This is a genomic window from Arthrobacter sp. 754, from assembly GCF_040548695.1.
Classification (GTDB): domain Bacteria; phylum Actinomycetota; class Actinomycetes; order Actinomycetales; family Micrococcaceae; genus Arthrobacter.
In genome coordinates, this window is the sequence record NZ_JBEPSC010000009.1 from 1 (window position 1) to 56881 (window position 56881).

Sequence of the window (56881 nt, forward strand, 5' to 3'; positions counted from 1 at the left end):
TCAACAAACTTGGCACACTATTGAGTTCTCAAACAACAGACACACCCGTCACCACCACAACACTTCTCAGCCGTGGATCGCTCCGGAGCAACTTTTCAAACTTACCCGAATCCCCGCCCCGATGCAAATCCATCTTCCAGGACCAACACCAGCAGAAACCCGACCCCCACACCACATCCAGGCGCTCAAAAGAACTACCAGAATCTGGTCTTGAATTAGGGGATTTGGCCGCCCGCGGTAACCAGCTCTTCACTGTTCCCCTCGCGGCGACTTAGAAAACAATACACCCACCCAACCCCCACCGCAAATCCCCCCACACAACGAGCCGAAACCCCGCCGTTCCGGGCCCAGAGGCGGCATTGGCTCCCAAAACCAGGCGCCGCCGTCGTACGCGGCTTCTGTGTGCTGCAGCACAACCATGCAGCAGGCTCCCGCCCGGCGGGACGGCGGCGCCTAAACAGACCGCAACGCTTAAAAGCAGAAGGGCCGGCAACCAAACGGTTGCCGGCCCTTCTCAAGCAGCTGGAATCAGCGGTGCTGGATTACCAGGAAGACTTGGTGATGCCCGGAAGCTCACCACGGTGAGCCATGTCGCGGAAGCGAACACGGGAGATACCGAACTTCTGGAAAGTACCGCGGGGACGGCCGTCGATGATGTCGCGGTTACGCAGACGGACGGGCGACGCGTTGCGGGGCAGCTTCTGCAGGCCGAGGCGTGCGGCTTCGCGTGCCTCATCGGTGGACGCAGGGTCAACCAGAGCCTTCTTCAGTTCGAGGCGCTTTGCAGCATAACGCTCAACGATGACTTTACGCTGTTCGTTCTTGGCGATCATTGACTTCTTAGCCATGTGCTTAGCGCTCCTCTCGGAATTCGACGTGCTTACGGATGCGGGGGTCGTACTTCTTCAGAACCATGCGGTCCGGGTCGTTACGACGGTTCTTGCGCGTCACGTAGGTGTAACCCGTGCCCGCGGTCGACTTGAGCTTGATGATCGGACGTACGTCCTTGTCCTTAGCCATTAGAGCTTCACTCCTCGTGCCAGGATGGCGGCTACGACTACGTCGATGCCACGCACGTCGATGGTCTTGATGCCACGGGCAGAAACCTGCAGCGTGACGTTACGGCGCAGGGACGGAACCCAGTAGCGCTTCTTCTGGATGTTCGGATCGAACCGACGCTTGTTGCGTCGGTGCGAGTGCGAAATGCTGTGCCCAAAGCCCGGCTCGGCTCCGGTCACTTGGCAGTGTGCTGCCATGACTTCTCCTCAAGAATTGAATGTAATGATCCGCATATCTGCTGCAGGATCATGCGTCTAGGTGCGACCCAAAGTGATCAGGGTGAACGGTTAGTCACGCAACTTGAGCCCCTAACTACCGGCTACCCTGGAGAAATTACCGGGCCACCGGAGCAATTGCGCACGCTCCGCGCACTTAGCGCTTACCAAGTCTACGAGTTGAGGCAATTAAAGACCAATCCGCCTCGGCGGGGTGTATAAGGTCCATGCATCGGCGGCAGTACTCCGGGCGGCCACATCGCCGCTGCACTCATAGCTGAGCGGCCGGTATTTTCACAGCTGAATGATAGCTTCGGGGTTCATGTTTGAAGCATGACAACACAGCTCCGGCCAGCCACTCCGGCCCAAGACCGCTCCGGCCACCGGAGCCCCCGTCCAGTAAAGGGCCGCGCTTCCGGCTCCGGAATGTTCCACCGGCAGCACGGCCGCCGGCTGCTCCGCAAGGATGCCCTGACCGTCACCGCCTGGGGCTCCGTCGCCGCAGCGGTGGCTTTGTGGCTGGCCGACGGCGGCGCAACAGTAGTCAATTCGGTCGCCTCCGCATTTACCGCGCTGGGCATCGTGGCGGGACTGGCAGGCATGGACCTGGTTCTGCTGATGCTGCTCCTGGCGGCCCGGATCCCGGTGATTGACCGCACGATCGGACATGACCGCGCGCTGGAATTCCACCGCAAGCTTGGTAAGCCGTCCCTGTACCTCCTGCTGGGCCACGGACTCCTGATAGCCATCGGCTACGGGATGGCGGAGGGGCTCGACCCCATCAGCGAATCGGTTGCCCTGTGGGTACTGGTACCCGATATGTGGCTGGCCTTCGTGTCCATGGCCCTGTTTATCGCCGTGGTGGTCACTTCGCTGGTGGCCGTGCGGCGCCGATTTCCCTATGAGTTTTGGTACGCCGTGCACCTGCTGACTTATGCCGCCGTCGGCACCTCCCTCCCCCATCAGTTCAGCGTGGGCGGGCTTTTCGCGGAGGGGACCTGGCAGCGCTGGTACTGGCTGGCCATCTGTGTGGCCACGGGCGCGGCCCTGCTGTACTTCCGGGTGCTGCAGCCGATCTTTGCCACGTCCCGGCATCAGCTCACAGTCAGCCGGGTGGCCAGCGTCGCCCCGGGCGTGGTGAACATCGAAATGACGGGGTACCAGCTGGACAGGCTCGCCGGACATGGCGGACGGTTCTTCATCTGGCGCTTCCTCGCCCCGGGCCTGTGGTGGCATCCGCACCCCTTCAGCCTGTCGGCAGAGCCCCTGGCTCCTGGCCCAGGGGGCGAGTCAAAGCTGCGCATTACCGTCCGGAACCTGGGCCGCGGTTCAGCCCAGCTCATGAGGCTCCGGCCCGGGACCAGGGTTGCCGTGGAAGGCCCGTACGGAATGTTCGGTACGGCCGCGCGCACCCGGGACAAAGTGGTGATGATCGGAGCCGGAATCGGCATCACTCCCCTGCGCGCCCTGCTGGAAAGCACCCCGTTCGCCCCCGGGGACGCCACAGTCCTGCTGCGGGGCCACAGCGAAGAAGAGCTCTACCTGGGATCCGAAATCCTGGAACTATGCGAGGACCGGGGTGCGCGGCTGTTCCATCTGACAGGTCCGCGGGTGCGGTGGGACGCCAACAGCTGGTTGCCCGAAGAAGCTGTCCGCGCCGGCTACAACCTCGCCTCGTACGTACCCGATATTGCAGATTCGGACGTTTACATCTGCGGCCCGGCAGCCTGGGCCCGCAACGTCATCTCCGCTGCCCACGCTGCCGGCGTCGGGGCGGACCAGATCCATCACGAAAGGTTTGACTGGTGAAAGCACGGGGAGCAGTATCAGCAGCGCTGGCCTCGGCCGGCATCCTCCTGGCGGGCTGGCAGGCCGGTGCACAGGTAGCGGAAATCCGCAGCTCCGTCGTGCCGGCGGCCACCGGAACCGGCACTGACGGGACCGGCTCGTCCGGGTCCACGGGGTCGTCAGGCGCGTCAGGCGCGTCCGGTTCGTCACGCGCGTCTGGCGCGTCCGGCTCGTCAGGCACATCCGGTTCGGCAGCCTCGGGTTCCGCCGGAGCGGCGGCGGCTGCCGCGGCCACGTACGACGGCGCCGTGGTAGCGACCCGGTTTGGCTCGGTACAGGTGCAGATCACCGTCAAGGCGGGAGCCATCACCGACGTCACGGCCCTCCAGCTCACCGACGACGACCGAAAATCCATCCAGATCAGCAACCGGGCCGCACCTTTGCTGCGGAGCGAGGTACTTGCGGCCCAGTCGGCCAAGGTGAAGAGCATCAGCGGCGCCACCGTGACAAGCAACGCCTATCTCACGTCCCTCCAGGCAGCCATCGATGCCGCAAACCTCTGAGCGCCACCGCGGCCTGGCTCCGCCGCCTGTCCTGAAAGCCAGGACATTCCAGAGCATGGGCACAGTCATGAGCCTGACCATGCCGGTACCGGCGGACCCACACACTGCCGGGGCAGGCAACGCGGGTCCGGAAGGAAACACACCCGACGGCGAATTGGCAGCGGCTGCCGCCGTCGTCGAACGCGTGTTCCGTGAACTGGAGCGGACGTTCAGCCTGTACCGGGCGGATTCCGAGGCGAGCAGGCTTGCGCGCGGCGAGCTCTCGCTCCGGACTGCGTCGCCTGCAATGCGCGTGGTTTATAAGGAGGCGATGCAGTGGCGGTTGAGCACCCAGGGCGCATTCACAGCGGAGAGGCCCGACGGCGTGCTGGACCTTTCCGGACTCGTCAAGGCATGTGCGATCCGTGAGTCGGGGACCTCGCTGCTGGCGCTTGGCCGTCCCGACTGGTGCCTGAACGCCGGCGGGGACATCCTGGTCTGCGGTTCGCCGGGGCCCGGGAGTGATAACCCGTGGGAGGTCGGCATCGTGGATCCCCTGGACCGCGGGGCGTTGCTGGCTGGGTATCCGCTGGGCCACGGACGCCGGCACGCTGCCTTGGCGACGTCGGGTTCGGCCGAGCGGGGTGACCACATCTGGGGGCGTCCTGCGGACCGGTCCGCGTTTGTCCAGGTGTCCGTTGCCGCTGCGGACATCACGACGGCGGATGTCCTGGCCACGGCGATCGTTGCCGGTGGCGAGCCGATGCTGGACCGGGCCACCGAGGGCTGGGATGTTGCCGTCCTGGCGGTCCGCGCCAACGGGGAACTGCTCGCGACGCCGGGCTTCCGCCGCGGGCCGTCCAATAGGTGAAACTCCGCTATAGGTGCGTGAGCTGCGGGTACTTGGGGGTCAGGCCGTCGCCGGAGGACCTGCCGGTAACCCGGCGGACCACCCACGGCCCGGCGAATTCGCGGACCCAGCGGGCGTTGGCGCGGAGGGCGTCGGCCCGGCTGAGTTCCGGGACCGGGGTCATGGGCGGTACCTCGATGGAGTGCTCGTGCTGCAGCACCGTCAGGACGCGTTTGGCCATGTTTGCGTGCCCGGCGGCGGACATATGCATCCGGTCCTGGGCCCACATGCCCCAGTCGTAGTACTCGTTGAAGCGCCAGTAGTCCACCAGCAGCGCCCCGTGGTCGCCGGCAATGCCGCGGACCAGTTCGTTATAGATGGCGGTGCGGCCGCGCATGGTGCTGAAGACCTTGGAGCCGCGGGCGTCGAATCCCGTGAACACCACCACGGTGGCACCGGTGGCAGCCAGCTTGCTGATGCCGGCGTCGTACTCGGTAAGCAAATCATCGATGTCGATCCTGGGCCGCAGGATGTCATTGGCGCCTGCGTAGATGCTCACCAGGGTGGGGTTAAGTTCGACGGCGGCATCCACCTGCTCTGCCATGATCTGGCGGAGCTTCCTGCCGCGGATGGCGAGGTTGGCGTAACCGAAGCCGGGATCAGCAGCACCCAGCTGCTCGGCGACACGGTCAGCCCAGCCGCGGACACCGTTGGGACGGGTCGCATCATCGTCGCCGACTCCTTCCGTGAAGGAGTCACCGAGGGCTACATACCGGGCCGAAAAATCCATAGCGCCAGTGTGTCATCTGTTGCTGCGAGCAACCAAGAATCAGCTTTCGCGGAGGATCCAATGGTCATCGTCGAGGCGGGCAACAATTTTTTCCCCGATGCGGGCCAAGTCGTTGACGTCGCGGTCCGTCAAGGCGTCCAGGAACTTGTTGCGGACGGCTTCCACGTGACCCGGCGCCAGCGCCACCAAAGTGGCCATCCCGTCGTCGGACAGGTGAGCGGTGGTGACGCGCGCATCGCCGGGGTGCGGGCGCCGCTCCAGCCATCCGCGCTTCTCCAGCTTGGACACCACGTGCGAGAGCCTGGACAGCGAGGAACTGGTGCGGGCGGCCAGTTCGCTCATCGGCAGAAAGCGGCCCTCCGCCTCGGACAGCATCGCCATGACGTTGTAGTCGAACAGCGACACTTTCCCAGCCGTGTGCAACTGGTTGTCCAGCGCGGCGGGAAGCATGGTGTTGATGCTCAGCATGGCCAGCCAAGCACGGCGTTCATCGGCGTTGAGCCAGCGCGGTTCGGTCATGCGTACATTCTATGCTTGACGGTTCAAGTTGCACGTCGGCGCCCCGGTAGCATGGCCCTATGTACGTTGTGTCGCTGACTTACAAGGTGCCCGAAGACATCGTGGAGTTCCACCTCGCCGCCCATGTTGAATGGTTGAAAAATGCCTTTGACGACGGCGTTTTTGTTGCCGCCGGGCGCAAGGTCCCACGCACCGGCGGGCTGCTGCTGTCCAGGGCCGACCGGCCGACCCTCGAAGGCAGCATTGCCAAGGACCCTTTTTACGTCAACGGCGTGGCTGATTTTGAAATCATGGAATTCGCGGCCAACAGGGTCGCCCCGGGCTTCGAGAACCTGCTTGATACCTAGGACTTACCGGCCTTGGCCCTGTTTTTTTCCGCCAACTTCTTGAGCCCGCCTTTACGCGGCACCTTGACCGGCTCCGGCCAGCGCGGTGTGAGGGTGTCGCCGAGCGTGATGCCCCTGATTTTGCGGCCGAAAAGGGGCAGCACCCACTCCCTCACCCAGCGCCGCTGACGTTGCTCCCACTCCCTCAGGCTGAGCCTTTCGGGCGGATCCCACTCCATGGGACGGATCTTGTGCGGCACCCCGAGCTGGTCCAGGACCTGCCCGGCGAGGTATTTGTGGCCGGCCTTTGACATGTGCAGCCGGTCCGAGTCCCACATCCGCCGGTCATGGAAGGCGTCCAGGGACCAATAGTCAACCAGGACGGCGCCGTACTTGGCCGCGATTGCCCGCACACGCTGGTTGTAGAGCGTGTTCCGCTTCTTCAGGAGCTCCAGTACCGCAGACACCTTGACGTCGAACCCGGTGAAGAGGACCACAGTGGCCCCGCTCCCGGCAAGCCGCGCCACGACGTTTTCGTACTCGTCCATCAAGGACGCCATGTCGGTGCCGATGTCCAGGATGTCGTTGCCGCCCGCGTACAGCGTAATCAGCGTCGGATCCATGGCGAGCGCAGGCTCCAACTGATCGCTGACGACATGCCGCAGACGCTTGCTCCGAATGGCCAGGTTGGCATACTCCCACCCGGGGTCGGCCTTGGCGAGCTTCTCCGCCACCCGGTCTGCCCAACCCCGCACCCCGTTGGGCAACCGCTCGTCCCGGTCCCCCACGCCCTCGGTAAAGGAGTCCCCCAGGGCAACGAACACACGCCGCCCACTCGAAGGAAGCAAAGAATCAGCACACACCCCAACACCGTACCCACCCAAGGAAACACGAGGGTTAACAACCAGCGACAGGTGGCGCCTGAGCGTTTGGAAAAGACCCACGGGAACTGCAAGAGCGTTTGGAAAAAGGCGACAGGAAGTGCCAGAGCGTTGGGATGCGACCCGTGGAGGCGAGATGAGGCACCGTCGGCGGCGTTTCTTTGCAGGGAGCGCATCGCCGACCAAAGCGGAGTAAGGCCGCCAGCGGCCGAATGAAGCGAAGGAAGGTGTCTAAGCGACGGCAAAGGAGCGCCGACGACGCACCCCAGCCAGCAACCGCTGGCTTGTGGCCAAACCAGCTAAAGGCTTAGAGCTCGGCCTTGCCGCGGCGCCAGTAGCCCATGAACGCAACCTGCTTCCGGTCGATCCCCACGTCCCGCACCAAGTAGCGCCGCATGTCCTTGATCACGGCTGCTTCACCGGCGATCCAGGCGTAGAACGGCATGCCGCCCGCCGGAACGCCGGGGTTCTTGCTGGCCTCGATCTCGGCGGTTTCCATCCGTGCCGGGGTCTCCCAGAGGATGTCCACGTCCACGTTGACGTCCTCCGGCTCGGGGCCTGCGCCGGCGTCGGACGCTTTGATCCCCACCCAGCCCGGAACGGGGACGGCCTTGCGTACCGCTTCCTGCAGCAGCTCGCCGTGCGGGCGGGACCGCCCGATGGCCGCGCCGCGGGCAAGCCAGGTGATCTGGACGTCGGCCGGTGACGTGAGGTCCAGGAAGTCGCCGGCCTCCGGGACCTCCAGGAAGGCGTGGCCGGACATGTAGGGCGGAAGGCTTTCGAGGATGGCGGCAATGGCGGGAACGGCGGTTTCGTCGCCGGCGAGGAGGACACGCTGGGCCATTCCTGGCCGCCACTCGATGCCGCCGTAGATCTCGGCGGTGTAGCACTGGGCGGCGCGGTTGTTGGGGCCGATGATGGTGATGGAATCGCCCGGCTTGGCGTTGAGGGCCCAGTTGGCGGCCGGACCGCCGTTGCCCTCCGCGTCAAAGTGCACGACGAAATCAACGTCGAGCTCCGGATAGACCGAGTCCAGCCGCGATCCGCGGACCGTGTAGGTGCGCATGGAGCCCCGGACGGCAGGGTCCATGGCCAGCCATTCCTGGTACCAGCCGGACTGCGCCATCTCGAAGGGCGGCAGGGGGATCTCCTTGCCTTCCTCCGCCAGGGAGGGGATCATCAGCTTGATCCGCAGGTCCAGGGTGTCGCCGTTCACGCCGAAGTCGCGCAGGCAGTACCCGCCAAAAGTTATTCTGCGGAAGTTGGGGCTCAGCTCCTGCACGGAGGAAACGGTGACCTCGAAGGCCAGGGTCATGGGCTCGGTGGCGGCTATTTCGCGGGTCTTCATGAAACGAGCTCCAATTCAGTGGCGGTGATGTGGTGGCGTCCGATGGGAATGATCAGTGGCGTGCCTGAGACCGGATCAGGGATCACCCGGGATTCGAGGCCGAAGACGCTGCGGACCAGCTCTTCGGTAACAACTGCAGAGGGATCGCCCAAGGCAACGACTTCGCCGTTCTTCATGGCGATGACATGGTCCGCGTAGCGTGCCGCGAGGTTCAGGTCGTGCAGGACGATGGCCACGGTGGTGCCGCGTTTGCGGTTCAGGTCCGTGACGAGGTCCAGGACTTCCACCTGGTGGGCCAGGTCCAGGTAGGTGGTGGGCTCGTCCAGCAGCAGGACCTCCGTTTCCTGGGCCAGTGCCATGGCAATCCAGACGCGCTGGCGCTGTCCGCCGGAAAGTTCATCGACGTTCCTCCCGGCGAGGTCCAGCGTTTCAGTCGCCTCGAGCGCGCGCTGCACGGCGAGATCATGGTGTGACGAGTCACCCGGGCTCCAGCTCCGGAAGAAGCCCTGGTGCGGGTACCGCCCACGCCCCACAAGGTCGCGGACGGCGATGCCGTCCGGCGCGGTGGGATGCTGCGGAAGGAGTCCCAGGGTGCGGGCCAGTTCGCGGGCTGGACGGGAATGGATATCCTTCCCGTCCAGCGTGACCGCCCCGCCCGCGGGTTTGAGCAGGCGGGACAGGCCGCGCAGGAGGGTGGACTTGCCGCAGGCATTTGCGCCCACGATCATGGTCACCTTGCCTTCGGGGATATCGGCCGTGAGGCCGTCCACCACGCAGCGCTGATCGTATTTCAGCGTAAGGTCCTTGGCGCTGAGAACAGCCATGTCAGGCATCCTTCCGGTTGGCCGTGACCAAAAGCCACAGCAGGAACGGGGCACCGAGCGCGCCGGTGATCACGCCGACGGGCAGCACGGTGCCGTCCAGCAGCAGGGGGGCAATGTTGGCGGCGAAGTAATCGGCCGCCAGGACAATGAGTGCGCCAACAAAGGCCGACGCCGGCAGGCTGGCTATGTTCGTGACGCGCCGGGCGATGGGACCGGAGAGGAAGGCGACGAATGCCACCGGGCCTGCTGCCGCCGTCGCCACCGCCGCCAGCGCGACTGCGGTGACCACCACGGCGAGTCGGGTGAACCCGACGCGGATGCCCAGCCCGGCCGCGGCGTCGTCGCCGAGTTCCAGGATGCGGAGCGGGCCGGCGAGGGCCATGACGGCCGGGACCAGGACCAGGAGTGCCAGGGACAGCATCGCGGCGCGGTCCCAGTTGGCGGAGTTAAGGGAGCCGTTGAGCCACACCAGCACGTCCGCGGCAGTGCGGATGTCGGCTCGGGTCATCAGGAAGTTGACCACTGCGTGCAGGGCGGCGGCGATGCCCACACCGGCCAGGATCAGCCGGTTTCCGGCAGCGTTTCCGCGGTTGCCGCCGCCGGAGCCGAGTGATCCGCCGCGGGAGATGGCGTAGATAACCGCTGCCACTCCCAGCGCTCCGGCCAGGGCAGCTCCGGAGACTGCCGCGCCGGATGCACCGAAGACCACGATGGCGGTGACTGCTGCCGCGCTGGCGCCGTAGCTGATGCCGATCACATCGGGGCTGGCCAGCGGGTTGCGGAGCATGGTCTGGAACAGTCCGCCGGCCAGGCCGAAGGCCACCCCGATCATGGTCCCGATCACGGCCCGCGGCAGCTTGTTTTCCATGACGACGAAGCTGGCGCCCGGGATCCGTTCGCCGCCCGTCAGGTGGGCGATAACGATCTTGAAGAAGTCCGGGATGGTCACGGTGTAGCTGCCGAGCAGGACGTAGACGGCAACCATGACCACCACGCCGGCTGCCAGCAACCCCGTCCGCCAGCCTTGCGCTATCACTTTTGGTCGCCAAAAGCCGGTTTTGACGACCGGAAGTGATAGGGCAACGGGGGGTTTGGGGACCGTTTCGGTGAGTTTCACAGTCCGGCCCCTTTCCCGCGGCGGATCAGCCACACGAAGACCGGTGCGCCGATGAGGGCCGTCATGATGCCGGCCGGGACCTCGCCGGGGAGCAGGATGACGCGGCCAACGATATCGGCGCCGAGGAGCAGCGCCGGGGCCAGGAGCAGGGAGAACGGCAGGATCCAGCGGTAGTCAGGACCCGTCAGGGACCTGACGGCGTGCGGAATGACCAGACCGACGAAACCGATGGGGCCTGCCAGCGCCGTGGCCGAACCGCAGAGCAGCACAATGCCCAGAGCTGTTATGGCCCGGGTCAGGCCGACGCGCTGGCCCAGGCCGCGGGCGATGTCATCTCCCAAGGCCAGGCTGTTGAGGATACGGCTGGTGGACAGGACGATGAGTGCCCCCACAGCGAGGAACGGCAGGCCGGGAAGCACCACTGACCAGTCCCGTCCGGCAATCCCGCCCACCTGCCAGAAGCGGAAGCGGTCCAGGGTGTCCTGGCTGGAAACCAGGATGACGTTCATCAGCGAGAACAGACCGGCGCTGAGGGCTGCCCCCGCGAGGGCGAGCTTGACCGGCGTCGCACCGTCCCTGCCCAGGGATGCGATGAGGTAAACCACGACGGCGGCAGCCGCTGCGCCGATGAAGGCGAACCAGATGTAGCCGGTCAGGGATGAGATGCCGAAGATGTAGATGCCGGTGACCACGGCCAGGGCGGCACCGGCGTTGACGCCCATGATGCCGGGATCGGCCAGCGGGTTGCGGGCCACGCCCTGCATGGCTGCGCCGGCCAGGCCCAGCGCACCCCCGGCGAGCAATCCCAGAACTGTGCGCGGGATGCGGGCATGGACAACGGCATGGTCCCCGTTACCGGGTTCGGACTGGACGAGGGCCTGCCACACGGTGGCCAGGGAAAGCCCGCGGGCACCGACCGCCAGCGACGCGGCAGTCAAGACAATAAGTACGACGACGGCGGCAAGCAGCCAGGCGGCTTGCTTGCCCAGGGGGCGCGCGCGGCCGCCGGCCGGACGCTGAGAGGTGAGGAATCGGCGCATTGGCGGCACCAAACCGCCGGGACCTCGCCGCTGGGTGGGCGCCGTCGTCGTACTGTCCGTCATGGAACGGTGCTTACTTCACTGCGGCGGCAATTTTATCCGCGGCGCTCGCCAGCTGCGGCAGGAACGTGTCCAGTGACCACGGCAGGCTCAGCGGGGAGGACGCGGAGATGGAGAGCGTCAGTGTGTTGTCCGAATCGGCAACCAGGGCGCCGTTCCGGATGGCCGGGATCTGGCCGAGCAGTGGGTCCGCCTTGATGGAATCGGCGGTGGCGGCGTCCGGGACCCAGGTCACGAAGATGTCGGAGTCCAGTTCGTTGGCCTTCTCGGCGGACCACTTGATGAAGAACTCCTTGGAGCCCTTCGAGTTCTCCTCCACAACGGAAGCGGGCTGCATGCCGATCCCGCTCAGGAAGCGCGGACGGTTGTCGTTGGCCGTGTAAACGTTGACGCCGTCGGCAGAGGCGGGCTCGAGGTTGCCGTAGATGAAGCTCTTGCCGGCGATCTGCGGGTACTTCGACACCTTGTCCTTGATGGTGGCCTCGGTATCGGAGACCAGCTTGGCGGCCTCCGCGTCCTTGCCCAGGGCCCTGCCGATGATGGCGGTGGAGTCCTGCCAGGAGGTTCCGTAGGCCACCTCGGGGTGGGCCACCACGGGGGCGATCTCGCTGAGCTTCTTGTAATCCTCTTCGGTCAGGCCCGAGTAGGCCGCCAGGATGACATCGGGGGTGAGCTTGGCGATCTCGGTGAAGTTGATGCCGTCGGCCTCCGAGTACTGGACCGGAGCCTTCTCCGAGCCGAAGCCGGCGCCGAGTTCAGTCAGTGCCGCGTCTTTCCAGGGGGTGGAGCCCTGCTCGTTGCCGCCCCATTCGTTCTTGGGAACGCCCATGGGAACAACTCCCAGGGCAATGGCGACGTCGTCGTTGACCCAGGAGACTGTTGCGACGCGGGTGGGCTGCTCCTTGATGGTGGTCTCGCCGAAGACGTGCTTGATGGTGACCGGGAACTGTGCGCTGCTGGTGGTGGAAGCGCCGTCGTCCGATGTGGAAGCTGCGGGTCCGGTGGCGCAGGCAGACAGCGTCAGAGCTGCCGCGGCCAGGACGGCAGTTGCCTTGCCGGCTGACTTGAACAGCGTGCGGCGGGTGGCAGTCGGGCCGGAAAAGTGGGGGGAAGTCACTGAACTCCTTAGGTGAATGAAGCAAACCTAAGTAAGGCTAGCCTAGCCTCTTGTGAAATACGCAAGGTTTACGTACCTTAATTGCCCGACGTGACAAAGGACACAGGAAAGCGCTCCCCCACTTCCGTGAAGGAGCGCCTGTGGTGCCTGCAGTGTCAGCGGTAGGACATGCTCATCAGCAGGGTCTTCAGTGCCTGCCCCTCGGTCCCGGAAAGCCAGGCCTTGGCGGCGTCGTCGCTCGCGAAGGGGTTATCAACGAAGGTCACTTCGGCAATCAGGACCCGCTCACCGATGCGGATGAGCCCCGGCAGCCCCATCTCAGCCCCGGCGATGGGCGCCCCCGCCGTCAGGTGCATCCGGTATTTGGCGATGTCGTTCACGTTGTCCACATAGAAGGAGTAGTGGGCGGCGGGTTCAGGCTGCCCTTGAAGACCGGGAACCGGAAGGGATTCAAACACGGTCCGGACCACGGGACTGCTCACGCCGTCGGCAATTACGCCGGTGAAAATCTCGGCCTGCCTCTGCCCGGTCGCGTCGTAAACGGTTGCTGTTCCCACGAACGGGGAGGAGGACGCCTCAAACAGCTCCACGCGCCAATCCGCGGGGTGCTTGAACGACAGCCGACCATCCGGGAACGTATACGTCGCCAGCCCGGCAGTCGCTGGAGCGGACGACGCCGGAGCGGACGACATCGGCTGCTCACCAGCCGTCGTCGGGCTCGCCATGCTGCTGGGGGCGGGGGTGGCGCTCGCCGGCGCAGAGGAGGTGACCCCTGCGGTGGGAGTACCGGCAGCGCCTGATGAGACGTTTGCCATGCAGCCCGTAAGGGTGAGGGCTGCGAGGGTCGCGAGAGCCGCCAGAGCGCGGGCGCGATTTGCTGGGTGCATTGGTGGTGCCTTTCAAGAAAAGGCCGTCAACCTCGGCAGGCGTTAGACGTGGGACCCAGCGTTCCGCGGCTACCCATCAGGGAGGATGAAGGCGACTGTTTGATGTCCACCAGAATGGCATCCGCCGCACAACTCCGACTAGGACTTCCGCAATATATCCATCGATTTGTTATAAAAACGTTCCAACGGTCACAGCTAGCGCAGGACGATGTCCACAGGGTTCGCTTCGGACCGCCAGGTGCCTTCTTCGCCGGGCCGCGGCCGTATCACCGGGGCGGTCAGGACACCGGACCGGTTGGTGCGCTTGTCCCGCAGGATCTCCGTGACGGAGCCGAGGTGCCTGGACAGGTCGATCACGTTCTCCGGGGCGGCGAGCAACAGCTGGAATCCGAACTCGTGCAGGGCCTTGATGCCCGCGCCGGCGAATTCCTCGGAGGCCAGGACGAAGGCCTCATCCATCATCACCGTGCCGTAGGTGGTGAACCCCTGTTCGGCGATGCCCAGCTGGTAGCTCAGGGCCGCAGCCATGATGAAGGCGGTAAAGCGCTGCCGTTCACCGCCTGACATCGAGCCGGTGTCCGCGTGCATGTAGACGTCGGTCCGCTTGCCGCCGCGGGGTCCGGCAACGTCGCGGTGCTCCTTGCACTGGATGAAAAGGTGCCCGCGGACGTCGAGCACTTCGGCACGCCAGCGGCGGTCCTCCGGGGTCTGGGAACCCAATCTCTTGACCAGCGTTTCGAGGGCTTTGTAGCGGGCGGTGAGCTCGGCGTCGTCGTCCCCTCCGGGTGCGGTGGTGTCCGCACCGCCGCGGGAGGGCCGGGTGTGCCGTGCCTTCAGCGCGTTGTGGATGGCGTCCTTGAACTGCCTGGCCGTGGCCGGCATGGTCTGCTTGATGTCCAGTTCCAGGAAGCTGCCTTCGTGGAAGTTGACCTCGGCCAGGATGCCGTTGAGGGGCAGGATCCGGCTGGAAATGGAGCGGCGTTCCTCATCCAGCAGGTGCAGCAGTGTGCTGAAGGATTCGTGGGTGCGCTGGTTGAAGAACTGGCGGAACTCCGATTCCTGGGCGGGCAGGCCGTCGCTGACGATGGCGTGGTAGCGGGCTTCGAACTCCCCCGCAGCGCCGATGGACGTGCCGTGGTCAGCGGAAATCGCCGATCCCCACTCACGCACAAAGCCTTCGAAGATCCGGGTCAGGCGCTCAGAGGTTGCCTGTCCCCGCGTCTCGGTTGCGTGCAGGTCCCCCAGCAGCGCCGTCCGGACACGGTTGGCCAGGTTGTCCAGCTCGTGCATCTCGCTGATGTCACCGAAGTCGGTGAAGTAGGGTTCCAGGGCGGTGACGGTGGCGTCCGACGGCGGTGCCTGCTCCAGGCGGGTCCGTGCGGCTTCCAGCAGGGAATCGGCGGCGCTGAGCTGCCGGTCCAGCGACTTGTACTCGCTTTGCAGGACGGCCGCTGCCTCGGTGCTGGCCTGGTGTTTCCGGCGCGCCGTTTCGATGTTGGCCCGCAGCGGTTCCAGGTCCGCCTGTGCAGCCAGGGCGTCCTTGAGCCGCTGTTCAATCCTGGTGAGTTCCTCGCCGGCGACGACGGCTGAAACCTGCTCCCACGTCCGGTGGTCCTCGGCAATGCGCCGCAGAGCATCAAGCTGCCGGCTCATGCCCTGGTGCGACTCTTCGCGGCTTTGCGCCAGCTCGGCTGCCTTGGCCAGTTCCTGCTGCAGGTCTTCCACCTGCGCGGCCACAAGCTCCAGCTTGGCGGCGTTGTCGAAACCGAGCACGTAGTCCTGGCGGCTGGTGAAACGGTCGTCCTTTTCCACGGTGTGCCGGTTTCGTTTGACCACACCGCCCAGGCTCAGGCCCTTGTCCAGCTGCGCCAGCTCGTCAGGATCCTCTACGCACGGGTACGCGAAATCGAGGGCGATCCGCTCGCGGATCCACGCCCCGGCGTCCGAAACAGCACCGCTGGCGAGGATATCCAGCTTGGTGAGCAGATCGCCGTCGCGCGCGTCCTCCACGGCCAGCGCACCGCCGGCGAGCGGCTTGGACACGTCCACGGCGCGGATGGCGCCGCGCACCTTGTGGTCGTTGAGGTAGCGGGTCACCGCGGCGAAGTGTTCGCCGGGGACCAACAGTGTGGTGGCCAGATTGCGGAGCGCGCGCTCCGCGGCCGGCCGCCACTGCTCCTCCCCGTCGGCAAGGTCCATCAGCTCGCCGCCGAACGGCATCCTGTCCTCGGGCACGCCCGTTGCGGCAGCGATCGCCGCACGGTTCTCAATGCTCGACGGCGGCAGCAGGGACTTGCGCGTCTTCAGCGACACGAGCTCCTGCTGGGCCGCGGCCAGCTCGCGTTTCTTGGTGGCGTGGCCGTCAAACGCTTCAAACCGGAGTTCCTGCAGTGCCTGGGAATCATCTTTCAGCTCCGCGGACCTGGCTGCTGCCTGCTCGTGCGCCTGCTCCCAGCCCTGAGCCGTCCACTCCAGCTGCAATCCGGCGTCGGACAGTGCCTTGCGCGCTGCTTCCTCCACCTGCTGCCGGAGCCTCAGCCCAACTTTGGCGTTCTCCAGCGACTGCTCGATCGCGGCGATCGCATTGCCGCCCTGGTTGTTGTAGTCGGCCTCCAGCTCACGCAGCTCCTTGGCCAGTCCGTCCCGGACAGAACGCTCAGCCCCGAGTTCCTTGGCCTTTGCCTGGGCCAGTTCCTTGATCCGGGCCAGCGTTTTCTGGTGCACCGTGACAGCGAGCTGCTGTTTGTAGGCCTCGAACTCCTCGCCGGCCAGCTCCCGGAGCCGGTTCGCGTCCAGCAAAGCCTGGGCGTATTCCCTGTTCAGCCCGGGAACGGGGGCAAGCTGGTCGCGCTGCTGCCGCACGTCCTCCAGCCGCTGCCGGATGGACATGAGGTTGCTGAATTCCTCCACCACATCGTCCGCTGCGGCGAGGGTGGCAGGGGCATCCAGGACCTGGTCGCGGAAGAAGGTGTTGACGCTGCCCCCGAGTCCTTTGCCGGCCTGGATGACACGGAGCAGGGGCAGGGCCTGGTCCGAGCTGATGCCCAGGAGCCGGCGGAAACGCTCCGCGAAGGCCTTGTGGACATCGAAAACCTGGGCCTCCGGGAAGATGGCCTCCAGCGCAGCCTTCGTGAAACGCTTCCCGGTGATGTCCTCGATGGCCGGCAGGTCAAGCGGCTTGTTGTCGATCAGGTAGAAGCGCCCGACGCTGGACTCCGTGCCGTTCTTGGGCACGTCGAACAGGGCGGACACCGTAACGCGCGTGCCCGCGGCGTTATCGAACGTCAGGCCCACGGCGGACCACGTGGCGCCCGGACGCTGGAAGGCACTGGCCGAGCCTTCGCCCACGGCCTTGTCGCCCACCTTGCCCCGCATGTACGTGAACGTGGTCCTCTTGTCCTCCACGGCACCGCCGGCGCGCTGGGCAGCCGCCTCGTTCGAGCGCGGCCTCGCGTCAAACACCCGCAGCATGGCATCAAAAAGCGTGGACTTGCCCACGCCCGAGTTGCCCGTCAGCAGCGTCCCGTTCCGGTCCACGTGCATCGTGTGCGCCCCATGGAATGTCCCCCAGTTGACCACCTGCACCAGCGCAAGCCGCATCTGGCCCGGGTTCGTGAGCTCGCCCATCGGCAGCATGGTTGCGATGCTCACTTGGAGTCCTCCGTTGTGGTGGTTGGGTTCGGCTCCGCAGCCGATGCCGCCTCCGCCCCTTCGCCGCGCAGCATTCGTCCTTCGGCGTGGTTGGGTGCGTCACCGGGGGCGTCGTCGTCTTCAGCCGCGGAGTCCGTGTCGAGCTCCAGCATTGCTTCTGTTCCTGTGGCATCTGTGGTGGCTGCCACCAGGGCTTCGATTTGGGCCGGGATGTCGCCGATGTTTTCGAAGGGCAGCGCGAGGGGGAGGGCGTTGGAGATGGTGTAGACGTCGTCCAGGGGTGTGGTGATGAGGAGTTGGCGGGCCAGGAGCTTGGTGATGGCGCGGGTGACGACGTCAGAGTCGCGCAGCGCGTCCTGCTGGCCGGCGGGCTGGTAGTGGGCCACGAGGTCTGCGATTTCCTCACGTGTAATGGTGGGGTCGGTCTGGGCCGTGACGTGGCGGTCCAGCAGGAGGCGCAGGCGGAGCAGGACGATGGTTTCCACCCGGCTCAGGGCACGCTGCTGGCGGAGGATGCTGGACCGAGTGCTGCCGCCGATCGCGTCGGGATCGACGGGGCGCAGAACGGCGATCTTCCGCTCGTGGTCCAGCTGAAGCGTGAGGAAGAGCTCAGAGAGGCGGCTGCGGAGGATCAGCTGGTTGTCCAGCAGCGTGGTCCACAGTTTTTCGTCCCGGCCACCGTCGACGTAGGGGCCCTTGAGGAGCTTCACCAGTGCTTGGCGCACCTTCATGGAGAGCACTCCGGTGTCGCCCGGAAACAGGGCCGCACCGTCCACAAAGGTGTCCCGGGGCGTGACGGCGAAGGGGCGCTCTGAGCCGGATGCCGCCCCCGGCTCAGCAAGGGGCGCATCCTCCTCAACGGGAGGTGCCGCCGTCGTGATCTCTTCGGTCATCGTCAATCCTTCTTGAGGGTAACCACCGGCAGGAACGCCTTGCGGGTGGTGCCGTCGATCTGTTCGAAGTCGAGGCCGTCCCAGGCTCCGCGGTCGAAGTTCGCTCCGGACTGCAGCGCATGCGAGAGCAGCGCCCGGATGGAGTTGATGTGCTGCTCTTCAGGCGGCAGCTGGGCCCAGGCTTCGGCAAGGGTGGCGGCGCCTGCAACGGCTGCCCGGATGGCCTCCGGCCGCGCCTTGCCCGTCCTGGGCGAGCGCGTCCGGTCGGAGTCGCTGAACGCGATGGGATCCGCGAGCTTTGGTGGCACGGCAAACTCGTCCGGATCGTAAAGCTTGACCATGGCCAGGGACTCGAAACCAGCGTTGAACAGCACCGGGCCACGGACCAGGCCGGGCCGTTCCCGTTCGTACGGGAGGGACCTGATGGCCTGCTCGGCCTCGCGCAGGACCTTCCGGAGGCGGACGGACTGGCGGAAGTCGTCGCTCTGAACGTAGGTGTTCAGGCTTTCGCTGAGCTTGCCGTAGATGCGCTGGATCTGGCTGTGCTGCTGGCGGAGCTCGGCCACCAGGTTCTTGAGGGTCTCGCGGTCCTCCGGCGAGAGGTCATCGGCGAACTGCCTGCTGAGGACTTCACCGATGGCCGACCGGAACCGCACCTGCTGCTGCGGGTCCTCCAGAAAGGCTGTGAACGACCGGAAAGTCCGGCCTTCGGGACTCTGCCGGAGCCGCTTGTCCGCCTCAAGCACCTGGGCCATGGTGGCGCCCTTGCTGAGCGATTCCTCGATGATCTGGTTGCGCAGGGCGCCCACCAGTTCCTCGATCCGGTCGCGCATCTTCTTGTAGTCCGCGGGCAGGCTGGCGGCGAGATCCAGGATGTTCCCTGCGGCCTCCACGGCTTCGTCGTCATCGAGCAGGCCGTCGAAGCCGCCGGAGCTGATGTCCTGGATCAGCTGCTGCCGCTCCCCGATTTCCTCGGCGAGGGATTCGAGCCGGGCGCTCTGGTCCGGGTTGGTCTCGTTGGCGAGCTTCTCCACATCGCCCAGGAGGGTGCCCAGCCGGGAACCGTTCAAAGTGGACCGTTCACTGGAGAGGCTGTCGAGGAAGGCCAGCACACGGGCCGCGGGTTCGGTGACCTCATAGACAATCTGCCCCGACTGGTTGCGGCGGGTCAGGAAGTTCTTGCGGGTCCACTCATCGGCGTATTTTTTTCCGGAGGCCGGGCCGTCGGCGGAGCCGCCCAGCCCCGGGTCCTGCCGCCTGAGCTGCTCAAGGAAGGAGTCGACGTCGGCGTGGAATTCTTCGAGCGGAAGCTGCGGACGGGTACGGGTAAAGGATGCCTGCAGAACGGCGATGACCCACGGGGCGGAGCGTGTCAGCGCCCAGGCAGGTCCTTTGGTGAGGAGTTCGAGGTCCCGGAGCCGGGCGCTGATCGCGTCAGCAGATGACCTGGCGGAGCGGGGCACACACTCTCCTTCGGCTGGCTTGTGATTCCGGGGGACGGGCAGTGGATTCGGAAAACTGCCAACTACAAGGTTAACGCAGGCCCGCAACCGATGAGGCGTTGAACCTTGCCGGCCGCGGGGGCACACTGTTTAGACCATCTGAGAGGAGTTTGTCGTGCGTGAAAAAGCTGTAGTGATCACGGGCCTGGTGGCGGCGGCTGTCATCCTGGGCGGCGCCGGCGTAGCGGTCGCCGCGAGCGCCCGGACCGGCGGAGATCAGCCCGCGGGCGGAACTGCTGTCAACGCCAACCTGTCCTCCCTCGTGTCCACCGGTACTACGGGGTCAGGAGACGACGACGACGCCAATCTCGCGCCCCTGAACACGCCGGATCGGGACCAGGCCGCGAACGCGGCGCTGGCCAAGGTGGGCCAAGGCAGTGTGATCGAGGTTGAACGGGAAAACGACGGAAACGTCGCCTACGAGGTTGAAGTCAGGCTGGACAACGGCTCCGAGGTTGAGGTGGCGCTCGGCGCCGACTTTGCCGTCCTGAACCAGTCTGCGCCGGAGTCCGACGACGACTGATGTTATCGCGGACCGTGACTTCCGCGACCGCTCCGTGACCTACGTCCCGGTAGCATTTCAATCCCATATCGACCCGCTCCACGGGTGCGCCGGGTCTGGCTCAGTCCGGCGGCGACCCCCTACGCTCATGCTACTGGTCTCAACCGAAGCAATGGCGCAGCAGGGGGAAGCATGCAGTTTGATCTAAGTGCAGTGGAAACAGCCACCATGGTGTTCGTCGGAACCCTGGTGTTCGGCCTGCTCCTGGTGGGCTTCGTCCTCACGGCAGGGTTCCTGGCCCTTGTCCTGGTGGGGGTGGGAAAGCTTGCCTGGTTCCTCGTGTCCAATACCCTGCTGGCTGTGGTCCACGGCATCAACCATGGCTGGGACCGGCTGGTGCACCACGCCTCCACAGTGGAAGTTCCGGGGGACTTTCAGGGCCAGCCATCCCCTAGCACGGGAAGCTACCCGCGGGTAATATAAGGGGACAGCTGAAGGGTTCTCCAACCCGGCGGATCCATGGCTTGAACCGGCCATCCCGGGCAGAGGAGATACCCCATGAGCTCCGCAACTGACAGTCCTGCCGCCAACACCGCTGTCCCCAACACCAGTGCCGCCACCAGCACCGCCGCCGATGCCCCGGCCGCAGACGTTCCTGTCGCTGCCGGCAACCTCGGCCCTGAAGTTACCGCGGCCGAAGCGCGCGCGGTCTCCGAGGCCGCCCGTGAAACGGGCTGGGACAGGCCGAGCTTCGCCAAGGGACTGTACCTGGGAGACTTCGACCTCAGCCTCATCCACCCCTGGCCAAAGGCTCAGGCTGAGGACGTGGAGCGCGGCGACGCCTTCATGGAGCGCCTCACGGAATACGCCCGCACCATGTCCGGCCGCGCGATCGAGCGTGACGCCAAAATCCCGGACGAATACATCAGGGGCCTGGCCGACCTTGGCGTGTTCGGCATGAAGATCCCGCAGGAGTACGGCGGCCTGGGACTGTCCATGGTCTACTACGGCCGTGCGCTGGCGCTGCTGGGCAGCGTCCACCCGAGCCTCGGCGCCCTGATCTCGGCGCACCAGTCAATCGGCGTCCCCGAACCTGTAAAGGTCTTCGGGACGCCGGAGCAGAAACGCGAATACCTGCCCCGCTGCGCAGCCGGTGCCATCACCGCCTTCCTGTTGACGGAACCGGATGTGGGCAGTGACCCTGCCCGGATGGGGAGCACCGCAGTTCCCACGGACGACGGCGGGTCCTACATCCTGGACGGCGTGAAACTCTGGACCACAAACGGTGTGATCGCCGAGCTGGTGGTGGTGATGGCCGTGGTGCCGGCGCGCACCGATGCGGACGGCACGCACCACAAGGGCGGCATCAGCGCTTTTGTGGTGGAGATGGACTCCCCCGGGATCACCGTTGAGAACCGCAACGCGTTCATGGGGCTGCGCGGCATTGAAAACGGCGTCACCCGCTTCCACCAGGTCCGGGTTCCGGCGGCCAACCGGCTCGGACGCGAAGGCCAGGGGCTGAAGATCGCCCTCACCACGCTGAACACCGGCCGGCTCTCGCTCCCGGCGCTGTGCGTAGCCTCCGGCCGCTGGAGCCTGAAGATCGCCCGGGAATGGTCGAACGCCCGCACCCAGTGGGGCCAGCCGGTGGGCAAGCATGAGGCGGTGGGCAAGAAAATCGCCTTCATTGCTGCCACGACTTTTGCCTTGGACGCCGTGTTCGAACTGTCGGCGGAACTGGCGGACGCCGGCCAGAAGGACATCCGGATCGAGGCGGCCCTGGCCAAGCTGTGGTCCACCGAGATCAGCTACCTGATCGCCGACGAGCTGGTCCAGATCCGCGGCGGCCGCGGCTTCGAGACGGCCGAGTCCCTTGAGGCCCGCGGCGAACGGGCGGTGCCGGCGGAGCAGCAGCTCCGGGACCTCCGCATCAACAGGGTCTTCGAGGGCTCCTCGGAAATCATGAAACTGTTCATCGCCCGCGAAGCCGTGGACGCCCACCTTGCCGCCGCCGGTGCCCTCGCGTCCATGGATGCGAGCCTGCAGGACAAGGCGAGGGCCGCCGTCGGGGCTTCGGGTTTTTACGCCAGGTGGCTGCCCAAGCTGGTGGCCGGCGCAGGCATGGACCCCCGGTCCTACAGCGAGTTCGGCCGGCTGGGCAAGCAACTGCGGTTCGTGGAGCGGTCCTCCCGGCGGCTGGCCCGGCAGACGTTCTATGGCATGGGCCGGTGGCAGGCGAAGCTTGAACTCAAGCAGGCGTTCCTGGGCCGGGTGGTGGACATCGGGGCAGAGCTGTTTGCGATGGCCGCCGCCTGCTCGCGGGCCGAGATGCTGCTTCACACTGCTCCGGAGAACGCAGCAACTGCTTACGAGCTTGCCGAGGCGTTTTGCGAGCAGGCCCGGGTGCGCGTTGACGGGTACTTCGACGAACTGTGGCGTAACACTGACGACGGCGACCGTACTCTTTCGCGCAAGGTGCTGGCCGGCGACTACACCTGGCTCGAAGCCGGCGTCCTGGACCAGTCGGAGGGCACGGGCCCGTGGATCGCGGACGCGACGCCGGGGGCCTCGACAAAGGAAAACCTGCACCGGAAGTACCGCTAGCGAGATAGTAAGCATTCTTGTTATCAGGGCGGACCAGTGGTTGAGTTGATCCATGAGCAACCAAACTAACCCAGAGGACAAACTTCCGCGGACCGCCCGGAATAAGAATCTACGGAGTGAAACTGCTCGGGACCAGGCCTTCGCCGGCGGAGAACCAACGCGCGTGTATGACCAGACACCCGCGCCTTCCGCTGAACGGGCCTACCGGCCGGATCCGGTCGCTGCCGAGCCGGGCGTTGATGCACCTGTCCTCGATCCGCGCCTGACCGACCCCAGCCTGACCGACCGGCAGACCGCCGTGGCCCGCGAGAAGGAACAGTTCGGCGGCATCAAGGTGGGCTCCGCTTTCTTTGGCTGGCTGGCGGCCACCGGCATGTCCGTCCTCCTCACCGCCTTCGTGGCGGCTCTGGGGACCGCGGTAGGCCTGGCGAACACCACGGATGTCAACGAGGCCCTGAACCAGGTGACCACCAACGGCACCGTGGGGCTGGTCGGGATCATCGTCCTGCTGGTGATCCTCTTCGTTTCCTACTACTCCGGCGGCTACGTGGCGGGCAGAATGGCCCGCTTCAACGGCGCCAAGCAGGGCTTCATGGTGTGGATCTGGGCCCTGATCGCCGCAGTGGTTGTGGCCCTGCTGGGCATCATCGCCGGCCAGCAGTTCAACATCCTGGCCAACCTGAACAGCTTCCCGCGGATCCCCATTAACGAGGGCCAGCTGAGCACCATGGGCATCATCGCCGCCGTCGTCGTGGCAGTTGTTGCCCTCGCCGGGGCCATCCTCGGTGGCCTGGCCGGGATGCACTTCCACCGCAAGGTGGACCGCGCCGGCTTCACCCCGGATGAGACGTACAGCGGGAGCTAGGCCGGCTGCACGGCGTCCACGTAATACCAGCGGCGGTTCTCCCGCACGAAGCGGCTGTTTTCGTGCTGGACTCCGCGTTCGCCGTCGTGCCTGAAGTGGGCGTTGAACTCCACGGTCCCTTCGGTGTCCAGCGGGCCGCCGCGGCTGGTGGACAGAATGTCCAGGCGCCGCCACTCCATGGTCGGATCAAGTTCCAGCTCCGCAGGTGCAGTGTCCGGGTGCCAGGTTTTGAGGAGGTATCCGGCGTTGAGCAGGGCGAACGCGCTGTAGCGGGAACGCATCAGCTGTTCCGCCGTGGCGGCCTCGGACTGGCCCGTGTGGAAGCGCCCGCAGCATTCGGCATAGGGCAGCCCGGACAGGCAAACGCAGTTGCTCGTCTCGAGTGGTTGTACAGGCATTTTGCTCCCGGCGGGTGGTGTTTGGGCCGCCGTGCTGCGGCCACGTTGGTCCCTTCCGACTATAGGCGCAGGGGCGGCTGCCCTATCCGGTAACAGCTTCGGAACAACATCCACCGGACCCCCTCCAGCGGCGGCGCCGCCCGCAAATAGTCCGTAAGGTGGAGGAGGGGGCCGGTTGCCCGCTGGCGGTGGTTTCCGGACCGGATTCCGCAGCCGCAGATAGGAGTAGTGCACGTGGGAGATTCAACGACGATCGCTCTCCACCTGACCTTTTTCGGCACACTCGGCCTGGCGTTCCTCATGTTCCTGGGACTTTTCCTGCTGGTGGTCCTCACCCTGGTGATCGCCGGCATCGGACGGCTGGCCGCCCTTTTCGTGATGGCCCTCTTCGGCAGGCTCCCCAGGAACGAGGCCCTCCCGCTTGTGCGCCTTTCCGGCGCATCGCGGCAGGGGCCCCACACAGCTTCGTCCTCCGAAACGCCACTGCACGACGACGGCGTTGCCCCCGCGCCCGGGAAGCGGCGTGACTGGCGCAGGGCTGTCAGCAAGGGCCGCAACCTCATTAAGCCGTCGGAGCTCAGGCCGCGGCTGCACGGGGAAGTGGAGCACCACCCGCTCCTGGCCGCCGCACGCCGTGAGCCTCCCGTGCTGGCAGAGGACTGGGCAGCCGCAGTTGCGGAGGCTGACGCCCGGGCCATGGCCAGGGCGCGGGCCGCCGCACCGGAAATCACGATTTCGGTCCGCGACCTGCCCGAGCCCGGCGTTCCGGCGGAAAAAATTGTGGCGGTGGCGCCGCTGGTGGAGTCTGCCCTGCACCAGGACCGGCCTGCGCGGGATGTGCCGCGTTCCTTCAAGAAACCCGCCTCCCCCGCACCGCTGTCCCCGCTGGACACGGGATCCCTGGTGTCCCTTTCCGCACACTCCACCCTCCTCAAAGGCAAGCTGCCCGCCGACAGGCCCTGAGCCGGCGTCTGCTCCTTCACAAACCGTCATCGGTCCGCTCTGCGTTACCCCGTGCTAAGAAAAGCTAAGGACTGTGGCACTTTCCTGCTGCGCAACCTCGAATTTGTGTAGCGTCGTGACGATCCACAGCAAACCGCGTGGGAATTCGATCGTCAGGAGCCGGGGATGAGCCTCAGCGAGCTTCGTGTGTTCGGCCGGTCGGGCACGCCCATCAGCCCGCTCACACTGGGCACCATGAACTTCGGTGAAGGTTTCGGCGCTGCACCCGGTGCCACCGGAACCGGCGCCCCCACCGGCGCGGACGACAGCATCCGCATCATCCAGTCTGCGCTCGATGCCGGCATCACCGCCGTGGACACAGCTGACGTGTACTCCCAGGGCGAGTCCGAACAGGTGGTGGGCCGCGCACTCCGCGGCCGGCGCGACGACGTTTTCCTGGCCACCAAATTCCACGGCCAGATGAGCGCCAACCCGGCCCACTCCGGGAACTCGCGACGCTGGATCATGCAGGCCGTGGAGGGCAGCCTCCGCAGGCTCCAGACTGACCGGATCGACCTGTACCAGGCGCACCGTCCTGACTACAACACTGACGTGCTGGAAACCATCACCGCCCTGAACGACCTCATCCGGCAGGGGAAGATCCTTTACTACGGCACCTCGGTCTTCACCCCGGCGCAGCTGGTGGAGGCCCAGTGGCTGGCCACCACCAACCACCTGATCCCGCCGGTGGGCAACCAGGTCCCCTATTCCATGCTGGTCCGCGGCAATGAACGCGACGTCCTTCCCATTTCCCAGCAGTACGGGCTGGGAGTTCTGGCGTATGGCCCCCTGGCGGGCGGCTGGCTGTCCGGCGACTTCGTCCTTGATGCCGGCAGGCCTCCGGCACGCGTGCATTCACTGCCGGGCCGGTATGACATCTCCGGCCCTGCCAGCGAGCGGAAGCTGCTGGCCGCGGACTCGCTGGCCCGGCTGGCCGACAAGCTGGAGATCTCCCTGGTGGAACTCGCCGTCGGGTTCGCCCTGAACCATCCGGCCATCAGCAGCGTGATCATCGGCCCGCGCACCGAAGAGCACCTGCACGCCTACCTCAAAGCCGCCGACAGCCTTTTGGGCGAGTCGGTGCTGGACGCAATCGATGAACTGGTGCCGCCCGGAACCAACTTCGTGGAGCGCGACGCCGGGGCCGTAGTCCCGTCATTGGAGTACGCGGAACTCCGGCGCCGCTGACCGCAGGCGTGATGCTGCCGCCGTCGTGATTTTGGAAAGCCCTTACCGTGAGCCGCCATCTCCGCTAGCGTGAAAACCATGGAATTCAGATACCTCGGAAACAGCGGCTTCAAAGTCTCAGAAATCACGTTCGGCAACTGGCTGACGCACGGCTCCCAAGTGGAGAACGACGTCGCCACGCAGTGTGTGCGGGCTGCGCTCGACGCCGGCATCAGCACCTTCGACACGGCGGACGTCTACGCCAACACCGCAGCGGAAACCGTCCTCGGCGAGGCCCTGAAGGGTGAGCGCCGCGAGTCACTGGAAATCTTCACCAAGGTTTTCGGCCCCACCGGGCCCAAGGGCAAGAACGATCTGGGCCTGTCCCGCAAGCACATCATGAAGTCGATCAACGGTTCGCTCCGCAGGCTGCAGACGGACTACGTGGACCTCTACCAGGCCCACCGCTACGACTTCGAGACGCCCCTGGAAGAGACTATGCAGGCGTTCGCGGACATTGTCCGGCAGGGCAAGGCACTGTACATCGGAGTCAGCGAATGGACGGCGGAGCAGCTTCGCGAAGGCCACGCGCTCTCCAAGGAACTGGGCTTCCAGCTGATCTCCAACCAGCCGCAGTACAGCATGCTGTGGCGGGTCATCGAGGCTGAAGTGGTGCCTGCGTCCGAAGAGCTGGGCATCTCCCAGATTGTCTGGTCCCCCATGGGCCAGGGCGTCCTGAGCGGCAAGTACCTGTCCGGGCAGCCGGCTCCCGAAGGCAGTCGCGCCACGGATGAGAAGGGCGGCGCCAAGATGATCGAGCGCTGGATGCGCGACGACGTGCTCGCCGCGGTCCAGGAACTCAAGCCCGTGGCAGCTGAGGCCGGGCTGTCCATGCCGCAACTCGCCGTGGCCTGGGTCCTGCAGAATCCCAACGTGGCCTCCGCGATCGTCGGCGCGTCCCGCCCTGAGCAGATCGCGGACAGCGTGGCCGCCGCAGGGATCGTCCTGGAGCCGGACGTGATGAAGAAAATCGATGACGCCGTGGGCTCCCTGGCTGAGCGGGATCCGGCCAAGACCAAGTCCCCTGCCACCCGCGAAGCCTAGGAGCTCAATGACCGCCCTTCCAGCCCTGCCAGAGCTTGCCGTCACCGGATCCACGGGTATTTTGGGCGGGATGGTGGCCCGGCAATTGGCCGACGCCGGGACCGCGCAGCGCCTGCTGGTCCGCGACGCCGGCCGGGCGCCGGAGCTGGAGGGTGCGGTCCCGCTGGTGTTCAGTTACGCCGATCCGGCTTTGGCACGGCAGGTGCTGGAGGGCGTCAAGATCCTGTTCATGGTGTCCGGACAGGAGGCTGAGGACAGGCTGAAGCAGCACTTCACCTTCATCGACGCCGCAGCGGAGGCGGGGGTGCGGCACGTTGTCTATACGTCCCTTTATGGTGCTGCCCCCGATGCGACGTTCACGCTGGCCAGGGACCACTACGCCACGGAGGAGCGGATCAAGGCCTCGGGGATGGCCTATACGTTCCTGCGGGACAACCTCTACCTCGACGTCCTGCCGCAGCTGGCAGGGGAATACGGCGTCATCCGCGGTCCTGCCGGGGACGGAGCGGTTTCCGCCGTTGCCCGCCAGGACATTGCCCGGTGCGCCGTGATGGTCCTGCGGGATCCTGCGCTCCATGTGGGGGCGACCTACAACCTCACCGGCCCGGAGGACTTCACCCTGGCCCGCGCGGCCGAAATCCTCACGCAGGGCACGGGGCGCAGCATCTCCTACCACCCTGAAACCGTGGAGGAGGCGTACCGCTCCCGGGAGTCCTACGGCGCGCCGCCTTGGCAGGTGGATGCCTGGGTGAGCACCTACACCGCCATCGCTGCCGGCGAGGCGGCCGGGCTGTCGCCCGACGTGCACGCCCTGACCGGCCGGGAGCCGATCAGCCTGGCTGAGTTCGTGAAGGCACCGCAGCTGTAGTCCGTCCGTCCTTGGGAGTAGCCGCAGGTCCCGGAAATGCGGATCTTGCGTTGACCACGCGGGGCGGCCGGGCGTAAACCTGTGAAGAGGGGACCAGCAGGGCACCATCGAGCAGAATCGCACCGCCGTGAAGCAGATCTATAAGCGCCGCCACTCCGCCCGCCACGCACCGCAGCCCGGAGAGCCCACCACAGGTCCGCTGACCGCGGAGGAACTGCAACTGGCTGCCCGCAACCATGCGATGCCGCTTGAGGCCATGCGCCGCGACGTTACACCGCCGGGGCTCCACTACGTACTCACGCACTTCGATATTCCGGAGGGCGACGCAGCATCGTGGCACCTGCAGATCAACGGTGCGGTGGAGCGCTCGTGGGAGTTGCGCCTGGCCGCGCTGAAGAAGGATCCGGCCATCACCATCCCGGTCACCCTTGAATGCGCCGGCAACGGGCGCTCGCTGCTCACACCCAGGCCGGTCAGCCAGCCGTGGGTCCTCGAAGGCGTGGGAACCGCGGAATGGACCGGTGTGCCGCTGGCCTACCTGCTCGCGAAGGCCGGAGTCCTGGACGAAGCCACGGACGTGGTTTTCACAGGCGCCGACGCCGGGATCCAGGGCGGGGTACGGCAGCAGTACGCGCGGAGCCTGCCGATCCACGAGGCGATGCGTCCCGACGTCGTTCTTGCCTACCGGATGAACGGCCGTGACCTGCCCCCGCAGCATGGCTATCCCCTCAGGCTGGTGGTTCCCGGCTGGTACGGGATGGCCAGCGTCAAGTGGCTGAGGTCCATCGAAGTGGTGACAGCACCCTTCAAAGGGTTCCAGCAGGCGGAGGCCTACCGTTACCAGGACAACGAGTACGACGCCGGCACGCCGGTGACGCGGATCAGGGTCCGTTCGCTGATGGTTCCGCCGGGAATCCCGGACTCTTTCACCCGCGCCCGGGTGCTGCAGGCGGGGCCGGTGATGCTGGAAGGCAGGGCATGGTCCGGCCGGGGTGCGGTGACCAAAGTGGAGGTCGGGATCGACGGCGAATGGGTAGCCGCCCATCTGGAGAAGCCCGCCGGGCCGTTCGCCTGGTGCAGATGGACGCTGCCGTGGGTTGCGGACCCCGGGCCGCACGAACTGGCCTGCAGGGCAACGGACAGCACCGGCGCCACCCAGCCCCTGGAGCAGAACTGGAACTACCAGGGTATGGGCAACAACGTGGTGCAGCGGGTGGCCGTCACCGTGGAATGACGGCGACGCCGAAATCGTTCAGCAGTGCTCAGGAACGCGCATCGGCCGGCTGGGCGGGAATCGCCTGGGTGGCACCCGAGGGCACTCCTGCGGGGATCCCAGCGGTGAGGATCGGGCCGATCACCGTGAAGATCATGGCCAGCGAGGTCGCTCCGGGGTCGGGGGTGCCCACGCTTTTCTCCGCGAGCGGGCGTGCCCGTCCCTTCAGCGGCCGCAGTGAGGCGGTGGCCTTGGCCGCCGCTTCAGCTTCCTGTGCCGCGGCAGCCCACGCCTGGCCAAGCTCAACGCCTTCGTGGACCAGGCGGCTCAGGGTTTCGGTGAAGGGCAGCAGCGCATCCACCATGGTCTTGTCGCCCGCCTCGGCCTTCCCCAGGCCGGTGATCCTGTCCGTGAAGGCGCTCATTCCTGCCGCCAGCGCACCGGCGTCGGGGGTCTCCTGGTTGCCCAGTGATTCACCCAGCGCCCGGAGGCCTGCGCCCCAAAGCACCCCTGAAGTGCCGCCTGCCTTGTCAGCCCAGGCGTCGCCGGCGACTGTCAGGACTGAACCGGCCCCGGCACCCCGGGCCGCAGCGGCGGCACCGGCTGCTGCCGCTGCGTCGATCCCCCGGACCATGCCGCGGCCGTGGTCACCGTCGCCGGCCACCGCGTCCAGGTCGCCGAGCCAGCCTTCGGCCTCATGCAGGGAGTGGCGGGTGGCCTCGAGTGCCGCCACGCATTGGACCGCGTAAGCGCGGGAGTCGCCGTCGGCCTCGAACGCTGATTCGGCTGCAACATCAACGGTCGCGTCGGCACTCCGGTCACCTGTCTGGGCTACCGCAACACCGCGCCGGTAGGCGGGCGTCTCGGCCGGCGCCGCCCAGAGCGGCTCCAGCTCGTCATCCAGCCACGTAACGGTCAGGGAAACACCGGACATGTCCAGGCTGGTGACCAGCTCCCCCACCTCGGGCAGGACCAGGGTGTAGCCGGCGTCGCGCAGGAGCGGGGCCACCGTCAGCCAGAGGACGAAGAGCTCCTCGTGCTTGGTGGAACCGAGTCCATTCAAGATCACGGCGAGGCGGTCCCCGGCCCCGGGCGGGGTCTCGGCCAGGACGCGGGACACAAATTCCTGGCCCAGCTCCTTGGCGGACGGCAGGTCGGTGTCGAACAGACCGGGTTCGCCGTGGATCCCCAACCCGAGCCCCATCTGCCCGTCATTGAGAGTGAACAGCGGGGCATCGGCGCCCGGGAACGTGCACCCATGGAACGCACTGCCGATGGTCCGGGTCAGGCTGTTGGCCTTCCGGCCCAACCGCACCACCTCGGCCAGGTCCGCGCCGGCCTCGGCGGCGGCACCCATGATCTTGAAGACGGTGAAGTCACCTGCGATCCCGCGGCGCTTTTCAGCTTCCGACGGCGGCGCGCTGGCGATGTCGTCAGTGACCAGGACGTTTTCAACCTGGATGCCCTCGGCGGCAAGCCGTTCGCTGGCCATGCCGAAGTTCAGCACGTCCCCGGCGTAGTTGCCGTAGGTGAACACAACGCCGGCGCCGGACTCCGCAGCCCTGGCCACGGCATAGGCCTGCTGCGCCGAGGGTGAGGTGAAGATGTTGCCCACCACGGCGCCGTCGGCCAGTCCGCTGCCGATCAGGCCGGCGAACGCCGGGTAATGCCCGGAACCGCCGCCGGCGAGGACCGCTACCTTGGGGGAGGCAGGACGGTGGCGCCGCACAGCGCCGCCGGGGACCTGGCGCACCAGCCCGGAATGGACATCGCAGAACCCGGCAAGGGCTTCTTCGGCGAATTCGGAGGGATCGTTGAAAATCTTGGTCATGGTGGGCTCTCTGACATGCGCTCGGTCTTCTGGGTGCCGCGAGGCTGCTAGTGGATGTGGCTTCCGCCGTTGATGTCCACGGTGGTGCCCGTGAGGTAGGCCGATTCCTCGGAGGAGAGGAAGGTGATGACGGCGGCGATTTCCTCGGTGGTGGCGTTGCGGCCCAGGGGGATGCCGGCGTTGATGGCGGCTTCCTGCTCCTCGGTGCTGCCCACGCGGATGTTGGTGTCCACGGCGCCGGGGGTGATGGCGTTGACGGTGACGCCGGTGGCGCCGATTTCGCGGGCCAGCGCCTTGGTGAAGCCGAGGATTGCCGCCTTGGCTGCGGAGTAGGGGACCTTGCCGAAGACGCCGCCGCCGCGCTGGGCGGAGACGGAGGACATGTTCACGATCCGGCCCCAGCCGTTTTCGATCATGTCCGGCAGGAATGCCTTGGTGACGAGGTAGGTGCCTGTGGCGTTCACGTCCATCACCTTGTGCCAGAGCTCAAGGGTGGTCTCCAGGAACGGCACGGGGGAGGTGATGCCGGCGATGTTGGCGAGGGCTCCCACCGGCGGAAGGTTGCCGGCGGTGACCTCGGCCTTGACCGCTGCGTACGCGGCGTTGACGGAGCCTTCGTTGGCGACGTCGATTTCATAACCGAACGCCGGGACATTGAACTCGTTGCCGATCTCGGCGGCGACCTTGGCGGACTTCTCGGCGTCGAGGTCCAGGATCACCACCGCCCAGCCCTGGTTGGCGTAGCGGCGGGCGGTGGTGATGCCGATGCCGCGGTCCGAGGTTGCTCCGGTGAGGACGGCGGTGCGCTGGGTGGTGGTCATGATGCTCCTTGGAATTGGTTGGTGGTGCTTTTGGAGTAGTACTGATGAAGCTGTTCAGATGAGGTCGGTGATGAAGCTGGCAGCTTTGGCGGCGGCGGCAGGGCGTTCGTCATGGGTGACGTCGCGGGTTTCCAGTTCGAGCGAGAAGTGGCCGGCATAGCCGCTCGCCGCGAGGGCACTCAGCCCCGCTGCAAAATCCGCGTTGCCGTTGCCGATGCTGAGGTTGATGTTCCCCGGCACGGCGTCCCGGAGGTGGATGTGGGAAATCCTTCCCGCGTGCCGCTCGAGGTACTCCAGCGGGTCCTCCCCCGCAGCCACGATGTGGCTGAAGTCCATGACAATCCCGACGCCGGATCCGGCCAACCGCTGCGCCAGCAGTCCGGCGCGTTCCAGGTTCCAGCAGAACCTCAGGAAGTGCAGTGATTCGGTCCAGAGTTCGACGCCGACTTCGGCGGCCCGCTGCCCCGCGTGGGTGAGCTGGGCCGCGATGAGGTCGAGGTCGGCTTCAACGCTCTGGACCGGTTCGTGGCCGAGGGCGCCGCACGGCAGGACAAGCGCCTTGGCGCCGGTCTTGGCCGTCAGGGTGAGCAGCGCTTCAAGGTGCCGTTCGCGGGCGGCCTGCTGGCCGGCGTCGAGAACGGCATTCAAGTCCCCGATGTCCCCATTCACCGAGCGGACCCGCAGCCCGGAAGCGGCAACCTCCGCAGCAACGGCATCCACAGCATCCTGCGTCAGGTCATACGGGACATGGTCACACACGCCCGGCAGCGCACCCAGGTCGATTTCTTCGAAGCCGAGTCCGGCGATGGTCCGCAGGGCGGTGGCCAGTTCCTGGTGGCGGAAGCTGATGGACGAGCAGCCAAGGCGGGAGTTGAACATCGTCGTTGATCCTCTGGTTCATGCGATTGCGGGTGGTGATGCAGACCACACTACCGTTGCTGACTGTCAACAGTCAACCATTGAAGTTGACTGTTGACATTACTGCATGATGCAGGTCACACTTGACCCATCAGTTGTTAACAGTCGACAGTGGTGGTGCGAAAGCATCACGCTTTTCGAAAGGGATAGACCATGAGCAAAGAAGCTCTCAGCATGAGGGGCCCGGTACACGGCACCAAGGACGCTAAAAGGGTCGCCATCGGCTCCGGCGTCGGGGCAGTGATCGAGACCTATGACTTCATCGGCTTCGGCACCGCCGCTGCACTGTACTTCGGAACCGCCTTCTTCCCCACAGGCGATCCGGTGACCGGCACCCTGGCAGCCTTCGCCACCCTCGGCGTTGGGTTCGCCGCCCGGCCCATTGGCGGCATCATCGGCGGCCACCTGGGCGACAAGCTCGGCCGCAAGCCGGTGCTCGTGGCCTCACTGATCCTCATGGGCGTTGCGACGTTCATGATCGGCCTGCTTCCCACCTACAGCCAGGTGGGCCTGCTCGCCCCCGCACTGCTGGTCTTCGTCCGCATCGTCCAGGGCCTGGCTTTTGGCGCTGAATGGGGCGGTGCCATCCTGATGAGCTACGAACACGCACCGTGGAAGTCCAAGGGCAAGTACACCGGCATCGTGCAGGCCGGCTTCCCCGTGGGCCTGCTGCTGGCCAACCTCGTCTTCCTGGTGAGTGTGAACCTCGGCGGCGAACTCGCCTGGCGTGTCCCCTTCCTGGCCAGCATCGTCCTGGTCGCCGTCGGCCTGATCATCCGCTCCAAGGTGCCCGAGTCCCCCGTCTTCGACGAGGTCAAGGACAGCGGCTCCATCGTGAAGTCCCCCATCATCGAGGTCATCAGGACCGACTGGCGCAGCATCGTCAAGGGCATCGGCCTGCGCGTGGCTGAGACCGCCGGCTACGCCGTCTCCATCACCTACATGATTTCCTACCTGCACACCCAGCAGCTGGCGGACAAGACCCAGACCCTCGTGGCCCTCTGCATCGCCTCCGCCATCGGCATTTTCGCCACCATGGCCTGGGCACGACTGACCGACAGGATCGGCCGCCGTCCGCTGTACATCTGGTCCTGTGCCTTCGCCGCCCTGTTCGGCATCCCCATGTTCCTCATGGTCAACACCGGCATGTTCATCTTCATCATCGCCACCATCGCCATCTCCTACGCTGTCTGCCAGAACTCTTTGGCAGGTGCCCAGGGCGCCTGGTTCCCGGAGCTCTTCCAGGCCAAGACCCGCGCTTCCGGCGCCTCGCTGGCCTACCAGATCTCGGCCATGGTCTCCGGTTTCACCCCGTTTGTCACCACGCTCCTCTTCGTCAGCCTGGGCTGGATGGGCCCGGCCATCCTCTTCAGCGTGTACGCCGCGATCGGCCTCTGGGCCGCCCTCGTCACCCGCGAAACCTGGGGCAAGCGCGAGCGCCAGCTCGCCGATGAAGCAACCAAAAGCACCCCCCAGTCGGTGAACGTCTGATGACCGCCACTCACGAACTGCACACCGCAGCACCTGCCGGGAACCGGCAAGCCGGCCAGGAAACCGCGGCAGAACGGCTCTCACGGGTATCCGCCGCCGCCTACCGGATCCGCCATCACGCCCTGAACATGGGCGAGGTGCAGGGCCAGGGCTACGTGGGCCAGGCCCTCGGCGCAGCGGACATGCTGGCCGTTGTCTACGCCGACCAGCTCCGCTTCCGGCCCGAGGACCCGCACTGGGAAGCCAGGGACAGGTTCCTGCTCTCCACCGGGCATTACGCTATCGGCCACTACGCAGCCCTCGCCGAGGCCGGCACCATCCCCGTTGCCGAGCTTGAGACCTACGGCTCGGACGATTCACGGCTGCCGATGTCCGGGATGTCCACCTACACCCCCGGCATGGAAATCTCCGGCGGCTCCCTGGGCCACGGCCTCCCCATCGCCATCGGCATGGCCCTGGGCCTGCGCTACCAGGGCTCGGAGGCGAGGGTCTACAACTTCCTCTCCGATGGCGAACTGGACGAGGGATCCACCTGGGAGGCCGCCATGGGCGGGCACCACCACCAGCTGGGCAACCTGACCGCCATGGTGGACATCAACGCCCTCCAGGCGGACGGCAAAACGGACACGGTGCTGCGCACCGAGCCCGTGGCGGAGAAGTGGGAAGCGTTCGGCTGGTACACCCAGCGGGTGGACGGGAACGACGTCGGTGCGCTGCTCACAGCGTTCGACAACGCAGCCGCCCAGGCCGCCGCCGTCGGAGCCCCCTCGGTGATCCTTTGCGACACGAAGGTGGGCCGCGGGGTGCCGCTGCTCGAGGAGCGCGAGAAAGCGCACTTCATGCGCATCGAGGAACACGAGTGGCAGACCTGCCGCGAACAGCTCACCGCGGGATACGAAGGAAAGGCATGCCGATGAGCACCGTTGCTGCACCCAAGCTGAAGACCTCGGCCATGATCGCGTCCTTCGCCGATCCCGGCCAGAAGACAGCCTCGGCACCGTTCGGGCATGCCCTCGTCAAGGCCGCGCAGGAAAACGACAAAATCGTTGGCCTCACCGCAGACCTGGGCAAGTACACCGACATGCACATCTTCGCCCAGGCCTTCCCGGAACGGTTCTTCCAGATGGGCATGGCCGAGCAGCTCCTGTTCGGCGCCGCCGCCGGCCTGGCCGAGACCGGCCTGGTGCCGTTCGCGTCCACCTACTCGGTGTTCGCCGCCCGGCGCGCCTACGACTTCCTCTGCCTCGATGCCGCCGAACCGAACCTCAACGTAAACATCGTGGGCGGGCTTCCCGGCCTGACCACCGGGTACGGCCCCAGCCACCAGGCCACCGAGGACATGGCGATCTTCCGCGGCATGCCCAACCTGACTATCGTGGACCCCTGCGACTCGATCGACATCGAGCAGGCAGTGCCGCAACTCGCGGCAAGCGAGGGACCCACCTACCTGCGGCTGCTGCGCGGCAACGTCCCCACAGTCCTGGACGAATACGATTACACCTTCGAACTGGGCAAGGCCAAGGTCCTGCGCGGCGGAAACGACGTCGTGTTCATCTCCTCCGGGCTGATGACCATGCGTGCCCTGCAGGCCGCGAAGGCACTGGCGGAACACAACGTGGACGTCGCCGTCGTCCACACCCCCACCATCAAACCGTTCGACGCCGCCACCGTCCTGGCCGAAATCAACACCGACCGGCTGGCAGTGACACTGGAAAACCACAGCGTGACCGGTGGCCTGTTCGAAACGGTGGCCTCCGCCGTCGTCACCGCAGGCCTCGGCAAACGCGTGGTCCCGGTAGCGCTGCCGGACCAGTTCCTCGACGCCGGCGCACTGCCGACGCTGCACGAGCGGTACGGACTCACGGTGCAGAAGATCGTGGCGAAGGTCCTGGCCGAGCTTAAATAGGCGGGATCCCGCAAAAGCTTCGACCCGAAGCGCGGAGCCAAAACACCCTGGCTCCGCGCTTCTGGCGTAGCATCAGCTGTTAACACGCCACTGTAAACAGTCAACTACTGACATTGAGGAAGTAACCACGATGGCCGGAGCAACAGCACCGCTGCTGGGACTGCAAAAGAAGAGCCTCCGCGAGCAGGCACTCAGTGCACTGCGTGCCGCCATCACCAGCGGCGAACTCGAACCTGGCCGGCACCTGGTGGAAACCGAGCTGTCGGAGATGCTCCAGATCAGCCGGGGGACGCTCCGCGAAGCCCTGCGCCAGCTCGAGCAGGAGGGCCTGCTCTCGGCCGGACCGCGCGGCCGCCTCTCGGTCAGGCATCTGGACGCCAAGGAAATCCGCGATATCTTCTCCGTCCGGGCAGCGCTGGAGTCCCTGGCTGCCCGAACGCTGTGCGAACTTCCGGACCGGCAGCTCGTCAGCAACAAGCTGCGGGCCGCCATAGATGCGATGACTGCGGCCGAGAACGGCAGCATGCAGGAACGCGTGGAATCGGACCTGGATTTCCACCGGACCCTCTGCCGGCTGACCGGCAACGAAACCCTGCTGCATTCCTGGGAGTCCCTCGAGGGGTCCATCCGGATGTCCATCATGTTCGCGGGCCAGGACAGGGGCATCAAGAACATGAGCGTGGACCGGCACAACGAGATCGTTGATGCTATCGAGACCGGCGACGCCTCACTGGCGCGGAACACGATCCGCGAGCACATGGACACTGCTGCTGCGAACCTCGTGGCCTAACGCCGGCGCTGCCTTCGGCTTTCCTGCACGGTCCTTTCGCGCGGGCAACCACGCCCGTATACTCGTTGCCAGCCATGAGCAGCCTTCCAACCTCCCCCGCCAGCGTCCGCATTGATGCGTGGTTGTGGGCCATCCGCGCTTACAAGACCCGCTCCCTGGCTACTGCCTCGTGCCGGGCCGGACACGTGCGCCTGAACGGCAGCCCCGCCAAGGCTTCGGCAACTCTGGTTACCGGCGATGCCGTCACCATCCGGATGTCCGGCTTTGAACGCACCCTTGAAGTCCGCCGCCTGATCGCCAAACGCGTGGGCGCCGAAGCGGCATCGCACTGTTTCACGGACCACACCCCGCCACGGCCTGTTGCCCCGGCCCTGGGCCTCCCCCAGCGCGACCGTGGCGCCGGGCGGCCCACCAAGAAGGACCGCCGCGAGATGGAACGGCTCAAGGGCCCGGCAATTTAGCCCTCGGGGGTGCGGGGTTCGAACTCCAGCACCACAGCGCCGTTGAGGAATTCAGCCCCCGGCGCATGGACCACTTTCAGCGTAAGCGTGCCCTGATCGAGCAGTGCTACGCTCTCGCCTTCGCGAAGCAGTTCGATGCGGGACTCCTGGTCATCCCGGAGGGCAAGCCTGGCAACACCAATGCCCTCAGGGCGCCCAACGCGCATGACCCCTACCCGCACACCCGAAATGGCCGGCTGTGATCCTTGGGGGGCAATAACAGTCTGAGTCATTTCATTACCGTTCCTTGGCTGGTCGTGGTGCGGGTACTGAGCTGATGTGGGAGAAGTTCTCACGGTATTCCTCCTCCGTAAGCCAGATATCGCCTACCTTGTCATGGCCATCGCTGGCCAGACCCCCATCGGGACCCCAGGGATTTATCAGGTGAACCCTGCCATCCACGATTTCTGTGACCACGTAGGCGTGGTTGGCAACGATCTGTTCGTTGTCCACATCACCATCATGGGTGGTGAAAGGGTTCCAATCACCCCCGGATTCGGTGGTTGCGACCACAGGCCCCGCGTCGAGCCGGTCCTGGATTTCGGCGAAGCTCAGCTCCCGCTCAGTCTGGGCTGCGTTGCCTGTGATGGCTTCCAAAGCCCGCTGGGGGTCGTCGCCGTCGATGTCGGAGTAATCCCCGCCAAAGAACTCCGCAGCAGCCTTCTCGTAGATGGTTGCAAAGTTGGGGTTCTCGTCCGGATCCGTTGCAGGGTTTTGAATGCTGGAGGCTTCCACCGTGATCTGCACAGGGTCCCCATCCTTGTAGAACGTAATCGTGTAGGTTCCATCCTCGTTCAGGACCAAATGTTCACGGATGAAGCCGGGGTCGCTCTGGGCGACAGAGCCGAGCCCGGCCAGCAACCAGCAATCACCTATTCCGCCCTGCTCGATCATGTCTGCCCGCAGGTCCGCATCAGACATGGGAATCGGCGTGCGGAAGTTTTCGTGTGGAGTACCGCCGGTGGGGTCCCCCTCACGGTCCTTCCCGGCGGCAGCCTGGACGCCGGGAACGCCGCGGACTGTCCCCGAATCCCCGGTACTGGCCCGTTCCTGCTCTTTCGCGTTGCGTTCAACCACGCGGGCACCCTCGAGTAACATCTGGCTGCACCGAGCCAGAGCCAATTGGTGCCCGTCCGTCCACGCGGCACGGAAGGCCTCACCGTCTCTGCCCTTCCATGCCGTGGTCTCCAGGTCTTGCCTGAATCTCTTTGCCAGCTCGTTGAGCCTCACTCCGCCGCCGTGAAGTGAAACAGCCAATGCCCGAAGCTGGACCGGGTCGGCGCCCCAAATTCCACTCATTTCTCCCCCAAAATGTCATGCAGTCTTGTTCAAACCTATAGCGGCGGCTCCATGCCAGCCATGGGGACTGCTGTCCATCGCGTTGATGTCAGGGCCGGCCGCTAGGTGTACTAACCCGGTTGGTTGGTGACGCGGTGGATCGGTGAGGCGCCTTTGAGCGCGGTGTGGGGCCTGCGGTGATTGTAGTACTCGATGAAGTCCGGGTAACAGGCTTGTCGTTCGGTTTCTGAGGTGTAGGCCTTGGCGTAGGCCCATTCCTCTTGGAGGATGCGGTTGAACCGCTCGACTTTGCCGTTGGTCTGGGGTCGGTAGGGCCTGGTGCGTTTGTGCCTGATCCCGGCCTCGGCCAGGACAGCGGCGAAGGCGCGGGAGCGGTAGCAGGAGCCGTTATCGGTCAGCACCCGCTGGATTTTGACGCCCCGGGCGGTGAAATCGGCGATGGCATTGCGCATGAACGCCGAGGCGGTCTCCTTGGTTTCGTCGGGCAGGATCTCGGAGTACACGAACCGGGAATGATCATCCACAGCGTGATGCAGGAAGCTGTAGCCCCTGACCTGGCCGCGGTATTTGGGCTGGCCTTCAGCGAGGTTCCTGGCCCGGGAGTTCGCTTCGCCCTGGACCCGGCCGTGAACGCGGTGTCCGCCGCCGTTGGGGATGCGCCCGAGCTTCTTGATGTCCACGTGGATCATTTCACCTGGCCACGCGTATTCGTATCGGTGGGTTCGGTCCCGGCCGCGGACCCTGATCCCCGTGGCCGGGTCGGTGAAACGCAAGGGTGGACACAGATAGCGGGCCAGGATGCGGTGAACGGTGGAGACGTTCAGATGCAGGTGATACGCGATCCTGGCCGGACCCCAACGCCGGTTCACCCGCAGTCCCAGCACGCGCCGCTCGGTGCGCACCCGGGTCCGGTGCGGGCAGGTTAGGGGCCGGCTCGGCCGGTCCTCCAGCCCGGCCTCACCCAACTCCCGGTAGCGGCCGGACCAGCGCGCGGCCGTCGGGACGGAAACGTTGAATCGCTCCGCGGCACGCCGCAAAGGCCAGCCATCAACCACGATGCAGCGGGCCAACTGCAGACGCCCCGAATGAGCCAAAAACGCGTTACGGTGGGACACGAGGACCTCCTGGTTTGTGTTCGCTCTCGACAAGCACCACACAACACCCGGAGGTCCTCTTATTGCGTCAAATCAATCCCCGTGTCATCAACCTGCCGGGACAGTACAGCTAGGCTGTTGGTGCGAGTCACAACGCCAAGCAGGGGGAACACATGAGCACGGCCGCGAGGGTCAAGCAGGGCCTCGGCCCTCCGGGCGTCCGGAAGGGTCAGCGCGGGCGGGTCATTTCAAAGCTCCTGGCGGGCACCCTGGTCCTGTTTCTTCCTGCACTGACGGCTTGCCAGCCCAAGGAAGCCGGGCCCCAACTGCCGGCTGTGACCCAGGAGCCCGGGGGTGTGCTGGAAAGCTCCCGCAAGTACTCACCGGTAATAGGCCAGATCCGCCAGGCGTTGGAGGGACAATTCCCTGGCATCGGCTGGGAAGCGGCGGGCCCTGCCTCCCTCAACCGGCAGGACAACGGTGAATGCACCCTCTTCCTCCCCGCCTTCCACAGCGATGGGAACCTGGTTAAGGTTTCGGAAAAGTTCCGGCACGTTATGGATGCACTCAATCCCGTGCTGGAGCCGAACGGCTTCAGCACCGTCGCAGTCCTGGACGAGGCCACTGACGGGTGGTGGTCCGTCACCTCGGGCAATGCCCAAGGTGCCAACGTGACTGTTTCCGGAAGGACCGACGTCGAGCTGTCGTTGAGAGTCCCGGTCGATTCGGAGTCCTGCTCCCCCAACGAGCTGACGGCATTGGAAGGATGACAGGCCTCGTCCTGGCAGCGGTCCGCCGCCCCGGCGATGACCGCCTCTGGGATCTACACATCAGCGATGGGGTGGTCAGCGGCCTGGTTCCCAGCGGCCAGCCCGCGAGCGCGTCGTTGGATACCGGCGTCGAAGTGGTGGATCTGGACGGGCGTTACGTCATTCCCGGACTCTGGGACGAGCACGTCCACATGACCCAGTGGGCGCTGCACGCCAACCGGCTCGACCTGTCGGGTGCCGCCTCCGCTGGCGAGGCAGCCGCCGTCGTGCGTCTACATGCATCTGCTGCGGACCCTTCACTCACCACCGTCGGCGTGGGCTTCCGCGACGCGCTCTGGCCGGATGTTCCCACCCTGGAAATGCTCGACGCCGCGACCGGCACCCAGCCGACAGTGCTGATCAGCCATGACCTCCACTGCGCCTGGCTGAACAGTGCCGCCGCCCGCCGCTACGCAGTGGAGCCGGATGCCAGCGGGCTGCTCCGCGAAGAACCGGCGTTCGCCCTGACCCGCGAGCTCGGAAAACTGCCGGACAGTGTTGTCGACGCGTGGGTCCTGGAATCAGCGCGGAACGCGGCATCCCGGGGCGTTGTGGGCGTGGTTGACTTCGAAATGACGTGGAACCGCGAGCCCTGGGTGCGCCGGATGGCTAACGGGTTCAGCGCGCTCAGGGTGGATGCCGGCGTCTATCCGGAAGACCTGGAGCGGGCGGTCAGTTTGGGGATGCGCACCGGCCAGGAGGCCGACGGCGGCCGGGGACTGTTGCGGGCCGGGCCCCTGAAAGTGCTCATTGACGGTGCACTGAACACCCGTACGGCTTTCTGCGTGGACCCCTACCCCCACGGCGGGCACGGCCTGCTTACCGTGAGTGAAGAGGAACTGTTCGAGCTGCTGGTCCGCGCGGGGGATTCCGGCTTCGTCCCGGCCGTCCATGCCATTGGGGATGCCGCCAACACGGTGGCCCTGGACGCGTTTGAACGTGCCGGCATGGGTGGCCGGATCGAGCATGCCCAGTTTGTTCGGAGGCAGGACTTCGTCCGTTTTGGCCGGCTTGGGGTCACAGCCAGCGTCCAGCCGGTTCATGCCCTGGACGACCGCGACGCCGCCGAGTCCAACTGGCGCGGCAGGACAGACCGGGCCTTCCCGCTGCGGTCCCTCCTGGACTCCGGCGCAACGCTGGCCTTGGGCTCGGACGCCCCCGTTGCCCCGCTGGATCCGTGGGCCGCCATCGCGGCCGCCACCACCCGTGCCCGCGGCGACGGTCGCCGGCCCTGGCACCCGGAGGAGACCATCACACGGCAACAGGCACTGACCGCCTCCGTGAGGGGACGAAGCGGCATCCGCGTGGGCGATCCGGCCGACGTTGTGGTTCTCGATGCCGATCCGCTCAGCGTCCCTGACGCCGGCTTGGCCGCCATGCCCGTGGCTGCGACGCTGCTGGCAGGCAGGTTCACGTTCGACGGCGGTTTGGCCTAGTTCGGGATGCCGGTTTCGGGACGCTGTTCCTTGGTGCGCGCCTGGACGAGGTTCGCGAACGGCAGCTTTCCATGGGCTTCGAGGAACTCTGCGTGATAGCGCGCTTCGGCGTTGTTCAGTTCTTCGGCAGGCAGCTCTTTCCACGCGACGATGAGCGCATCCGTGTGGGTCAGTTGCCAGATAAGCCGGCCGTCCCAGTGGCCCGGCGGTTTCCCTTTGCCGAAGTCGAGGAACTCCTGGATCTGCCGCCGGAGCCCACGGTTCCCTTTGCTGCCGGGCCCTGCCTTGCCGATATAGAGGATGTCCGCGCCGTCCACCCATTCGGCCAGGAGAGGCTCCGGGGGCAAGCTGGGGTCCTTCTTCTTGAAGATTCCGGCGGTGCTTTTCTTCAGGAAATGCGGCTCGTACTCGTTCGGCCGCAGCACGGCAAACAGTCCCGTCCCCTGCGGCACCCTCATGATCTCCAGGCTGCCTAAGGTCCGGAAGCCGGCAAACCCCTCAGCTTTGAGCGTTTTCCTGTCCATTCAGATGACGTTACCCCGCCCGGCGCCAACCGGGCGGAGCAAAATCGCCCTGCGCACCCCCACGCCCAAAAGCGTAGAGTGGAACCAGACGCCTGATTCTGGACGCCGTGCTGCTGAGGGAGAGATCGTGACGATTGACTGGGACGAAAAAAAGGCCCTGCTACAGGAACCAAACATCGCGGCGGTAACGCAGCTCTGCGATGAACTGATGGAAAAGAAGCCTGGGTCCGTCGTCCCGTACATCGACCCCGTGCATGACGAGGACGAATGCCGGATCGTCAGCCTCCATGTCAGCCCCGGCAAGGGAACAGAGTCCGGCTTCGTCTCCCATTTCAATGACGATGAAGCCGCACGCCGCGCCACGCAGATCTATGAACTTGCCGAGCTTGATCCGCGCTACGTGATGCCGTGGAACGCCTACCCGTGGGTTCGCGACGCAGATCTTCCCTCGGCCCTGAATGTCCAGGAAAAGACCGACGGCCTGCGGCCCTTCCGGCAGTTCCTCAAGATCAACCGGCGCGTATCTGCCGTCATTGCACACGGTACGGATGCGTCCACGTTCCTCACCCTCTTCGAGAAGACCTACCATTCTTCCCTGAAGAACAGCGGCATCAAGATCTACAAGGCCAGCGCGCTCGGCGGGCGGGCCTTTGCTGTTTCCGAGGCCAAGCAGGAGGACCTCCTGGCCAAGAGCGTGGATGTCTACAAGGACGCCATGCAGCGGGCAGGCATCCAGCACCTTTAGGCCCTATCCCATGGCCTCCAACGGCGTTATGTTGAGCCTACTGATGACCTAGGAATTCTCATCAGTTTCGGTTCCAGTCGAAGGAGACGCCGTGAGCACGAAAGTAACAAAACGGATTGTTGTCGACGTACCGGTGGGCACTGCCTATAACCAGTGGACCCAGTTCGAGGATTTTCCGCATTTCATGGCCGGAGTCGAGAGCGTCAAGCAACTCAGCGATGACCGGCTGAAATGGGTGGCGCACATTGCCGGGGTCCGCCGGCAGTGGGAGGCCAGGATCGTCGAGCAGATCCCCGACAGCAGGGTGGCATGGGCGTCCACTGAAGGGCCCACAAACTCGGGTGTCGTGGAGTTCCAGGATGTCGACGGGAACAAGACCCAGTTATCGCTCACTCTGGAATACCAGCCGGCGGGCATGGTGGAGAAGGTCGGCGACCTGCTCCATGTGGTGGCACGGCAGGCTGAACACGACCTGAAGAAGTTCAAGGAATTCATCGAACACGAGGGGCACGCCACCGGCGCCTGGCGGAAATCAGTCCCCGGTACTGCAACCGGAACAGCCTCAGGGACAGCTGCAGGAGCGACCCGGTTTGCCCATCTGTTCGACCAGACGAACGGCCTGGTGGACTTCGAGGGCGAGTCGGACGAGACTCCGGAAGGCGAGAACTACAGCGCGGCCGAACGTAAGGCCCGCCAGCGGAATGAGGGCTACATACTGCCACCGCCCGCCAGCGGATCGTTCTGACCCCTCCTTTCTGCGAGCACGACGGCGGTACTGGCCGGAGTGCGTCAGTCACCGCTGCCTGGTCAGGCTTCCAACAGCCGCCGTCGGTGCTTGAGCTCCTTGACCCACGCCCTGGTGACCATGTCCGGAAACGGCGAGCCGCCGTCGTCGTTCGTCCCGGCACCGTTCCTTCCGGAGCCGTTTCTTCCGGCGCCATCCACGCCGGCGAAAGCGGTGCCCGCCTCAAGATCCGCGATCAGCGGACCTGACGCCTTCAGGGCAACCTCCAGGACCTGGACTGCCGTGCGGTCGGTGAGGCCGAGGTCCTTCGCCCAGCCCAGGAAGTGGCGCCGCGAAATTCCGCTGCGCTTGCCGTTCAGCGTCAACGCCAGGGTTTTGTCCCCGTAGACCACTGTTGAGGGGATGTCGTACACCGGCGCGATGGTCCACTCACCGTGTGGCTGCTGGACCATGGAAACGTTCTTCGCGTGCAGGTCCCCGTTGCCGCTCAGCCACGCAAACGCCCCCTGGATGGCGAGGTTGCGGAGGGCCGGCAGCGGTGCAGCGCAGTAGTCAGCGAGCGCGTGGCACACCGTCCCGAAGCCCACGTTGTACTTGTCCGCCGGATACAGCTTCAGGACCTGGGCCCCGTCCTCCACCGCGAGACGCTGAATCTGGTCGGCATGTCCGCCCGGGACCGGGATACGGTCGAAGCGCTCCACCAGCAGGCCCGGCCGGCCCGCCACATCGCGGATCAGCTCAACCCTGCTCAGCGGGATCCGCAGTCTGGCCGCATAGCGGAACATCACCAGCTCGTTCTCCACAACGTGGGGGAATTCCGGGGCGTTGAGCTTGAGGATGAACCGCCTGCCGGCACTGGCTACGGGGAGCGAGATCATCCCGGCGGACAGCTTGTCCTGCACTCCGGCCAGGGCCACGGGATCGATCAGGTCCGGGTCGCCCAGCAGCTGATCGAAGTCCACCGGCAGCTTGGTGTCCAGCTGGACGGCGTGCTCATCGGGGTCCAGCGGCTCGCCGTGCCCCACGATCTGCACGTCGCCCACGGGGTTCCCGCCGGCGGCGATGAGCAGCGAGAGGTCGTCGTCGGCGCTGGTCTTGATGGACCGCCGGAGCGCATTGAGCCGCCGGCCCTCGGGCAGCAACCCGGTGAAATAGGGCGGCGCAGCCCCTGCCGCGGAGAAGACCGGCTCACTGGTCAGGGGAAGGGAACTGGCGACGGCGGGCCCGCCGGATGCGAGGTAGGCCGGCAGGTAGCTGAACTTCGTCCCGCCGTCGTGCCGTTCCAGCCGCGCGCCGAGCACACCCGCTTTGTAGATATCGGCGACGCGGTGCTTCATTGAGGCGTTTCCCCGGCACTGGTTGCGCGGCTGAGCGCCCGGGCAGCTTCGCTGGACCGGGTGGCGAGCCGGAGTTCGAGGCCCAGGGTTTCCAGCACGGCGGTCAGTGAATCAAGCTGGACACTCGGTTTGCCCTGCTCCACGAACCTGACAAAGCGCTCGGAGACCCCTGCCATGTCCGCGAGGTCCTGCTGAGTCAGGCCCAAGCCGGCGCGGCGGGCGCGGACCTCCGTTGCGATCAAGCGTGTGATCGGGTCATTCATGGCGCTCCAATAGGTACGATCGTGCCGATCCGCTGCATAATAACCAGACTACTCCGAGCCCCGACACCTGAACATGGGGATACCGGCACGATCGTGCCGGTAGAGATCATCCATGCATTGCTTCCACTATTTTAAAGTTCAACGATAACTTCGGTCATCTTGATCCAATGTTGAGGAAAAGTTGCGTTCCCACGTCGAGCATTAACGAAGAAGACTTTCAGGATTTTCCAAGGTGGCCGGAAGGCCGAATTTGGGCGTTCCGGATCCAAGTTCCAAAAGAGAGCGTGTGAATGAAACTCATCATTGCCGCCGTGGCCGCGGCCGCACTGGTCGCAGGCTCAGTAGTAGTCGCCGCAGCAGCCAATGAAGACAACGGAACAGTAGTCCGGGTCATCGACGGCGATACGTTGGTGGTGTCAATCAACAACGGGGATCATACGATTCGGCTGCTCAATATTGACACGCCTGAAACCAAGGACCCCAACCAGCCCGTGGAATGCCTCGGCCCCCAGGCAACCGAGTTCCTGGAGGATCTGCTGCCGAAGGGCACTCAGGTCAGACTCGAATTCGATGTTGAGCGTCACGACAAATACGGCCGGACACTTGCTGGCGTGTTTGCTCCGGACGGATCGCTGGTGAACGCGGAAATTGCCCGGGAGGGGCTGGGAATACCGATGCAAGTCGGCCAAAACCGTAAATTCCTGCCGCCCGTCCAAGCTGCCTATGAAGAAGCCGCCACTGCGAAGACCGGCCTCTATTCCGAGGCAATCGACTGCGCGCTGCCCGCGCAGCTGGCGCAGACCACCAAAGCGCTGGAAGACGCTGCTGGAGCCGCGTCGCCAACTACTTCGGTGGCCGCCGAAGCGGCTGCCGCGGTGCTGCTCACCAAGATCGCCGCAGCGAAATCTCTCCGAACAGTCTTTACTGCCACAAAGGACGCCAACAGGGCCCTCTACTGGGCCGGGCTTTCCGCCGCCGGCACTGCGGCGGCTCTCGCCATCTTGGATAGCAAGATCTCCAGCGGCGAGAAGAAGATGGATGAGTTCAAGTCGCACCAAGCAACGCTGGCGGCCGCTGAAAAAAAGGCGAAAGAAGACCGCCTGGCCGCTGAAGCGCAGGCTGCAGCGGAGAAGAAGGCCGCAGAGGAACGTGCCGCTGCAGTGAAGAAGGCAGCTGACGAAGCAGCCGCCGCAACGAAAGCAGCCGCAGACGAAGCGGCCAGGCTGGCTGCAATAGAGGCTGAGCGGCTACGCAACCTTCCGGCGCCTTATGTACCGCCCGCACCGGCACCATATGTTCCGCCTGCACCTGCTCCGTATGTACCGCCGGCACCATCCGGCTATACAGGTCCGCGTTGTTACGCACCGGGCGGGAAGACTTGGCGTCCCTGTTAAGTAAGGGTGGGTGACAGCGGGCCCCAGGCGCTCTTGGGGCCCGCTGCTGCGTTGAATCCAGAGCGGGCCTAGATCATTCGTCGGCAGCGGAGCTCTTTCGCCGTTCCTCGATACTCTGGGCCACGTGAAGAATCGAGTCCTCTACCCCTCCGGCGATGGCTTTTGGAGCGGCAGCCACCGTGCCGGCGGCGGAGCCAACAACCCCGGCCACTGTAGCTCCGGCGGCATGCCCGAGATCGAGCAATGACGTGTGCCATTCCTTGCGCTCGAACGCGGCAGTTTCCGGCATACCGTAACCATCAGAGAACACCGTGAGAAGCCGCTGGATTTCCGCTAAGGCATCGTACAGCTTGGGCATTTCGAACGGGTTCGTCACCCGGGTGAAGGTGTCCACCTTCGAAGCCTTGACTGCGGCGTCAGCGAGACGCTGGACTTTGGACCTTGTGAGCTCAAGCCGGCGCTCCGCGGAAAATGCTACATGCCGGGCATGGACTCCACCGATGTCGGAATCTGCTCCGCGGACTATCTCCAGGGAATCCATTCGCACCATGTTTGTCAGGGCAACGGCGGTGATGATCAGCCAGTGCTGGAGCTCACCCGAAGCTGCCCTCTGCGCACCGTCCAGTCGCTTTCCGAAGCTCTTGGCATTAAGTTCGTCGGTGAGAGTATCTATGTGGTTGAGAGCGACAGCGTGCATCTGCGACAACGCCGCGGCCTGACCGGCCACCTGGTCCCACAAAGTTGCGCTGAGATGGCCAGTCTCTTCGAAGTAGCCAAAGGCCTTCTCGAGAATGAAGGTAATTCCCTGGATATTTCCCAGCGCTTCATTCCGGTTATCGCGGAGCACGGTGTCCAGCTTGGCGTCTATGGACTCAAGCTGAACTTCGAGGCTATGGATAGCGGTGCGGATGGCCAATGCTGCGGCCAGCATGGCAGGGTGCCCCATGACGGCGGGATTCACGCCCGAGGTCTTCACCAGGTCCACCACGGTGTCGATGGTTCCATCGGACTGCCGAAGGACGCCACTGATGAGGCCGAACTTTTCCTTGGTTGAGCCAGCAAGTTCCAAGTACTTGGCGTACGACTCCGCCGTCATCTGGAACGAGTTGCCGCTGACGGCGCCATGCCCCAAAATCCCGACAAGGCCACCGGCAACAGCCAGCATGTCGGTGATAGCTGTTCCGAGCTTTAAGGTCCTTTCAGTCGGAACATCAAGCTTTTTGAAAAGCTCGGCGATCGCAGCGGGATTTCCTGCTACCAGGGCGGACTCACCATCGACGTAGAGAGCGAGGTCAGAATTGGGGGCTTCATCCATGGGGACATCTTCACACACCGTGCGGACAATAGGTGGCTATGGGAAGCGCCAGCCCATCTCTGTGGAGTCGCGGACGGGACACCCGCCGCGGGCACTAAACTCACTGGGGTGATCACAGGTGAAATCAAGTCCCAAGTAGACAAAGTCTGGAATACCTTCTGGAGCGGCGGTATCTCCAACCCGCTGGAAGTCATCGAACAGATCACGTACCTGCTGTTCCTGAAGCGTCTCGACGAGAACCACACCCGAGAGGAGAAGCGCGCCAACCTCCTCAACCAGCCGCTGCAGAACTCTGTGTTCCCGAGCGGCCTGGATCCGATGGGCCGCCCTTACGCCGACCTCCGCTGGTCCAGGTTCAAGGACTTCTCCCAGACCGAGATGTACACCGTCTTCTCGCAGAATGTCTTCCCGTTCCTTCGGAATGAGCTCCCCAAGCTGGCAAACGGAGAAGATTCCACCTACAGCACCCACATGAAGGATGCGCAATTCAAGATCCCCAACGCGGGCGTCTTGAAGCAGGTGGTGGACATCGTTGACAGCATCAACATGGACGGCAAGGACACCAAGGGCGACCTGTACGAGTACATGCTGTCCAAGCTCGCCTCGGCAGGCACCAACGGGCAGTTCCGCACGCCGCGCCACATCATCGACCTGATGGTGGCTATGACCGCGCCCAAACCGCTGGAAGCGATCTGCGATCCCGCCTCCGGCACCTGCGGCTTCCTCGTGCAGGCCGGAGAGTACCTGCGGAAGAACAACACACACCTGCTCACCAACGACGAGACCAGCAAGTTCTTCCATAATCACCAGTTCCACGGCTTCGACTTCGACTCCACCATGCTCCGGATCGGCTCCATGAACATGCTGCTGCACGGCGTGGAGAACCCGGACATCTCCTACCGCGATTCGTTGGCGAACCTGCACGAATCCGAGGAGGAGAAGTACAACGTCATCCTCGCCAACCCACCGTTCGCCGGGAGCCTGGACTACGACAACGTGGCCAAGGACCTCCTGAGCGTGGTCAAAACCAAGAAGACGGAGTTGCTCTTTCTGGCCCTTTTCATCAAGCTGCTGAAGCCGGGAGGCCGCGCCGCCGTGATCGTCCCGGACGGTGTGCTGTTCGGGTCCACGAACGCGCACAAGCAGCTACGCAGGATGCTCGTGGAGGACCACAAGCTCGACGCCGTTGTGAAGCTCCCCTCCGGCGTCTTCAAGCCGTATGCCGGGGTGTCCACCGCCGTCCTGTTCTTCACGAAGACCAACTCCGGCGGCACGGACAACGTCTGGTTCTACGACGTGAAATCCGACGGCTTCAGCCTCGACGACAAGCGCACACCCCTGGGCACCTCAGATCTCCCTGATGTCCTCGCCCGCTGGAATGAACGGACGACGGCGGAACTCACCCGAGCGCGGACGGAACAGTCGTTCTGCGTGCCGCTTTCGGAGATTGTCGAAAACGACTACGACTTGTCACTGAACAGGTACAAGGAAATTGAGCACGCGGACATCGAGCTTGCGGAGCCGGCGGAAATCCTTGCGGCGCTAGATGAGCTCGAAGACGAGATCTCCCGCGGCACTACAGAGCTAAAGGACCTCCTCGTTGGTTGAGCATGTCGGAACCCCGATGGTGCAGCTCGGTGACGTTGCGAACTTCATAAATGGTGCCGCATTCAAACCCGAAGACTGGGGATCCACCGGCTCCCGAATCATCCGTATCCAAAATTTGAATGATCCGTCAAAGCCTTTCAACCGAACGGAAAGGGTCGTCGATAAGAAACTGCATGTACAACCTGGCGATCTGTTGGTTTCATGGTCGGCATCCCTGGGCGTTTTTGTTTGGGATCAACCGGACGTGGCTGTCCTGAATCAGCACATCTTCAGGGTCGTCCCCAACGACAACCCAGTCGACAAGGACTATCTGCGTCACATGCTGAGCGATGCCCTGGAAAGCATGAAAAGGCACCTACACGGCGCCACAATGATGCATGTGAACCGCAAAGAGTTCCTATCTACGCGTATTCCACTGCCACTCCTCGACGAGCAGCGGCGGATTGCGGCGATTCTCGACAAGGCCGACGAGCTCCGAACCAAGCGCAGCGAAGCCCTCGGCCACCTCGACGCCCTCACCCAATCGATCTTCCACTCCCTGTTTGGCTCTGGGGTTCCGGCCCACAGCGAGCACCCAGCAGTACGAATGGGCGACGTGCTGCAATCAGCCACCTATGGATCCAGTGAAAAAGCTTCTCTTTCGGGGGACATGCCGATATTGCGCATGGGCAATCTCACCTATGGGGGTGAACTCGACCTGAGGGACCTTAAGTACGTCAGAGCAGACCAGCCGGATAAGTACCTGCTTCGCCGCGGTGACGTGGTTTTCAACCGAACAAACAGTGCCGAATTGGTTGGAAAAACTGCAATGTACAAAGGAACGGAGCCACTTGCCTACGCTGGGTATCTTGTTCGACTGAGAAGTTCACAGGAGCTATCGCCGGAGTACTTAACCGCATTCATGAATCTGTCCAGCACAAAAGGACTGCTTCGGAACATGGCAAAGTCCATCGTGGGAATGGCAAACATCAATGCTAAGGAAGTGCAATCCATCCGGCTCCCCCTTCCGCCCCTGGAACTCCAGCAGACCTTCGCAAGCCGCGTTGCCGCCGTCGAAGAGTTGAAAGAAAAGCACCGCAAGCACCTGGCCGAACTGGACTCACTATTCGCATCACTCCAGGACCGGGCCTTCAAAGGAGAACTGTGATGACTACCGTTGTCGAGCAGGATGGCATTCCGAAATGGCATGGCTTCATGTCGGCTCTCCTGCAGGCACTGTCCGATGGGCATTCGCGGACCCGCAGCGAGCTGGTCAAGCAGGCGATGGACATCGTCGGTCTGACTGAGGAGCAGCGTGCGGTCCAACTCGACTCCGGAAGCCTCAAAGCCAAAGGCCGCGTGGGCTGGGCAATCTCGCACTTGATCGCCGCCACCGCGTTGGCCCGGCCGGACAATGCTCTTTATGTCATCACAGACGTCGGGCGCCAACTCCTACTTCGCTACCCAGAGGGTCTTGCCCAAGCCCAGCTGCGCGAAATCGAGGCCTACCGGCAGCACAGGGCCGAGGTCCGGGCCGCCCGCCGGGAGATTTCCACAACCCCCGAGGCAGACGTACTCGACGAAGACGCAGACCCAATCGATGCCATAGAGGCCGCCATTGAACGGATAAAGGCTGAAGCCGGAACAGAGCTGGTCCAGCGGCTCAGGGAAAGCGACCCGGCATTCTTTGAGCAGGCCGTCGTGGATCTGCTCCTGAGGATGGGCTACGGGGGTGCCGAGCAGCGCGGCCGACGCATCGGCGGCTCGGGCGACGGTGGCGTAGACGGCGTCATCGACCAGGATGCACTCGGACTCGACCGGATCTACGTGCAGGCCAAGCGGTACGCGGACGGCAACACGGTGGGGCGTGAAACCATCCAGGCCTTTGTGGGCGCACTCCATGGCGTCGGAGCCTCCCGCGGCGTCTTTATCACCACCAGCACCTTCACGTCAGGAGCCAGACAGTACGCGGAGAATGTCCCGTCACGCATCATCTTGATCGACTCGGCCCGCCTGGTCGCGCTGATGATCAAGTACCGCGTCGGCGTCCAGGTGAAGCAGAGCTATGACGTGGTGGAGCTGGACGAGGACTTCTTCGAGTAACTGCGATGTCAGCCCGGACGTATAGATTGGCGGCATGCACTGGATGACCTGCGGCCGATCAGCGTGAGTGGCGGATGGCATGCTTCCTGCCCTGGCGCGGCCGCCGCATGGATGTACAATGTAACCAGATCGGTTACATGAATGGACGTCGGCTATTCCAGCAGCAAGCTCGAAAAGGTGCTTACAACAGAGCGTGAGCTAAAGAAAAACTACAAGGCCCAATGGGTGCCGAAAATCAAAATGCGCATCAAAGAACTTGAGATCGCAGACAATCTTGAAGAACTGCTCGATGGACCGGGCCATTGGCATCCCCTGACGGGCAATCTGGCCCCGATGTGGGCAGGAGAGGTCTCGGGTAACTTCAGGATGCTCATCACGCCAGGCTCAGACGGCGCAGCCGCTGAAGTCACCGCCGTCATCGTTGAAAAGATCGGCGACTACCACTAGGAAGAGAGAGGAAACCATGGCCGCCAAAACCGACTATGCAGTCCACCCTGGCACCTTCCTCCGGGATTGGCTGGACGAGAACGGCAAGACCCAGCAGGAGCTCGGCGATGCTGCCGGGCTGAGTCGCAAGCACATCAGCGAACTGCTCAGCGGCACTGCGACCCTCTCCCCCGAGGTCGCCGCCAAACTGTCGCTTGTCACCGGATACTCCATAAAGTTCTGGCTCAATGCAGAAGCCATCTTCCGTGCGGACGTTGCCAGGCTGGAACTTGAAAAGCAACTCGCGCGGCATGCCAAGGAACTGCCTGGGACCGTGACCACGTTTCTGCGCAAGGAGGGCTACATCAAAAGCACCTTGCGGGACCCCGGACGGCTGGTCTGGGAAGTTCTTGCGTTCTTTGAGGTTGGCAGTTGGAAGGCGCTGGAATCGAGAATTGCTGCACCTGCAGCAGCCTTCAGGCAACAGCTGACGCACGATGTGAGCTGGCCGGCAGTGGCCACGTGGCTGCGGCTGGGGGAGATCGAATCCCGCCGGGCAAACGAGGCCCTGCCGCCATATGACGCACGGAAGCTGAGGAGCATCGCGCCGGAACTGCCAAAGCTCAGCAGCCTGGACCCCGGCCAATACCGCAAGCGGGTGGGCGAAAAACTCACCGGCGCCGGCGTCGAGCTCCTGTACGTCCCGGAGGTCCCAGGGTGCCGGGCGCACGGAGCCACCCGTTGGGTGAATGGGCGGCCGCGCATCCAATTGTCGCTTCGGGGCCGCAACGACTCGCAGTATTGGTTCAGCCTCATGCACGAGATCCACCACGTCCTGAACGACAGCCACGACGATCTCCTGCTTCAGGGCCCGGCCGAGTCGAAAGAGGATCCCCGGGAGGTTGCCGCGGACGCTTTCGCCAGGAACTGCATCATTCCCGAGAGCAACGCAGCACGTCTTGGCTCGCTTAGGACACTCTCCGATGCCACAGTATTTGCACGAGAACTCGGCATCGCCCCAGGCCTTGTAGTCGGTCGGCTCCACTTCGATGGGCGCTGGAAGTATCAACAGGGCCATCAGCTGTTCCGTGACGTGAGTGCCGCGCCAACCTCTTCCACATGATTGACTAGTGCTCATACGCGGCGTGGCAGTGACGGGGGTCAAGTAGTGGGGGCAGGCAACAGCAATTTCGGGTTCATGCTGGGCGACTGGCCGGACCTGGCGCAGCACGCGCGGCGGGCCGAGCAGTTCGCACGGCTCGATCCACGCGCCTCCATGTTCTACGCACGGTACACCGCGGAGCGCCTGGTCGATTGGCTGTACAAGGTAGAGGCTGCCCTAAATCTCCCGTACAAAGAGGATCTCAACGCCCTCCTTAGTGAGCCGGCATTCAAAAACCTCGTCGGCGGCGCCATCGGCAGCAAGCTCACCATCATCCGCAAAGCCGGAAACAACGCCGTCCACAACCCGGTAAACCCCACCACTCAAGGGGCGGAAATCGTCCTGCGGGAGCTCCACCACGTCTGCTACTGGCTGGCACGGAACTACGCAAAGAACGGCAGCCAGCTGCCGCCGTCGTTCGCGTTCGACGCCGGCCACCTCGCCCCGGCGACCAAGGCAGCGGTCCAGCAGCTGTCACCGGAGCAGCTCCAGAAGCTCGAAGATGAACTCAAGGCCAAGAATGCAGCCCTCGCGAAGTCCGCGGCAACGAACGAGGATCTCACAGCCCAGCTTCGGCAGCTCCAGGCGGAAATAGCCGAAGCCAAGAAGCAGAACCAGTCCATTCCGGACCACCACGACTACGACGAAGCGCTGACGCGCAAGCACCTCATCGACTGGGACCTCAAGGAAGCTGGCTGGCCGCTCGCCAATACTGAGGACCGTGAATTCAAGGTGGACACGATGCCCACTACCAGCGGCACGCTGAGCGGCATCGGCTACGTGGACTACGTCCTCTGGGGCGCGGACGGGCTGCCGCTCGCCGTTGTGGAAGCCAAGCGGACCACGAAGGACCCGCACGTGGGAAAGCAGCAGGCCAAGCTTTACGCCGACTGCCTGGAGCTCCGGTACAACAGGCGGCCCATCATTTACTACACCTCGGGCTACGAGACATGGATCTGGGATGACACCATGTATCCCGAACGGGCAGTCCAAGGCTTCCACACGCGCGATCAGCTCCAGCTGTTCGTCAACCGCCGGCAGTCCCGCAAACCCCTGGCGCAACAGCAGATCGACAACTCCATTGTTGAACGCCCATACCAGCACAACGCCATCCGCAAAGTTACCGAAGCCTACGAGACGGACTGCGAACGCAAGGCTTTGGTGGTCATGGCAACGGGGACCGGAAAGACGCGAACCGTCGTCGCGCTCACCAAACTGCTGCAGGAAGCCAACTGGGCCAAACGCGTCCTGTTCCTGGCCGACAGGGTGGCCCTGGTCAAGCAGGCGGCGAACGCGTTCAAGACCCACCTCCCGGGATCCGGGCCCGTTATCTTGGGCTCCGGCGAGGAAGCAGACAGCCGTATCCACGTGGCCACCTACCCCACCATGATGAACCTCATCAACCACACCCAGGGATCACTGGGCCAGCGCAGGTTCGGCATCGGCCACTACGATCTCATTATTGTTGACGAAGCCCACCGCTCGATTTACCAGAAGTACAAAGCGATCTTTGAGTACTTCGACTCGCTCCTGATCGGCCTTACCGCCACCCCGCAATCAGAGGTGGACCGCAACACCTACAACCTCTTCGGTATCGAGGACAACGTACCCACATTCGCGTACGAACTGAACGAAGCCATCGAAGCCGGCTACCTCGTCCCGCCCAGAGTGGTCCCGGTTCCGCTCAAATTCCCTTACGAAGGCATCGCTTACGACGACCTTCCAGAGCATGAAAAAGAGCATTGGGACGAACTCGACTGGAACGAGGACGGCGAAATCCCCGAGACCGTGGATTCCGCCGTCGTGAACTCCTGGCTCTTCAACACCGACACGGTGGACAAGGCGTTGGAAGTCCTGATGACCCATGGCCACAAGGTGGCCGGCGGGGACCGGCTCGGTAAGACGATCATCTTCGCCAAGAACAACCGGCACGCCGAATTCATCGAACGGCGTTTCGACAAGAATTATCCGCACCTCAAAGGCCATTTCGCCCGGGTGGTGACCTACCAGGTGAATTACGCACAGACCCTCATCGACGAGTTCTCGCGCCGCGACGGAGACCCGCATATCGCGATTTCAGTGGACATGCTCGATACGGGCATCGACGTCCCAGAAGCCGTCAACCTGGTCTTTTTCAAGATGGTGCGCTCCAAGACCAAGTTCTGGCAGATGGTGGGCCGCGGGACGCGCCTCTGCCCGGACCTCTTCGGACCCGGTGAAGACAAGAAGGACTTCTTCATCTTCGACCTCTGCCGCAATGCCGACTACTTCAACGCCGGCATGCCGGGCAACGAAGGGTCCCTGGGTAAGTCGCTTGCGGAAAGCACCTTCGCCACCAGGGTCCAGTTGCTGCGTACGACGGCGGACCTCGCCTGGGATTCCGATGTACCGTTTGTTGTGGGGTTGCGGGAGTCTTTGCATCACACCGTAGGCAGGCTGCCGTTGGACAACTTCCTGGTCAAGCCGGCCCGCAAATGGGTGGACAAATTTACCGAGCCTTCCGGCTGGAACTCCCTGGGCGGCGAAGACTTCGACGCTCTGGAGACGGACATCGCACGGCTGGCATCGATCGGCGCCCTGCCGGATACAGAGGAAGCCAAGCGCTTTGATTACCTCATCCTGCAGACCGAACTTGCAGCACTGCAGGGCAAGCCACTTGGCCCTCTGCGGAAGAAGATACAGGCCGTAGCCGCCGCCCTGCAGGACCAGCCCAACATTCCCGCCATTGCAGCGCAACTGCCGTTGATCGGGGCAATCCTTGACGACGCCGAGTGGGAGTCCGTCTCAGCTGAATGGCTGGAAGAGATCCGGCTCAGGCTGCGCGAACTTGTCCACCTCATTGAGAAGCGCAAGCGCAACGTCGTGTACACGAATTTCCAGGACCAACTCGGCGAACTAGAGGAGATCGACCTCGTCGGCGCATCCAATGGCCACATCGATCTGGTCCGGTACCGCGAGAAGATCCGCCTCTACCTCGCCGGCCTTCAGGACCACGCAACCATCCAGCGCCTGCGCAGGAACAAGCAACTGACTGCCTTGGACCTCTCTGAACTGGAGCGCATCCTGCTGAAAAGTGGCCTCGGCTCCCGGGAAGACCTGGACAGGGCGGCCACGGAGGGGCTGGGCCTCTATGTGCGTTCGCTGATCGGCCTGGATCGGGACGCTGTCGAGGAAGCCCTCGCCGAATTCGTGGCAGGAACAACGCTGACAGCCCAGCAGCTCGACTTCCTGCAGGTCCTGACCTCACATCTGG

At 64.7% G+C, this 56881-nt stretch carries 55 protein-coding genes (1 of these 55 cut by a window edge); 29 read left to right on the forward strand and 26 right to left on the reverse strand.

The window, feature by feature from the left end:
- Positions 1-542 precede the first annotated feature (542 nt).
- Genes rpsN through rpmB form a run of 3 tightly spaced genes read right to left on the reverse strand, consistent with a single transcriptional unit; the run spans position 543 to position 1256 of the window.
- Positions 543-848, reverse strand: a complete 306-nt coding sequence (gene rpsN, locus ABIA70_RS20785; RefSeq protein WP_011693742.1) for a 30S ribosomal protein S14 — start codon at positions 846-848, stop codon at positions 543-545.
- A 4-nt stretch (positions 849-852) separates the two neighbouring features.
- On the reverse strand, positions 853-1020 hold the full coding sequence (gene rpmG, locus ABIA70_RS20790) for a 50S ribosomal protein L33 (RefSeq protein ID WP_011693743.1): 168 nt from the start codon (positions 1018-1020) through the stop codon (positions 853-855).
- Complete coding sequence (rpmB, locus tag ABIA70_RS20795) at positions 1020-1256, reverse strand: 50S ribosomal protein L28 (RefSeq protein ID WP_011693744.1); 237 nt, start codon at positions 1254-1256, stop codon at positions 1020-1022. Before rpmB ends, rpmG begins: the two co-directional genes overlap by 1 nt.
- A 351-nt stretch (positions 1257-1607) precedes the next feature.
- Between rpmB and ABIA70_RS20800 the strand changes: the two genes are divergently transcribed.
- From ABIA70_RS20800 to ABIA70_RS20810, 3 genes are read left to right on the forward strand one after another with little or no spacing between them, the layout of a single operon-like run.
- Positions 1608-3083 (forward strand): ferredoxin reductase family protein, encoded by a 1476-nt coding sequence (locus ABIA70_RS20800; protein WP_354149489.1) that lies wholly within the window; start codon positions 1608-1610, stop codon positions 3081-3083.
- A complete protein-coding gene (locus tag ABIA70_RS20805; protein WP_354149490.1) occupies positions 3080-3625 on the forward strand; it encodes an FMN-binding protein in 546 nt (181 codons plus the stop codon). The genes ABIA70_RS20800 and ABIA70_RS20805 overlap by 4 nt, the downstream gene beginning before the upstream one ends.
- A 55-nt stretch (positions 3626-3680) precedes the next feature.
- On the forward strand, positions 3681-4475 hold the full coding sequence (locus ABIA70_RS20810; protein ID WP_502917244.1) for an FAD:protein FMN transferase: 795 nt from the start codon (positions 3681-3683) through the stop codon (positions 4473-4475).
- Between the two features lie 7 nt (positions 4476-4482).
- Here the strand turns inward: ABIA70_RS20810 and ABIA70_RS20815 are convergent, their stop codons facing one another.
- On the reverse strand, positions 4483-5244 hold the full coding sequence (locus tag ABIA70_RS20815) for an SGNH/GDSL hydrolase family protein (RefSeq protein ID WP_354149492.1): 762 nt from the start codon (positions 5242-5244) through the stop codon (positions 4483-4485).
- Positions 5245-5283: 39 nt separating this feature from the next.
- Positions 5284-5763: a MarR family winged helix-turn-helix transcriptional regulator gene (locus ABIA70_RS20820; RefSeq protein WP_354149493.1), complete on the reverse strand. Its 480-nt coding sequence runs from the start codon at positions 5761-5763 to the stop codon at positions 5284-5286.
- 59 nt (positions 5764-5822) lie between these two features.
- Here ABIA70_RS20820 and ABIA70_RS20825 point away from each other — a divergent pair, with 59 nt between their 5' ends.
- Positions 5823-6110 (forward strand): YciI family protein, encoded by a 288-nt coding sequence (locus ABIA70_RS20825; RefSeq protein ID WP_354149494.1) that lies wholly within the window; start codon positions 5823-5825, stop codon positions 6108-6110.
- Here the strand turns inward: ABIA70_RS20825 and ABIA70_RS20830 are convergent.
- From ABIA70_RS20830 to ABIA70_RS20875, 10 genes are all read right to left on the reverse strand, one after another.
- Positions 6107-6913, reverse strand: a complete 807-nt coding sequence (locus ABIA70_RS20830; protein WP_354149495.1) for an SGNH/GDSL hydrolase family protein — start codon at positions 6911-6913, stop codon at positions 6107-6109. The genes ABIA70_RS20825 and ABIA70_RS20830 overlap by 4 nt on opposite strands.
- A 364-nt stretch (positions 6914-7277) precedes the next feature.
- On the reverse strand, positions 7278-8318 hold the full coding sequence (locus tag ABIA70_RS20835; protein WP_354149496.1) for a siderophore-interacting protein: 1041 nt from the start codon (positions 8316-8318) through the stop codon (positions 7278-7280).
- Entirely contained in the window at positions 8315-9142 is an 828-nt protein-coding gene (locus tag ABIA70_RS20840; RefSeq protein ID WP_354149497.1) for an ABC transporter ATP-binding protein, read from the reverse strand. The genes ABIA70_RS20835 and ABIA70_RS20840 overlap by 4 nt, the downstream gene beginning before the upstream one ends.
- A gap of 1 nt (position 9143) precedes the next feature.
- Positions 9144-10127, reverse strand: coding sequence for a FecCD family ABC transporter permease (locus tag ABIA70_RS20845; protein ID WP_354149544.1), 984 nt, complete (start codon positions 10125-10127; stop codon positions 9144-9146).
- A 128-nt stretch (positions 10128-10255) separates the two neighbouring features.
- Entirely contained in the window at positions 10256-11362 is a 1107-nt protein-coding gene (locus ABIA70_RS20850; protein WP_502917243.1) for a FecCD family ABC transporter permease, read from the reverse strand.
- A 10-nt stretch (positions 11363-11372) separates the two neighbouring features.
- Complete coding sequence (locus ABIA70_RS20855) at positions 11373-12476, reverse strand: iron-siderophore ABC transporter substrate-binding protein (RefSeq protein ID WP_354149498.1); 1104 nt, start codon at positions 12474-12476, stop codon at positions 11373-11375.
- 155 nt (positions 12477-12631) lie between these two features.
- Positions 12632-13363: a hypothetical protein gene (locus tag ABIA70_RS20860; protein ID WP_354149499.1), complete on the reverse strand. Its 732-nt coding sequence runs from the start codon at positions 13361-13363 to the stop codon at positions 12632-12634.
- A gap of 195 nt (positions 13364-13558) precedes the next feature.
- The gene (locus ABIA70_RS20865; RefSeq protein WP_354149500.1) at positions 13559-17014 is read right to left on the reverse strand and encodes an ATP-binding protein; all 3456 of its coding nucleotides are present in this window, start codon (positions 17012-17014) and stop codon (positions 13559-13561) included.
- A complete protein-coding gene (locus ABIA70_RS20870) occupies positions 17011-17907 on the reverse strand; it encodes a DUF4194 domain-containing protein (protein WP_354149501.1) in 897 nt (298 codons plus the stop codon). Before ABIA70_RS20870 ends, ABIA70_RS20865 begins: the two co-directional genes overlap by 4 nt.
- A gap of 2 nt (positions 17908-17909) precedes the next feature.
- On the reverse strand, positions 17910-19370 hold the full coding sequence (locus ABIA70_RS20875) for a DUF3375 family protein (protein ID WP_354149502.1): 1461 nt from the start codon (positions 19368-19370) through the stop codon (positions 17910-17912).
- Positions 19371-19524: 154 nt separating this feature from the next.
- Between ABIA70_RS20875 and ABIA70_RS20880 the strand changes: the two genes are divergently transcribed.
- The 4 genes from ABIA70_RS20880 (at position 19525) to ABIA70_RS20895 (ending at position 23380) form a co-directional block, all read left to right on the forward strand.
- Positions 19525-19932: a PepSY domain-containing protein gene (locus ABIA70_RS20880; protein WP_354149503.1), complete on the forward strand. Its 408-nt coding sequence runs from the start codon at positions 19525-19527 to the stop codon at positions 19930-19932.
- 171 nt (positions 19933-20103) lie between these two features.
- On the forward strand, positions 20104-20394 hold the full coding sequence (locus ABIA70_RS20885) for a hypothetical protein (protein WP_354149504.1): 291 nt from the start codon (positions 20104-20106) through the stop codon (positions 20392-20394).
- Positions 20395-20469: 75 nt separating this feature from the next.
- Complete coding sequence (locus tag ABIA70_RS20890; protein ID WP_354149505.1) at positions 20470-22515, forward strand: acyl-CoA dehydrogenase family protein; 2046 nt, start codon at positions 20470-20472, stop codon at positions 22513-22515.
- Between the two features lie 52 nt (positions 22516-22567).
- A complete protein-coding gene (locus ABIA70_RS20895; protein WP_354149506.1) occupies positions 22568-23380 on the forward strand; it encodes a hypothetical protein in 813 nt (270 codons plus the stop codon).
- Here ABIA70_RS20895 and ABIA70_RS20900 read toward each other — a convergent pair.
- The gene (locus ABIA70_RS20900; protein WP_354149507.1) at positions 23377-23778 is read right to left on the reverse strand and encodes a YchJ family protein; all 402 of its coding nucleotides are present in this window, start codon (positions 23776-23778) and stop codon (positions 23377-23379) included. The two genes, ABIA70_RS20895 and ABIA70_RS20900, sit on opposite strands and share 4 nt — an antisense overlap.
- Positions 23779-24012: 234 nt before the next feature.
- Between ABIA70_RS20900 and ABIA70_RS20905 the strand changes: the two genes are divergently transcribed.
- The 5 genes from ABIA70_RS20905 (at position 24013) to ABIA70_RS20925 (ending at position 29153) form a co-directional block, all read left to right on the forward strand.
- The gene (locus tag ABIA70_RS20905) at positions 24013-24741 is read left to right on the forward strand and encodes a hypothetical protein (RefSeq protein WP_354149508.1); all 729 of its coding nucleotides are present in this window, start codon (positions 24013-24015) and stop codon (positions 24739-24741) included.
- A 165-nt stretch (positions 24742-24906) separates the two neighbouring features.
- Positions 24907-25968 (forward strand): aldo/keto reductase, encoded by a 1062-nt coding sequence (locus ABIA70_RS20910; protein WP_354149509.1) that lies wholly within the window; start codon positions 24907-24909, stop codon positions 25966-25968.
- 78 nt (positions 25969-26046) lie between these two features.
- Positions 26047-27051, forward strand: a complete 1005-nt coding sequence (locus ABIA70_RS20915) for an aldo/keto reductase family protein (RefSeq protein ID WP_354149510.1) — start codon at positions 26047-26049, stop codon at positions 27049-27051.
- Positions 27052-27058: 7 nt separating this feature from the next.
- Entirely contained in the window at positions 27059-27919 is an 861-nt protein-coding gene (locus tag ABIA70_RS20920) for an SDR family oxidoreductase (RefSeq protein WP_354149511.1), read from the forward strand.
- Positions 27920-28046: 127 nt separating this feature from the next.
- Positions 28047-29153 carry a sulfite oxidase gene (locus tag ABIA70_RS20925; protein ID WP_354149512.1) on the forward strand — a complete coding sequence of 369 codons (1107 nt, stop codon included), beginning with the start codon at positions 28047-28049 and terminating at the stop codon, positions 29151-29153.
- Positions 29154-29181: 28 nt separating this feature from the next.
- On the opposite strand, the gene ABIA70_RS20930 is transcribed toward ABIA70_RS20925, so the two are convergent.
- From ABIA70_RS20930 to ABIA70_RS20940, 3 genes are read right to left on the reverse strand one after another with little or no spacing between them, the layout of a single operon-like run.
- Complete coding sequence (locus ABIA70_RS20930; protein ID WP_354149513.1) at positions 29182-30963, reverse strand: dihydroxyacetone kinase family protein; 1782 nt, start codon at positions 30961-30963, stop codon at positions 29182-29184.
- A gap of 47 nt (positions 30964-31010) precedes the next feature.
- The gene (locus ABIA70_RS20935; protein WP_354149514.1) at positions 31011-31784 is read right to left on the reverse strand and encodes an SDR family NAD(P)-dependent oxidoreductase; all 774 of its coding nucleotides are present in this window, start codon (positions 31782-31784) and stop codon (positions 31011-31013) included.
- A 54-nt stretch (positions 31785-31838) separates the two neighbouring features.
- On the reverse strand, positions 31839-32663 hold the full coding sequence (locus tag ABIA70_RS20940) for a sugar phosphate isomerase/epimerase family protein (protein ID WP_354149515.1): 825 nt from the start codon (positions 32661-32663) through the stop codon (positions 31839-31841).
- A gap of 192 nt (positions 32664-32855) precedes the next feature.
- On the opposite strand from ABIA70_RS20940, the gene ABIA70_RS20945 reads away from it, so the two are divergent.
- The 5 genes from ABIA70_RS20945 (at position 32856) to ABIA70_RS20965 (ending at position 37350) form a co-directional block, all read left to right on the forward strand.
- Complete coding sequence (locus ABIA70_RS20945) at positions 32856-34193, forward strand: MFS transporter (RefSeq protein ID WP_354149516.1); 1338 nt, start codon at positions 32856-32858, stop codon at positions 34191-34193.
- Entirely contained in the window at positions 34193-35110 is a 918-nt protein-coding gene (locus ABIA70_RS20950) for a transketolase (protein WP_354149517.1), read from the forward strand. The genes ABIA70_RS20945 and ABIA70_RS20950 overlap by 1 nt, the downstream gene beginning before the upstream one ends.
- Complete coding sequence (locus tag ABIA70_RS20955) at positions 35107-36099, forward strand: transketolase family protein (protein WP_354149518.1); 993 nt, start codon at positions 35107-35109, stop codon at positions 36097-36099. The genes ABIA70_RS20950 and ABIA70_RS20955 overlap by 4 nt, the downstream gene beginning before the upstream one ends.
- Before the next feature lie 130 nt (positions 36100-36229).
- Complete coding sequence (locus ABIA70_RS20960; protein WP_354149519.1) at positions 36230-36889, forward strand: GntR family transcriptional regulator; 660 nt, start codon at positions 36230-36232, stop codon at positions 36887-36889.
- A 74-nt stretch (positions 36890-36963) separates the two neighbouring features.
- Positions 36964-37350 carry an RNA-binding S4 domain-containing protein gene (locus ABIA70_RS20965; RefSeq protein WP_354149520.1) on the forward strand — a complete coding sequence of 129 codons (387 nt, stop codon included), beginning with the start codon at positions 36964-36966 and terminating at the stop codon, positions 37348-37350.
- Here the strand turns inward: ABIA70_RS20965 and ABIA70_RS20970 are convergent.
- The 3 genes from ABIA70_RS20970 to ABIA70_RS20980 all read right to left on the reverse strand — a co-directional run bounded on the left by ABIA70_RS20970 (position 37347) and on the right by ABIA70_RS20980 (position 39803).
- Entirely contained in the window at positions 37347-37622 is a 276-nt protein-coding gene (locus tag ABIA70_RS20970) for a hypothetical protein (RefSeq protein ID WP_354149521.1), read from the reverse strand. The two genes, ABIA70_RS20965 and ABIA70_RS20970, sit on opposite strands and share 4 nt — an antisense overlap.
- A 4-nt stretch (positions 37623-37626) precedes the next feature.
- Positions 37627-38466 (reverse strand): C2 family cysteine protease, encoded by an 840-nt coding sequence (locus tag ABIA70_RS20975; protein WP_354149522.1) that lies wholly within the window; start codon positions 38464-38466, stop codon positions 37627-37629.
- Between the two features lie 332 nt (positions 38467-38798).
- Positions 38799-39803, reverse strand: coding sequence for an IS481 family transposase (locus ABIA70_RS20980; protein WP_354149523.1), 1005 nt, complete (start codon positions 39801-39803; stop codon positions 38799-38801).
- Between the two features lie 152 nt (positions 39804-39955).
- Between ABIA70_RS20980 and ABIA70_RS20985 the strand changes: the two genes are divergently transcribed.
- Both ABIA70_RS20985 and ABIA70_RS20990 read left to right on the forward strand, forming a co-directional pair.
- Positions 39956-40552: a hypothetical protein gene (locus tag ABIA70_RS20985; protein WP_354149524.1), complete on the forward strand. Its 597-nt coding sequence runs from the start codon at positions 39956-39958 to the stop codon at positions 40550-40552.
- Complete coding sequence (locus tag ABIA70_RS20990; RefSeq protein ID WP_354149525.1) at positions 40549-42027, forward strand: amidohydrolase; 1479 nt, start codon at positions 40549-40551, stop codon at positions 42025-42027. Before ABIA70_RS20985 ends, ABIA70_RS20990 begins: the two co-directional genes overlap by 4 nt.
- Here ABIA70_RS20990 and ABIA70_RS20995 read toward each other — a convergent pair.
- Positions 42024-42551 (reverse strand): hypothetical protein, encoded by a 528-nt coding sequence (locus ABIA70_RS20995; protein WP_354149526.1) that lies wholly within the window; start codon positions 42549-42551, stop codon positions 42024-42026. The genes ABIA70_RS20990 and ABIA70_RS20995 overlap by 4 nt on opposite strands.
- Positions 42552-42678: 127 nt before the next feature.
- Between ABIA70_RS20995 and ABIA70_RS21000 the strand changes: the two genes are divergently transcribed.
- Positions 42679-43296 (forward strand): uracil-DNA glycosylase family protein, encoded by a 618-nt coding sequence (locus ABIA70_RS21000; protein WP_131683374.1) that lies wholly within the window; start codon positions 42679-42681, stop codon positions 43294-43296.
- A gap of 91 nt (positions 43297-43387) precedes the next feature.
- Positions 43388-44041: an SRPBCC family protein gene (locus tag ABIA70_RS21005; protein ID WP_354149527.1), complete on the forward strand. Its 654-nt coding sequence runs from the start codon at positions 43388-43390 to the stop codon at positions 44039-44041.
- Between the two features lie 62 nt (positions 44042-44103).
- Here ABIA70_RS21005 and ABIA70_RS21010 read toward each other — a convergent pair whose 3' ends face one another.
- Complete coding sequence (locus ABIA70_RS21010; protein WP_354149528.1) at positions 44104-45378, reverse strand: type II toxin-antitoxin system HipA family toxin; 1275 nt, start codon at positions 45376-45378, stop codon at positions 44104-44106.
- Complete coding sequence (locus ABIA70_RS21015; protein ID WP_354149529.1) at positions 45375-45641, reverse strand: helix-turn-helix transcriptional regulator; 267 nt, start codon at positions 45639-45641, stop codon at positions 45375-45377. Before ABIA70_RS21015 ends, ABIA70_RS21010 begins: the two co-directional genes overlap by 4 nt.
- A gap of 413 nt (positions 45642-46054) precedes the next feature.
- Here ABIA70_RS21015 and ABIA70_RS21020 point away from each other — a divergent pair, with 413 nt between their 5' ends.
- Positions 46055-47035 carry a thermonuclease family protein gene (locus ABIA70_RS21020; protein ID WP_354149530.1) on the forward strand — a complete coding sequence of 327 codons (981 nt, stop codon included), beginning with the start codon at positions 46055-46057 and terminating at the stop codon, positions 47033-47035.
- Positions 47036-47108: 73 nt separating this feature from the next.
- Here the strand turns inward: ABIA70_RS21020 and ABIA70_RS21025 are convergent, their stop codons facing one another.
- Positions 47109-48350, reverse strand: coding sequence for a hypothetical protein (locus ABIA70_RS21025; RefSeq protein WP_354149531.1), 1242 nt, complete (start codon positions 48348-48350; stop codon positions 47109-47111).
- Between the two features lie 108 nt (positions 48351-48458).
- Here ABIA70_RS21025 and ABIA70_RS21030 point away from each other — a divergent pair, with 108 nt between their 5' ends.
- The 6 genes from ABIA70_RS21030 to ABIA70_RS21055 all read left to right on the forward strand — a co-directional run.
- Entirely contained in the window at positions 48459-49958 is a 1500-nt protein-coding gene (locus ABIA70_RS21030) for a type I restriction-modification system subunit M (protein ID WP_354149532.1), read from the forward strand.
- Positions 49951-51105: a restriction endonuclease subunit S gene (locus ABIA70_RS21035; protein WP_354149533.1), complete on the forward strand. Its 1155-nt coding sequence runs from the start codon at positions 49951-49953 to the stop codon at positions 51103-51105. The genes ABIA70_RS21030 and ABIA70_RS21035 overlap by 8 nt, the downstream gene beginning before the upstream one ends.
- Entirely contained in the window at positions 51105-52040 is a 936-nt protein-coding gene (locus tag ABIA70_RS21040) for a restriction endonuclease (protein ID WP_354149534.1), read from the forward strand. Before ABIA70_RS21035 ends, ABIA70_RS21040 begins: the two co-directional genes overlap by 1 nt.
- Positions 52041-52181: 141 nt before the next feature.
- Entirely contained in the window at positions 52182-52487 is a 306-nt protein-coding gene (locus ABIA70_RS21045; protein ID WP_354149535.1) for a hypothetical protein, read from the forward strand.
- Positions 52488-52503: 16 nt separating this feature from the next.
- A complete protein-coding gene (locus ABIA70_RS21050) occupies positions 52504-53589 on the forward strand; it encodes a helix-turn-helix domain-containing protein (protein WP_354149536.1) in 1086 nt (361 codons plus the stop codon).
- Positions 53590-53634: 45 nt separating this feature from the next.
- On the forward strand, positions 53635-56881 hold the 5' portion of the coding sequence (locus tag ABIA70_RS21055) for a DEAD/DEAH box helicase family protein (RefSeq protein WP_354149537.1). The gene runs 152 nt beyond the window's last position; 3247 of the gene's 3399 nt are visible here — the first part of the coding sequence; the start codon lies at positions 53635-53637; its stop codon lies beyond the right edge, outside the window.

Excerpts from the sequence above, each read along its gene's own strand:
- rpsN (WP_011693742.1), bottom strand. The coding sequence starts at position 848 with ATGGCTAAGAAGTCAATGATCGCCAAGAACGAACAGCGTAAAGTCATC.
- rpmG (WP_011693743.1), bottom strand. The coding sequence starts at position 1,020 with ATGGCTAAGGACAAGGACGTACGTCCGATCATCAAGCTCAAGTCGACC.
- rpmB (WP_011693744.1), bottom strand. The coding sequence starts at position 1,256 with ATGGCAGCACACTGCCAAGTGACCGGAGCCGAGCCGGGCTTTGGGCAC.
- ABIA70_RS20800 (WP_354149489.1), top strand. The coding sequence starts at position 1,608 with ATGACAACACAGCTCCGGCCAGCCACTCCGGCCCAAGACCGCTCCGGC.
- ABIA70_RS20810 (WP_502917244.1), top strand. The coding sequence starts at position 3,681 with ATGGGCACAGTCATGAGCCTGACCATGCCGGTACCGGCGGACCCACAC.
- ABIA70_RS20815 (WP_354149492.1), bottom strand. The coding sequence starts at position 5,244 with ATGGATTTTTCGGCCCGGTATGTAGCCCTCGGTGACTCCTTCACGGAA.
- ABIA70_RS20820 (WP_354149493.1), bottom strand. The coding sequence starts at position 5,763 with ATGACCGAACCGCGCTGGCTCAACGCCGATGAACGCCGTGCTTGGCTG.
- ABIA70_RS20825 (WP_354149494.1), top strand. The coding sequence starts at position 5,823 with ATGTACGTTGTGTCGCTGACTTACAAGGTGCCCGAAGACATCGTGGAG.
- ABIA70_RS20835 (WP_354149496.1), bottom strand. The coding sequence starts at position 8,318 with ATGAAGACCCGCGAAATAGCCGCCACCGAGCCCATGACCCTGGCCTTC.
- ABIA70_RS20840 (WP_354149497.1), bottom strand. The coding sequence starts at position 9,142 with ATGGCTGTTCTCAGCGCCAAGGACCTTACGCTGAAATACGATCAGCGC.
- ABIA70_RS20845 (WP_354149544.1), bottom strand. The coding sequence starts at position 10,127 with ATGGTTGCCGTCTACGTCCTGCTCGGCAGCTACACCGTGACCATCCCG.
- ABIA70_RS20850 (WP_502917243.1), bottom strand. The coding sequence starts at position 11,362 with ATGACGGACAGTACGACGACGGCGCCCACCCAGCGGCGAGGTCCCGGC.
- ABIA70_RS20860 (WP_354149499.1), bottom strand. The coding sequence starts at position 13,363 with ATGCACCCAGCAAATCGCGCCCGCGCTCTGGCGGCTCTCGCGACCCTC.
- ABIA70_RS20870 (WP_354149501.1), bottom strand. The coding sequence starts at position 17,907 with ATGACCGAAGAGATCACGACGGCGGCACCTCCCGTTGAGGAGGATGCG.
- ABIA70_RS20885 (WP_354149504.1), top strand. The coding sequence starts at position 20,104 with ATGCAGTTTGATCTAAGTGCAGTGGAAACAGCCACCATGGTGTTCGTC.
- ABIA70_RS20890 (WP_354149505.1), top strand. The coding sequence starts at position 20,470 with ATGAGCTCCGCAACTGACAGTCCTGCCGCCAACACCGCTGTCCCCAAC.
- ABIA70_RS20895 (WP_354149506.1), top strand. The coding sequence starts at position 22,568 with ATGAGCAACCAAACTAACCCAGAGGACAAACTTCCGCGGACCGCCCGG.
- ABIA70_RS20900 (WP_354149507.1), bottom strand. The coding sequence starts at position 23,778 with ATGCCTGTACAACCACTCGAGACGAGCAACTGCGTTTGCCTGTCCGGG.
- ABIA70_RS20910 (WP_354149509.1), top strand. The coding sequence starts at position 24,907 with ATGAGCCTCAGCGAGCTTCGTGTGTTCGGCCGGTCGGGCACGCCCATC.
- ABIA70_RS20915 (WP_354149510.1), top strand. The coding sequence starts at position 26,047 with ATGGAATTCAGATACCTCGGAAACAGCGGCTTCAAAGTCTCAGAAATC.
- ABIA70_RS20920 (WP_354149511.1), top strand. The coding sequence starts at position 27,059 with ATGACCGCCCTTCCAGCCCTGCCAGAGCTTGCCGTCACCGGATCCACG.
- ABIA70_RS20930 (WP_354149513.1), bottom strand. The coding sequence starts at position 30,963 with ATGACCAAGATTTTCAACGATCCCTCCGAATTCGCCGAAGAAGCCCTT.
- ABIA70_RS20935 (WP_354149514.1), bottom strand. The coding sequence starts at position 31,784 with ATGACCACCACCCAGCGCACCGCCGTCCTCACCGGAGCAACCTCGGAC.
- ABIA70_RS20940 (WP_354149515.1), bottom strand. The coding sequence starts at position 32,663 with ATGTTCAACTCCCGCCTTGGCTGCTCGTCCATCAGCTTCCGCCACCAG.
- ABIA70_RS20945 (WP_354149516.1), top strand. The coding sequence starts at position 32,856 with ATGAGCAAAGAAGCTCTCAGCATGAGGGGCCCGGTACACGGCACCAAG.
- ABIA70_RS20950 (WP_354149517.1), top strand. The coding sequence starts at position 34,193 with ATGACCGCCACTCACGAACTGCACACCGCAGCACCTGCCGGGAACCGG.
- ABIA70_RS20955 (WP_354149518.1), top strand. The coding sequence starts at position 35,107 with ATGAGCACCGTTGCTGCACCCAAGCTGAAGACCTCGGCCATGATCGCG.
- ABIA70_RS20960 (WP_354149519.1), top strand. The coding sequence starts at position 36,230 with ATGGCCGGAGCAACAGCACCGCTGCTGGGACTGCAAAAGAAGAGCCTC.
- ABIA70_RS20965 (WP_354149520.1), top strand. The coding sequence starts at position 36,964 with ATGAGCAGCCTTCCAACCTCCCCCGCCAGCGTCCGCATTGATGCGTGG.
- ABIA70_RS20970 (WP_354149521.1), bottom strand. The coding sequence starts at position 37,622 with ATGACTCAGACTGTTATTGCCCCCCAAGGATCACAGCCGGCCATTTCG.
- ABIA70_RS20985 (WP_354149524.1), top strand. The coding sequence starts at position 39,956 with ATGAGCACGGCCGCGAGGGTCAAGCAGGGCCTCGGCCCTCCGGGCGTC.
- ABIA70_RS20990 (WP_354149525.1), top strand. The coding sequence starts at position 40,549 with ATGACAGGCCTCGTCCTGGCAGCGGTCCGCCGCCCCGGCGATGACCGC.
- ABIA70_RS20995 (WP_354149526.1), bottom strand. The coding sequence starts at position 42,551 with ATGGACAGGAAAACGCTCAAAGCTGAGGGGTTTGCCGGCTTCCGGACC.
- ABIA70_RS21010 (WP_354149528.1), bottom strand. The coding sequence starts at position 45,378 with ATGAAGCACCGCGTCGCCGATATCTACAAAGCGGGTGTGCTCGGCGCG.
- ABIA70_RS21015 (WP_354149529.1), bottom strand. The coding sequence starts at position 45,641 with ATGAATGACCCGATCACACGCTTGATCGCAACGGAGGTCCGCGCCCGC.
- ABIA70_RS21025 (WP_354149531.1), bottom strand. The coding sequence starts at position 48,350 with ATGGATGAAGCCCCCAATTCTGACCTCGCTCTCTACGTCGATGGTGAG.
- ABIA70_RS21040 (WP_354149534.1), top strand. The coding sequence starts at position 51,105 with ATGACTACCGTTGTCGAGCAGGATGGCATTCCGAAATGGCATGGCTTC.
- ABIA70_RS21045 (WP_354149535.1), top strand. The coding sequence starts at position 52,182 with ATGGACGTCGGCTATTCCAGCAGCAAGCTCGAAAAGGTGCTTACAACA.
- ABIA70_RS21050 (WP_354149536.1), top strand. The coding sequence starts at position 52,504 with ATGGCCGCCAAAACCGACTATGCAGTCCACCCTGGCACCTTCCTCCGG.